73 protein-coding genes (1 of these 73 cut by a window edge) are annotated in these 55,789 nt (G+C 38.0%); 53 read left to right on the forward strand and 20 right to left on the reverse strand.

Annotated elements, in window-relative coordinates; all coding sequences use genetic code 11:
* The 11 genes from HCCG_RS12920 to HCCG_RS01080 form a co-directional block, all read right to left on the reverse strand.
* Nucleotides 1-1,929 (reverse strand): methyl-accepting chemotaxis protein (locus HCCG_RS12920; RefSeq protein WP_411979921.1); only part of this gene is annotated, 1,929 nt, incomplete at its 3' end.
* Between the two features lie 318 nt (nt 1,930-2,247).
* Nucleotides 2,248-3,300, reverse strand: coding sequence for a Holliday junction branch migration DNA helicase RuvB (gene ruvB, locus HCCG_RS01035; protein ID WP_014667179.1), 1,053 nt, complete (start codon nt 3,298-3,300; stop codon nt 2,248-2,250).
* 8 nt (nt 3,301-3,308) lie between these two features.
* Nucleotides 3,309-4,103, reverse strand: coding sequence for a 3-methyl-2-oxobutanoate hydroxymethyltransferase (gene panB, locus HCCG_RS01040; protein ID WP_002955497.1), 795 nt, complete (start codon nt 4,101-4,103; stop codon nt 3,309-3,311).
* Nucleotides 4,104-4,125: 22 nt separating this feature from the next.
* Nucleotides 4,126-4,467 (reverse strand): DMT family transporter, encoded by a 342-nt coding sequence (locus HCCG_RS01045; protein ID WP_015453763.1) that lies wholly within the window; start codon nt 4,465-4,467, stop codon nt 4,126-4,128.
* A complete protein-coding gene (locus HCCG_RS01050) occupies nt 4,451-4,888 on the reverse strand; it encodes a DMT family transporter (RefSeq protein ID WP_002955499.1) in 438 nt (145 codons plus the stop codon). The genes HCCG_RS01045 and HCCG_RS01050 overlap by 17 nt, the downstream gene beginning before the upstream one ends.
* Nucleotides 4,885-5,775 (reverse strand): prolipoprotein diacylglyceryl transferase, encoded by an 891-nt coding sequence (gene lgt, locus HCCG_RS01055; RefSeq protein ID WP_002955500.1) that lies wholly within the window; start codon nt 5,773-5,775, stop codon nt 4,885-4,887. The genes HCCG_RS01050 and lgt overlap by 4 nt, the downstream gene beginning before the upstream one ends.
* A complete protein-coding gene (locus HCCG_RS01060) occupies nt 5,775-6,095 on the reverse strand; it encodes a hypothetical protein (protein WP_002955501.1) in 321 nt (106 codons plus the stop codon). The genes lgt and HCCG_RS01060 overlap by 1 nt, the downstream gene beginning before the upstream one ends.
* Nucleotides 6,096-6,236: 141 nt before the next feature.
* On the reverse strand, nt 6,237-6,773 hold the full coding sequence (locus tag HCCG_RS01065; RefSeq protein WP_014667182.1) for a hypothetical protein: 537 nt from the start codon (nt 6,771-6,773) through the stop codon (nt 6,237-6,239).
* Between the two features lie 8 nt (nt 6,774-6,781).
* Nucleotides 6,782-8,380: a methyl-accepting chemotaxis protein gene (locus HCCG_RS01070; RefSeq protein ID WP_002955503.1), complete on the reverse strand. Its 1,599-nt coding sequence runs from the start codon at nt 8,378-8,380 to the stop codon at nt 6,782-6,784.
* A gap of 73 nt (nt 8,381-8,453) precedes the next feature.
* Complete coding sequence (gene ruvA, locus HCCG_RS01075; RefSeq protein ID WP_002955504.1) at nt 8,454-9,041, reverse strand: Holliday junction branch migration protein RuvA; 588 nt, start codon at nt 9,039-9,041, stop codon at nt 8,454-8,456.
* Between the two features lie 36 nt (nt 9,042-9,077).
* Nucleotides 9,078-10,925 carry a hypothetical protein gene (locus tag HCCG_RS01080; protein WP_002955505.1) on the reverse strand — a complete coding sequence of 616 codons (1,848 nt, stop codon included), beginning with the start codon at nt 10,923-10,925 and terminating at the stop codon, nt 9,078-9,080.
* A gap of 74 nt (nt 10,926-10,999) precedes the next feature.
* Between HCCG_RS01080 and murJ the strand changes: the two genes are divergently transcribed.
* Both murJ and cysS read left to right on the forward strand, forming a co-directional pair.
* A complete protein-coding gene (murJ, locus tag HCCG_RS01085; protein WP_015453766.1) occupies nt 11,000-12,484 on the forward strand; it encodes a murein biosynthesis integral membrane protein MurJ in 1,485 nt (494 codons plus the stop codon).
* A complete protein-coding gene (gene cysS / locus HCCG_RS01090; protein WP_172583202.1) occupies nt 12,484-13,995 on the forward strand; it encodes a cysteine--tRNA ligase in 1,512 nt (503 codons plus the stop codon). The genes murJ and cysS overlap by 1 nt, the downstream gene beginning before the upstream one ends.
* On the opposite strand, the gene HCCG_RS01095 is transcribed toward cysS, so the two are convergent.
* Genes HCCG_RS01095 through HCCG_RS01105 form a run of 3 tightly spaced genes read right to left on the reverse strand, consistent with a single transcriptional unit; the run spans nt 13,996 to nt 16,095 of the window.
* A complete protein-coding gene (locus HCCG_RS01095) occupies nt 13,996-14,862 on the reverse strand; it encodes a bifunctional riboflavin kinase/FAD synthetase (protein ID WP_002955508.1) in 867 nt (288 codons plus the stop codon).
* Nucleotides 14,831-15,553 (reverse strand): 23S rRNA (cytidine-2'-O)-methyltransferase TlyA, encoded by a 723-nt coding sequence (tlyA, locus tag HCCG_RS01100; protein WP_014667186.1) that lies wholly within the window; start codon nt 15,551-15,553, stop codon nt 14,831-14,833. The genes HCCG_RS01095 and tlyA overlap by 32 nt, the downstream gene beginning before the upstream one ends.
* Complete coding sequence (locus tag HCCG_RS01105) at nt 15,553-16,095, reverse strand: hypothetical protein (RefSeq protein ID WP_015453768.1); 543 nt, start codon at nt 16,093-16,095, stop codon at nt 15,553-15,555. The genes tlyA and HCCG_RS01105 overlap by 1 nt, the downstream gene beginning before the upstream one ends.
* Nucleotides 16,096-16,176: 81 nt before the next feature.
* On the opposite strand from HCCG_RS01105, the gene HCCG_RS01110 reads away from it, so the two are divergent.
* From HCCG_RS01110 to HCCG_RS01155, 12 genes are all read left to right on the forward strand, one after another.
* The gene (locus tag HCCG_RS01110) at nt 16,177-17,079 is read left to right on the forward strand and encodes an aspartate carbamoyltransferase catalytic subunit (RefSeq protein WP_002955511.1); all 903 of its coding nucleotides are present in this window, start codon (nt 16,177-16,179) and stop codon (nt 17,077-17,079) included.
* 447 nt (nt 17,080-17,526) lie between these two features.
* The gene (locus tag HCCG_RS01115; protein WP_002955513.1) at nt 17,527-18,864 is read left to right on the forward strand and encodes an outer membrane family protein; all 1,338 of its coding nucleotides are present in this window, start codon (nt 17,527-17,529) and stop codon (nt 18,862-18,864) included.
* 122 nt (nt 18,865-18,986) lie between these two features.
* Nucleotides 18,987-19,985 carry a phosphatidate cytidylyltransferase gene (locus HCCG_RS01120; RefSeq protein WP_015453769.1) on the forward strand — a complete coding sequence of 333 codons (999 nt, stop codon included), beginning with the start codon at nt 18,987-18,989 and terminating at the stop codon, nt 19,983-19,985.
* A gap of 12 nt (nt 19,986-19,997) precedes the next feature.
* Nucleotides 19,998-21,101 carry a 1-deoxy-D-xylulose-5-phosphate reductoisomerase gene (dxr, locus tag HCCG_RS01125; RefSeq protein ID WP_002955515.1) on the forward strand — a complete coding sequence of 368 codons (1,104 nt, stop codon included), beginning with the start codon at nt 19,998-20,000 and terminating at the stop codon, nt 21,099-21,101.
* Nucleotides 21,102-21,134: 33 nt separating this feature from the next.
* The gene (locus tag HCCG_RS01130) at nt 21,135-22,322 is read left to right on the forward strand and encodes a M20 metallopeptidase family protein (RefSeq protein WP_002955516.1); all 1,188 of its coding nucleotides are present in this window, start codon (nt 21,135-21,137) and stop codon (nt 22,320-22,322) included.
* 72 nt (nt 22,323-22,394) lie between these two features.
* The gene (locus HCCG_RS01135) at nt 22,395-23,219 is read left to right on the forward strand and encodes a hypothetical protein (RefSeq protein ID WP_002955517.1); all 825 of its coding nucleotides are present in this window, start codon (nt 22,395-22,397) and stop codon (nt 23,217-23,219) included.
* A 295-nt stretch (nt 23,220-23,514) separates the two neighbouring features.
* Nucleotides 23,515-24,258, forward strand: a complete 744-nt coding sequence (locus tag HCCG_RS12455; RefSeq protein WP_034547872.1) for a TonB-dependent receptor plug domain-containing protein — start codon at nt 23,515-23,517, stop codon at nt 24,256-24,258.
* Nucleotides 24,255-25,691 carry a TonB-dependent receptor gene (locus HCCG_RS01150; RefSeq protein ID WP_002955518.1) on the forward strand — a complete coding sequence of 479 codons (1,437 nt, stop codon included), beginning with the start codon at nt 24,255-24,257 and terminating at the stop codon, nt 25,689-25,691. Before HCCG_RS12455 ends, HCCG_RS01150 begins: the two co-directional genes overlap by 4 nt.
* Before the next feature lie 519 nt (nt 25,692-26,210).
* The gene (locus tag HCCG_RS12100; protein ID WP_002955519.1) at nt 26,211-26,372 is read left to right on the forward strand and encodes a hypothetical protein; all 162 of its coding nucleotides are present in this window, start codon (nt 26,211-26,213) and stop codon (nt 26,370-26,372) included.
* A 25-nt stretch (nt 26,373-26,397) separates the two neighbouring features.
* A complete protein-coding gene (locus HCCG_RS12755) occupies nt 26,398-26,529 on the forward strand; it encodes a hypothetical protein (RefSeq protein WP_267891738.1) in 132 nt (43 codons plus the stop codon).
* On the forward strand, nt 26,526-26,678 hold the full coding sequence (locus tag HCCG_RS12105; protein ID WP_002955521.1) for a hypothetical protein: 153 nt from the start codon (nt 26,526-26,528) through the stop codon (nt 26,676-26,678). The genes HCCG_RS12755 and HCCG_RS12105 overlap by 4 nt, the downstream gene beginning before the upstream one ends.
* A gap of 152 nt (nt 26,679-26,830) precedes the next feature.
* Nucleotides 26,831-27,172 (forward strand): hypothetical protein, encoded by a 342-nt coding sequence (locus HCCG_RS01155; protein ID WP_002955522.1) that lies wholly within the window; start codon nt 26,831-26,833, stop codon nt 27,170-27,172.
* Here the strand turns inward: HCCG_RS01155 and HCCG_RS12110 are convergent.
* Nucleotides 27,135-27,359 carry a hypothetical protein gene (locus HCCG_RS12110; protein WP_158409684.1) on the reverse strand — a complete coding sequence of 75 codons (225 nt, stop codon included), beginning with the start codon at nt 27,357-27,359 and terminating at the stop codon, nt 27,135-27,137. The genes HCCG_RS01155 and HCCG_RS12110 overlap by 38 nt on opposite strands.
* A gap of 33 nt (nt 27,360-27,392) precedes the next feature.
* On the opposite strand from HCCG_RS12110, the gene HCCG_RS01160 reads away from it, so the two are divergent.
* The 10 genes from HCCG_RS01160 (at nt 27,393) to HCCG_RS01205 (ending at nt 31,976) form a co-directional block, all read left to right on the forward strand.
* Nucleotides 27,393-27,668 (forward strand): hypothetical protein, encoded by a 276-nt coding sequence (locus tag HCCG_RS01160; protein WP_230197812.1) that lies wholly within the window; start codon nt 27,393-27,395, stop codon nt 27,666-27,668.
* 260 nt (nt 27,669-27,928) lie between these two features.
* Nucleotides 27,929-28,369, forward strand: a complete 441-nt coding sequence (locus tag HCCG_RS01165) for a helix-turn-helix domain-containing protein (RefSeq protein WP_002955523.1) — start codon at nt 27,929-27,931, stop codon at nt 28,367-28,369.
* A 243-nt stretch (nt 28,370-28,612) separates the two neighbouring features.
* Nucleotides 28,613-28,804 (forward strand): hypothetical protein, encoded by a 192-nt coding sequence (locus tag HCCG_RS01170; RefSeq protein ID WP_002955524.1) that lies wholly within the window; start codon nt 28,613-28,615, stop codon nt 28,802-28,804.
* A 16-nt stretch (nt 28,805-28,820) separates the two neighbouring features.
* Nucleotides 28,821-29,189: a hypothetical protein gene (locus tag HCCG_RS01175; protein ID WP_002955525.1), complete on the forward strand. Its 369-nt coding sequence runs from the start codon at nt 28,821-28,823 to the stop codon at nt 29,187-29,189.
* Entirely contained in the window at nt 29,186-29,380 is a 195-nt protein-coding gene (locus HCCG_RS01180; RefSeq protein WP_002955526.1) for a hypothetical protein, read from the forward strand. Before HCCG_RS01175 ends, HCCG_RS01180 begins: the two co-directional genes overlap by 4 nt.
* Nucleotides 29,381-29,525: 145 nt before the next feature.
* Nucleotides 29,526-29,870, forward strand: a complete 345-nt coding sequence (locus HCCG_RS01185; RefSeq protein ID WP_002955527.1) for a hypothetical protein — start codon at nt 29,526-29,528, stop codon at nt 29,868-29,870.
* Nucleotides 29,871-29,909: 39 nt separating this feature from the next.
* Nucleotides 29,910-30,344, forward strand: coding sequence for a hypothetical protein (locus tag HCCG_RS01190; RefSeq protein WP_002955528.1), 435 nt, complete (start codon nt 29,910-29,912; stop codon nt 30,342-30,344).
* Between the two features lie 406 nt (nt 30,345-30,750).
* On the forward strand, nt 30,751-30,954 hold the full coding sequence (locus HCCG_RS01195) for a helix-turn-helix domain-containing protein (protein ID WP_002955530.1): 204 nt from the start codon (nt 30,751-30,753) through the stop codon (nt 30,952-30,954).
* A gap of 297 nt (nt 30,955-31,251) precedes the next feature.
* The gene (locus HCCG_RS01200) at nt 31,252-31,458 is read left to right on the forward strand and encodes a hypothetical protein (protein ID WP_015453776.1); all 207 of its coding nucleotides are present in this window, start codon (nt 31,252-31,254) and stop codon (nt 31,456-31,458) included.
* Between the two features lie 56 nt (nt 31,459-31,514).
* Nucleotides 31,515-31,976, forward strand: coding sequence for a hypothetical protein (locus tag HCCG_RS01205; protein WP_230197813.1), 462 nt, complete (start codon nt 31,515-31,517; stop codon nt 31,974-31,976).
* A 2-nt stretch (nt 31,977-31,978) separates the two neighbouring features.
* Here HCCG_RS01205 and HCCG_RS01210 read toward each other — a convergent pair whose 3' ends face one another.
* On the reverse strand, nt 31,979-32,245 hold the full coding sequence (locus HCCG_RS01210; RefSeq protein ID WP_230197814.1) for a hypothetical protein: 267 nt from the start codon (nt 32,243-32,245) through the stop codon (nt 31,979-31,981).
* A gap of 401 nt (nt 32,246-32,646) precedes the next feature.
* Here HCCG_RS01210 and HCCG_RS01215 point away from each other — a divergent pair, with 401 nt between their 5' ends.
* Genes HCCG_RS01215 through HCCG_RS01220 form a run of 3 tightly spaced genes read left to right on the forward strand, consistent with a single transcriptional unit; the run spans nt 32,647 to nt 34,520 of the window.
* Entirely contained in the window at nt 32,647-33,864 is a 1,218-nt protein-coding gene (locus HCCG_RS01215; protein ID WP_002955536.1) for a hypothetical protein, read from the forward strand.
* Nucleotides 33,851-34,009 carry a hypothetical protein gene (locus HCCG_RS12115; RefSeq protein WP_002955537.1) on the forward strand — a complete coding sequence of 53 codons (159 nt, stop codon included), beginning with the start codon at nt 33,851-33,853 and terminating at the stop codon, nt 34,007-34,009. Before HCCG_RS01215 ends, HCCG_RS12115 begins: the two co-directional genes overlap by 14 nt.
* Nucleotides 34,010-34,016: 7 nt before the next feature.
* On the forward strand, nt 34,017-34,520 hold the full coding sequence (locus HCCG_RS01220; RefSeq protein ID WP_002955538.1) for a hypothetical protein: 504 nt from the start codon (nt 34,017-34,019) through the stop codon (nt 34,518-34,520).
* Between the two features lie 166 nt (nt 34,521-34,686).
* Here the strand turns inward: HCCG_RS01220 and HCCG_RS11625 are convergent, their stop codons facing one another.
* Nucleotides 34,687-34,869: a hypothetical protein gene (locus HCCG_RS11625; RefSeq protein WP_081445310.1), complete on the reverse strand. Its 183-nt coding sequence runs from the start codon at nt 34,867-34,869 to the stop codon at nt 34,687-34,689.
* Between the two features lie 643 nt (nt 34,870-35,512).
* On the opposite strand from HCCG_RS11625, the gene HCCG_RS01225 reads away from it, so the two are divergent.
* The 22 genes from HCCG_RS01225 (at nt 35,513) to HCCG_RS01325 (ending at nt 50,426) form a co-directional block, all read left to right on the forward strand.
* Nucleotides 35,513-35,866, forward strand: a complete 354-nt coding sequence (locus HCCG_RS01225) for a portal protein (protein ID WP_015453777.1) — start codon at nt 35,513-35,515, stop codon at nt 35,864-35,866.
* Nucleotides 35,863-37,257 carry a portal protein gene (locus tag HCCG_RS01230; protein ID WP_133247142.1) on the forward strand — a complete coding sequence of 465 codons (1,395 nt, stop codon included), beginning with the start codon at nt 35,863-35,865 and terminating at the stop codon, nt 37,255-37,257. Before HCCG_RS01225 ends, HCCG_RS01230 begins: the two co-directional genes overlap by 4 nt.
* 366 nt (nt 37,258-37,623) lie before the next feature.
* The gene (locus tag HCCG_RS01235; RefSeq protein WP_002955541.1) at nt 37,624-38,316 is read left to right on the forward strand and encodes a hypothetical protein; all 693 of its coding nucleotides are present in this window, start codon (nt 37,624-37,626) and stop codon (nt 38,314-38,316) included.
* Nucleotides 38,267-39,280: a hypothetical protein gene (locus HCCG_RS01240; protein WP_002955542.1), complete on the forward strand. Its 1,014-nt coding sequence runs from the start codon at nt 38,267-38,269 to the stop codon at nt 39,278-39,280. Before HCCG_RS01235 ends, HCCG_RS01240 begins: the two co-directional genes overlap by 50 nt.
* Nucleotides 39,281-39,353: 73 nt before the next feature.
* Nucleotides 39,354-39,995, forward strand: a complete 642-nt coding sequence (locus tag HCCG_RS01245; protein WP_002955543.1) for a hypothetical protein — start codon at nt 39,354-39,356, stop codon at nt 39,993-39,995.
* Nucleotides 39,996-40,004: 9 nt separating this feature from the next.
* Entirely contained in the window at nt 40,005-40,541 is a 537-nt protein-coding gene (locus tag HCCG_RS01250) for a hypothetical protein (RefSeq protein WP_002955544.1), read from the forward strand.
* A gap of 49 nt (nt 40,542-40,590) precedes the next feature.
* On the forward strand, nt 40,591-40,800 hold the full coding sequence (locus tag HCCG_RS01255; protein WP_230197815.1) for a hypothetical protein: 210 nt from the start codon (nt 40,591-40,593) through the stop codon (nt 40,798-40,800).
* A 30-nt stretch (nt 40,801-40,830) separates the two neighbouring features.
* On the forward strand, nt 40,831-41,526 hold the full coding sequence (locus HCCG_RS01260) for a PBECR3 domain-containing polyvalent protein (protein ID WP_230197816.1): 696 nt from the start codon (nt 40,831-40,833) through the stop codon (nt 41,524-41,526).
* Nucleotides 41,527-41,580: 54 nt separating this feature from the next.
* Complete coding sequence (locus HCCG_RS12760; protein WP_002955547.1) at nt 41,581-41,706, forward strand: hypothetical protein; 126 nt, start codon at nt 41,581-41,583, stop codon at nt 41,704-41,706.
* Complete coding sequence (locus tag HCCG_RS01265; RefSeq protein ID WP_002955548.1) at nt 41,684-42,211, forward strand: Panacea domain-containing protein; 528 nt, start codon at nt 41,684-41,686, stop codon at nt 42,209-42,211. The genes HCCG_RS12760 and HCCG_RS01265 overlap by 23 nt, the downstream gene beginning before the upstream one ends.
* Nucleotides 42,189-42,470 (forward strand): hypothetical protein, encoded by a 282-nt coding sequence (locus HCCG_RS01270; RefSeq protein WP_002955549.1) that lies wholly within the window; start codon nt 42,189-42,191, stop codon nt 42,468-42,470. The genes HCCG_RS01265 and HCCG_RS01270 overlap by 23 nt, the downstream gene beginning before the upstream one ends.
* A 168-nt stretch (nt 42,471-42,638) precedes the next feature.
* The gene (locus HCCG_RS01275; RefSeq protein WP_230197817.1) at nt 42,639-42,785 is read left to right on the forward strand and encodes a hypothetical protein; all 147 of its coding nucleotides are present in this window, start codon (nt 42,639-42,641) and stop codon (nt 42,783-42,785) included.
* A 414-nt stretch (nt 42,786-43,199) separates the two neighbouring features.
* Nucleotides 43,200-43,688 carry a hypothetical protein gene (locus tag HCCG_RS01280; protein ID WP_015453779.1) on the forward strand — a complete coding sequence of 163 codons (489 nt, stop codon included), beginning with the start codon at nt 43,200-43,202 and terminating at the stop codon, nt 43,686-43,688.
* 149 nt (nt 43,689-43,837) lie between these two features.
* Nucleotides 43,838-45,523: a PBECR2 nuclease fold domain-containing protein gene (locus tag HCCG_RS01285; RefSeq protein ID WP_015453780.1), complete on the forward strand. Its 1,686-nt coding sequence runs from the start codon at nt 43,838-43,840 to the stop codon at nt 45,521-45,523.
* 11 nt (nt 45,524-45,534) lie between these two features.
* A complete protein-coding gene (locus HCCG_RS01290) occupies nt 45,535-47,838 on the forward strand; it encodes a putative barnase/colicin E5 family endoribonuclease (protein ID WP_002955551.1) in 2,304 nt (767 codons plus the stop codon).
* A gap of 64 nt (nt 47,839-47,902) precedes the next feature.
* Nucleotides 47,903-48,115 carry a hypothetical protein gene (locus tag HCCG_RS01295; protein ID WP_230197818.1) on the forward strand — a complete coding sequence of 71 codons (213 nt, stop codon included), beginning with the start codon at nt 47,903-47,905 and terminating at the stop codon, nt 48,113-48,115.
* Nucleotides 48,116-48,191: 76 nt separating this feature from the next.
* Nucleotides 48,192-48,623: a hypothetical protein gene (locus tag HCCG_RS01300; RefSeq protein WP_230197819.1), complete on the forward strand. Its 432-nt coding sequence runs from the start codon at nt 48,192-48,194 to the stop codon at nt 48,621-48,623.
* Between the two features lie 12 nt (nt 48,624-48,635).
* Nucleotides 48,636-48,890, forward strand: coding sequence for an ADP-ribosyltransferase-containing protein (locus tag HCCG_RS01305; RefSeq protein WP_002955553.1), 255 nt, complete (start codon nt 48,636-48,638; stop codon nt 48,888-48,890).
* A 183-nt stretch (nt 48,891-49,073) separates the two neighbouring features.
* Complete coding sequence (locus HCCG_RS01310; RefSeq protein ID WP_034547876.1) at nt 49,074-49,376, forward strand: hypothetical protein; 303 nt, start codon at nt 49,074-49,076, stop codon at nt 49,374-49,376.
* Nucleotides 49,373-49,723: a hypothetical protein gene (locus HCCG_RS01315; RefSeq protein WP_002955556.1), complete on the forward strand. Its 351-nt coding sequence runs from the start codon at nt 49,373-49,375 to the stop codon at nt 49,721-49,723. The genes HCCG_RS01310 and HCCG_RS01315 overlap by 4 nt, the downstream gene beginning before the upstream one ends.
* A 164-nt stretch (nt 49,724-49,887) precedes the next feature.
* Nucleotides 49,888-50,250 carry a hypothetical protein gene (locus tag HCCG_RS01320; RefSeq protein ID WP_002955558.1) on the forward strand — a complete coding sequence of 121 codons (363 nt, stop codon included), beginning with the start codon at nt 49,888-49,890 and terminating at the stop codon, nt 50,248-50,250.
* On the forward strand, nt 50,247-50,426 hold the full coding sequence (locus HCCG_RS01325) for a DUF1653 domain-containing protein (protein WP_002955559.1): 180 nt from the start codon (nt 50,247-50,249) through the stop codon (nt 50,424-50,426). Before HCCG_RS01320 ends, HCCG_RS01325 begins: the two co-directional genes overlap by 4 nt.
* A gap of 252 nt (nt 50,427-50,678) precedes the next feature.
* Here the strand turns inward: HCCG_RS01325 and HCCG_RS12765 are convergent, their stop codons facing one another.
* Nucleotides 50,679-50,804: a hypothetical protein gene (locus HCCG_RS12765; RefSeq protein WP_002955561.1), complete on the reverse strand. Its 126-nt coding sequence runs from the start codon at nt 50,802-50,804 to the stop codon at nt 50,679-50,681.
* Nucleotides 50,805-50,969: 165 nt separating this feature from the next.
* A complete protein-coding gene (locus tag HCCG_RS12770; RefSeq protein ID WP_268257947.1) occupies nt 50,970-51,092 on the reverse strand; it encodes a hypothetical protein in 123 nt (40 codons plus the stop codon).
* 249 nt (nt 51,093-51,341) lie between these two features.
* Between HCCG_RS12770 and HCCG_RS11870 the strand changes: the two genes are divergently transcribed.
* Nucleotides 51,342-51,524, forward strand: a complete 183-nt coding sequence (locus tag HCCG_RS11870; protein WP_002955566.1) for a hypothetical protein — start codon at nt 51,342-51,344, stop codon at nt 51,522-51,524.
* Between the two features lie 172 nt (nt 51,525-51,696).
* Here HCCG_RS11870 and msrA read toward each other — a convergent pair whose 3' ends face one another.
* Nucleotides 51,697-52,203 carry a peptide-methionine (S)-S-oxide reductase MsrA gene (gene msrA, locus HCCG_RS01330; RefSeq protein WP_002955567.1) on the reverse strand — a complete coding sequence of 169 codons (507 nt, stop codon included), beginning with the start codon at nt 52,201-52,203 and terminating at the stop codon, nt 51,697-51,699.
* A 104-nt stretch (nt 52,204-52,307) separates the two neighbouring features.
* Between msrA and selA the strand changes: the two genes are divergently transcribed.
* The 3 genes in view from selA to HCCG_RS01345 are tightly spaced (at most 2 nt apart) and all read left to right on the forward strand, a layout consistent with a single transcriptional unit that may run on beyond the window.
* On the forward strand, nt 52,308-53,723 hold the full coding sequence (selA, locus tag HCCG_RS01335; RefSeq protein WP_015453782.1) for an L-seryl-tRNA(Sec) selenium transferase: 1,416 nt from the start codon (nt 52,308-52,310) through the stop codon (nt 53,721-53,723).
* Complete coding sequence (selB, locus tag HCCG_RS01340) at nt 53,716-55,725, forward strand: selenocysteine-specific translation elongation factor (RefSeq protein ID WP_002955569.1); 2,010 nt, start codon at nt 53,716-53,718, stop codon at nt 55,723-55,725. Before selA ends, selB begins: the two co-directional genes overlap by 8 nt.
* Before the next feature lie 2 nt (nt 55,726-55,727).
* Nucleotides 55,728-55,789 carry the start of a hypothetical protein gene (locus tag HCCG_RS01345; RefSeq protein WP_002955570.1) on the forward strand. 1,027 nt of this gene lie beyond the right edge of the window, so the window shows 62 of its 1,089 coding nt (coding positions 1-62); its start codon is at nt 55,728-55,730; the stop codon falls past the right edge of the window.

Raw genomic sequence — 55,789 nt, forward strand, 5'->3', positions numbered from 1 at the left:
AACAGCCTTAGAAATATCTTCAGCGTGTCGAGTAACCTCAACATTCTTATGCGTTACACCCTCAAGGCTAATCACCGCTTCATTAATCTGTGTAATACCAAGCGTTTGCTCATTAATAGAATCTGCCATTTCATTAATGCTTTGCACCAAGAGGTTTGTATTTGCCTCAATCTCGCCTAAGGATTTTTGTGTCCTTTCAGCGAGTTTCCTTACTTCATCGGCAACGACTGCAAAGCCTCTGCCGTGTTCTCCAGCACGAGCCGCTTCAATCGCAGCATTAAGTGCGAGGAGATTAATTTGATCGGCAATATCACGGATAATACCAATGACATTTTTAATATCATCACCTTGCGAAACCACTTCAGCTGTTCGCTCACGCATACTTTGCATTGATGAAGTAATCTCTTCAATTGCACTTGCTGTTTGCTCCAAGCTACTAGCCTGTGAAGTAGAACCTTGTGCAAGGTGTGAAACCGCCTCTTCTAGCTCACTTGCCCTTTGTGCAAGTGTTTGAGCAAAACCACTTGAAACGCGTAGCATTTGTGCGATCTCTTGCCCCAACACATTTGCTGTAATCTCAACATTACCCTTGGCATCTGGAATAGAATTTGTAAAATCAAGTGTCTTATACTGCTCAAAAATGTCGTGGATAAGATTCATATCTGTCCCCACTCGTCTTTGTAAAACATCAAGAAGTTTATTAAGAATCTCTTGGAGTTTAATCAACTGCGGATTATTTGGTTTAACATTCAGCCTTACACTCAAATCACCCATCTCAACCTTATGCACAGATTCTATGGCTTGTTCAATAGCAATGTTATCAATACGCGTATGCTCCTTAATATCCTCAACGGCGTCATTAATGCGTTTTGCCATTTGCCCTAGCTCATCAGTCTTATTCATATCAATACATTCAACATCATTGGCTTCGTGTTTTAAGAATCTAAAGAAACCTTTCAAGCCTTCATAGATTTTTTTAATATCTCTTTGGATATAGAACTTCACATAGCCAATAACCACAAGATTTACAAGCACCATAACAACAAGTAAGACGATAATAACGCTTTTCTCAACAAAACGCAATTCTGCAAGCAACTCATCATAAGGAGCAAAGTTAAACATCGTCCAATACACACCATTCCAAATTTCAAAATTATAGATGGCAGCTACTCCCTTGTATCCAGCTCTTGAAGTCGTCTCAACAATATCACTTCCAAGCTTATGCGTTGCTTGCAATTCAACAGCCTTTTTCACACCCTCTGTATTATTAATATCTAACAGCTTTGTACCAATCTTATCTTCCTCATAATACATTGTCAAAAGCCCATCATTTCCAAGAAGCAGTCGCACAGAGTGTTCAAACGGATTAGTATTCTTTGCTAGGATCTCATCGCTTAGCTCACTCATATTGATAATAGCCCCTACGACGCCTACGCGTTGCCCTTCGTTATATATAGGAAAAGCCATACTGATTGCTTTAATTTCCTGCTTATCATACACAATTGTCGTGGGGTTAGAGAGCATAATCTCCTCTGTCCCAGTCTTTGTTACAGGCACATTCGCAAAGCCATCTACAAGATTCTTGCCATCTTTTGTCTTTATGTCATTCAGTGAAGCTATCCTTACGCCAGAATCGTGCTCATCAGGGTCATCATCAACAAGCGTAAATCCAGCCCTTGTGCGTTCATCATACGCAGGGTGATCAATCTTAATATATGTTGCCACTATAGCTGGATCATAATCCACTACATACTCAAGTAGCCTACTAAGAGCCACTGAAGACATCGCACTTGCATTGCGTCTTAGATTTGTACCTGCGACTTTTGCCGCCGCCTCAAGTCCAGCTCCTGTAACATTGAATCGTGCCTCTACAGCACGAGCATCATTAAATGCACTTGCATACAAAAATTTCTTTGCTTCTTTCACCATACTATCTTCAATATTACTTGAGACGAGCACCACTGCGCCGACATTACCAACTAATAAAATCAGCGTCAAAAGCCCACTGATTTTATTACCAATACTCAAATTGCGAATGTAAGATAACAAAATGCACTCCTTGAAAATTATGAATTAAATCCGTTTCCGTTTTTGTGAAACATTGAAGCAATATTTTCAACTTTACAATAAACTTCTGCATATTATAATGTTTTTTGGCAAAATCAAGCTAAAGCCCATTACAAAAAAAAAAAAACGCCTTTTTTTACACACAAAACGACTTTTAGTTGTAGGAATGATTATTCCACCCTAAAACAGCCCTTTTTGCTCAATAAATGGAATCTTTAATAGCTCATAAGTCTTAGGTGTGGCGATTCTGCCTTTTGCGGTGCGTTCAAAATACCCATTTGCCAATAAATATGGCTCTATGACATCTTCAATAGTCGCTTCATCTTCGCTCATCGCCGCAGCTATGGTATTTAGCCCAATTGCCCTACCCCTAGATTCAGCTAAAATGGCTAAATAATGCAAATCTAGCTCATCAAAGCCTAGCTCATTAACGCCTAGCTCATTTAACGCATAATGCACACACTCTATATCTATCTCGCTTTGTGAATCTCTCACATCAGCAAAGTCCCTCACTCGCCTTAAAAGCCGCAGAGCAATACGCGGAGTGCCTCTAGAGCGTCTAGCAATCTCATTAGCTCCTTCTTGTGAAAGGCTTTTTGAAAGTTTTTTTGCCGCAGTCTGCACGATAAGAGCGAGTTCCTTTGGCTCATAAAATTGCAGTCTAAAGCTCATACCAAACCTATCACGCAAAGGGTTTGAAAGCATACCCGCACGCGTTGTCGCGCCAATGAGCGTAAAAGGGGCTAAATCAATCTTAAGCGTTTGAGCAGCAGGACCAGAGCCAATGATAATATCAAGCCTAAAATCCTCCATTGCCGGATAGAGAATCTCTTCAATGGCTGGGCTAAGGCGGTGAATCTCATCAATAAATAAAATATCCCCCTCATTGAGATTTGTTAAAATTGCTGCTAAATCGCCGGATTTTTCAATCATCGGTGCGGCACTCACCTTGATATTACAGTCCATTTCATAGGCGATAATGTGGCTTAGTGTCGTTTTGCCAAGCCCGGGCGGACCAAAAAAAAGAATATGATCTAAGCATTCATTGCGTCTTTTACTTGCTTCTATAAACACTTTGAGATTCTTTTTTATCTTTTCCTGCCCGACATATTCTTCCCAAACACTTGGGCGTAAAGACAGCTCTTGGCTAGATTCAAAGCTGAATTTTTCAACTTCCACAATACGATTTATTTCAGTGGTTTCTTTTGACTTTTCTAGCGTGATTTTCTCCATTTTCACCCTTAATAGCTTTCATTTTCACTAGGGAATTGCAGGGATTTCACATCTTTAGCGTATGCTCTTATGGCGTCTTTTAGCATTGCTCTGCCATCACAATATGTCCGCACAAATTTTGGCTTAAAGGCTGAAAAAAAGCCAAAAGCATCACTCCATACTAGAATCTGCCCATCACACGCATTCCCCGCCCCTATGCCAATGGTAGGCACGGATAAAGCTTTGGTGATTTTTTCTGCCACTTGTGATTTTACCCCTTCAATCAGCACGGAGCAAACCCCCGCTTCCTGCATTGCTAAAGCACACTCTAGTAGCTCTTGAGCTTCTTTTTCACTCTTGCCTTTGACTTTGAATCCCCCATCAAAACGAGCAAACTGCGGCTTTAACCCAATATGTGCTACAACGGCAATGCCCTCTTCACATAACGCCCTAACAATAGGCAATTTTTGTATATCCACTTCAAGTTTAATCGCGTTAGCAGCGGTGTTTTTATAAAACTTAAGCGCATTTTTAAGAGCGAGTTTTTGCGTAGCATAGCTCCCAAAGGGCATATCCGCTAGGATAAAGGAATGCTTCACGCCCCTGCAAACCGCCTTTGTATGATAGAGCATTTCTTCCATACTCGCCCCCAATGTCTCATTCTCCCCACCAAAGCTAAACTTCAAACTATCGCCCACCAAAATAACATCAACTTCAGCATCAAAAATCCCTGCCATTAACGCGTCATAAGCCGTAATTGCCGTAATTTTCTCCACACCTTTTTTTGCTTGTAAATCTGTAATACTCATCTTTTTTTCTAGCATTTTTTATCCTTTTTGGTAGATTCTAATCACCCCAATTTAATAGCACCACCGCACATACAACCATAGCAATGCCTATGTAGCCAAGTGTGCCGAGATTCTCTTTAAAAAATATATAGCCTCCAAGGGCTGTGCCAATAATGCCAATAGCCCCCCAAGTCGCATACGCTGTGCTTAAAGACAGAATCTGTATCGCCACAGCCAACGCACTAAAAGCCACCCACACCATCACTACACACGCAATCGCATAGCCTTTATGTGTGAAGCTATTTGACTTTTTCAAAAATAAATTTGCCACAATATCAAGCAGTGCTGCTACAAGCACAAACACCAACGCACCCTCTTTTGTGCTAAAAAGCCAAGTCATTTTTCACCCCATTATCTTTTAAATCTCTAGCCGTTGTAGAATCTTTAGCAGCCACAGAATCTTTAGAATCTTCGTGGGCTTTAGCATTTCTTAGCTCCGCAATATTAATAAGAGCAATGCCACAGAGTGAAAGACAAATACCTAAATACTCCTGCCATTTGAGACTTTCCCCAAAGTAGAAAATCCCTATACATACCACACACAACACACCCAAAACTTCCCATAACGCATACGCCACACTAATAGATAATCTTTTAAGCGAAAGAGCCATAAAGTAATATGACAACACAAGCAGTGCATACATCGCTATAAAGCCAAAGATTCTATTGCCAGATTCATCTCCGGCTTTCATAAAGCTTGTGGCTAGCACTTCGGTCAAAATCGCAAAAGTCAGCAAAATATAGGCTTTTTTGAAACTCATTTTTTTCTCCTTTTATGCTTATTGAGTGTAGCGGTAGTGAGTTTAGAATCTGTATTTCGAGCAAACACTACAAAGGCTAAAATCACACTGACAAGGAGCATTACACCGCTTAGAATCTGCCCCATTGACAAGCCAAAAGCATAATAGCCAAGCTGTGAATCTGCCTCTCTGTAATACTCACATACAAATCGTGCTATGGCATAGAAAAATCCATACGCTACAATCAAACTGCCCGGCTTTTTAGCATATCGCCAAACTATAAGCAAAAGCATAAAGACAACAATGCCCTCCATAAATGCTTCAAAAAGCTGACTAGGGTAACGCAACTCGCCATTTACAAGTATGCCTATGCTTCTGCCAAACTCACTTTCATCTACCAAACGCCCAAATAACTCGTGATTAAAGAAATTTCCCAAGCGTCCAAACACATAGCCTAGCGGAATGGAAATAGCCGATAAATCCATAAATATCCAAAATGAAAGCTTTTTAACATAACAAAACAGCAAAGCAGCAAGTAAAAATCCAAACATCGCTCCGTGATAGCTAAAGCCACTAATACCGACAAAAACGCCATTGTAGTAGGGGTTAAAAATCTCCCAAGGTTGTGTAAGGTATTCCCACCTGTGCGGAGAGTAAATCAGCACATAGCCTAATCTCCCACCTAAAATCACGCCAATCTCTACCCAAATAAAAAATGAATCTAAGCTCTCTTGCGTAATAGGAAAGCGTGTATTGTTATACTTCACAAATGCCTTAGCAATAAGCAAGGCTATAAGCATTGCCCCAACATACATAATGCCATACCAATGCACATTTATGCCAAAAAGCTCAAAGGCTATGGGATCAATATACTCATAGATTCTATTCCAAGTGCTATACTCTTGCATTACACCTCCATAATCTTAATCTTAAACTCATCTACCATATCAATTTCTTCAAAAAACATAAACAATCGCAAGTCATCAACAACAATTTCTATGGGTATCCTATCCACACTCCTTAGTTTAAACAAAAAACCAAGCACATAAGAATTAATCGGGTAAGCTTGAACAAAATAGATTCTTAAAATACTTTCAGCGCTAAGCAGAATCTCTGGCAAAAGATTTTCTAGCTCAATTTTAAAAGTCAAAAACGCATCATAAGTCTTAAGTTTTCCTGTGCTACGCACCATTTGTAAGTCATTGATTGTTTCAAGATGCAACGCCATATCACTCCTTTTTTACAAGGCGTGATTATAGCAGAGTTTATTTTTAAGAGATTAAATAAGGCTAGGAATGAATGTCTCAAACTCTTTGTAATCGTGTGTTGATGGTATTTGTAAAGGATTATTTCCTTACACAAAAACCTTTTATATTTCCACACACAAAGATGAACGCACAAAAGGTGTCTTTGCTCTTTTTATCACAACGCGACTTTTAGCTCCCATAAGATTTAGAATCTTCTTGCCCTTTTTGCCTATTTTTAGTTCATCTCTTTTGTAGCAAGACTTTGGCGTAAATGGATAGCAAGATTCTAGGATAAAATGCGTTGCTCTAACTTTTAGCACACATTCTATATATTTTTTTCTGGCTTTCATATTGTTTTTATATCCATTATAAAGCTGTGTTTTAGATAAGCACAAAATACTATGCTCTATAATATTCCCCACATACTCACATAGCACAAGGGCGATTTTATCCTTGCCTTTTCTTAGAATCTTAATACTATTTACTTTTAAATCTGCTTTAGAATCCGCTACTAAATCTCGCTTCAACCCCCGCTCAACGCCTTGTGGCTGATGATATAGCTTAGATTCTCTCATAATAATATGAGATTCTACCCACGCGATAATTGTATCAATGCTATTAAAATCCGCTTCAAATCTCGCTCTATACACATTAGTCATATGAGGCACTATGTCCTAAACTTCGCCATCGCTCCATCTAGCTCCTCTGCTTTTTGCGACATATCATTGACAACCTTTTGGATATTATGCCCCACACTTTGCGTAGATTCAGAAGATTTAGCAATATCTTGCATCATACTTACCAACTGTTTTGTGCTTTGAGAGATTGAGCTGCTTATCTCTGTCAAACGAATGGAATTTTGCTTTGTAAGCCTTAGCTTTTCGTGCGTATGATGTGCCTCATCAATAAGCGGTGAAGTCTTTTCGGTAATATGTATCATATCTGCCGCACTCTCTTTAATGGTTTGCCCCATATCATCAATGCTTTGGGTTACAAGATTCACATTTGCTACTATTTCATCTAAAGACTTTTGTGTCCTTTCAGCGAGTTTCCTTACTTCATCAGCTACCACCGCAAAGCCTCGTCCGTGCTCCCCTGCACGAGCTGCTTCAATCGCGGCATTGAGAGCTAAAAGATTAGTTTGATCGGCTATGTCATTAATGATTGATAGCACAGATTTAATCTGCTCTGCGTGATTTGTAAGCTCCTCTACACTCTCTAAAATATTTTGCTGACTTTGGGCAGAAGTGGTGATAAGCTCAATAGAATCGCTAAGATTCTTAACAAACTCTTCTAAAATACTCTCCGTTTGATTAATATCATCAGTCGTAGCAGTAGCTGAATCTTTAGCCACTTCAAGATTCTCACTCACATTTTGTGCAAGTGAATTAACCCTATCTACAAGCTCAAATTGCTCATCAGAATTGCGTGAAAGCACATTTGACATATCTAGTAATCCCTTGCAAGTATGCGTATTTTCTAGGCTCACGCGTTTGCTTAGAGAAATAGTCTCTTGTATAGTTTGGATAAATTTATTGACATAGTTTGAGGTAAGTCCCACTTCATCTTTGCTTTTAATGGCTAGTCGCTTTGTCAAATCCCCACTACCGCCATCTGTCAAGTCTTTTGCCATATCTCGCAAACGATTAAGCGGTTTAACCAGCTCTTTTTCAAAAAAGACATAAAGCCCAAAGAGTGCTAAAACCCCTGCCACAAGCATTGTGAGTAAAAGATAATTTTCACTCTCATCAATTTGGTCATAAAAGCTTTGCGTTGAGATTTTAAGCTCAAGCACACCTAGCACATCACCTTCTTTAACCTTGCCATCTTGATGACATGCCATACAACCTTCATCTGCAATCAATGGCTTTTGAAACAAAACGCTATGCTGATTGTTTTCATTGAGTTCATCAAGTTTGGGAAGTTTATTTGTAAAAACTTCTTGAATCTTAGGATCATCACTCACAGAATCAGGTAGATTAAATAAATCAATCACGCTTTGGGATTTATAGATTGTTACAGATTCTACACCCGGTATCTTACCCGCATCAGCTAATCCCGTATCAATCATCTCTCTAATCCCCATATTCATACTCATACGCACGGTTTGAAAAATAGAATCTCCAAGCATTTGCGCACTTCTTTTCCCCTCTTTCACCGCCATACTCTCATACCCAGATGAGATGATTTGATACAACACACCAAAACCTATGATAATGAAAACAAAAAGAGTGAAAAGCACTTTAGAGCGAAATGATTGTAGCATTACGACCCCCTTTTATTTTGTGAGATTCTAGGTATCTGTCTTAATTTTGCTCGGCATATTGTAGCATATTTATTTAAGCTAATTTTTTTAATGCCAACTTCACAAGCTCTGATACACTCTGTGCCTCTATGCCTTGAAGTGCCTTTTGAGCATCTGTGTTTTTAAAGCCAAGTGATTGCAAAGCTAGAAGTGCTTCATTCTTTAAGCTATTTTCTTGAGAAAGTTTTCCATCAGCAAGACTTGTATCACTGATAAGACCAGCAAAGAATCCCGCCACATCAACCATAATCTTCCCCGCTCCCTTTGCCCCAATACCCGGGACTTTTTTCAACGCATCGACATCTTTATTGCTAATGATTTTGGCAAACTCCATTGGCGTATAGGTAGATAAAATGGCAAGGGCGACCTTTGGACCCACACCATTAATCTTAATAAGCCGCTCAAAAGTCTGCTTTTCTATCTCCTCTACAAAACCAAAAAGCAAATGTGAATCTTCGCGGATAATTTGTGTGCAGATAATCTTTACTTCCTTGCCACCCTCTCCCCTAAGCTTTGAAGTAGCATTAAGCGACATTTGCACTCCATAAATCACACCACCTACATCAATATCTATCATCATAGGCTCACTTCTTATAATCACTCCCCGCAATCCAACAATCATACTTTTTTCTCTCCTAATAAGAATCTTTGCCTAAATCTATGAACGAACTTCCCGCACAAGCTTCAAACTCTCTTTGTCAATCCCAATATCCACTTCCTCGCCGTGGCTTAAAAGCATAATGTCCTTTACTTCTGGGAAAAAGCTCTCATAGACAATCTCATTGTCATTTTGCCAAGGGGCATCACTTGTGATTTTAGCATTTTGCGTTTGCAAGTCAAGATTCTCTAAAGCCGAGCTAAAATCCTTGCTTTGAGCTTGTAATGTCAGCAAACGCTCTTTTAAATATTTTGTCCTGCGTAAAAGCACCACATATTGTGCCACACTTTCAGTGATACTGCGTTCATTGGGCTTGTTATTTTTCTTATTTTCCTCCATAATATGCTTGATTTTCTCCACAATGGGCTTTGTCTTACGCACCCTTGCCAAGTCCTTGTTTAGCACTGCTAAAAGCATATTCATTTCTTTGATATTACGCTCAATCTGTGCGTTAAAATGCTGCACCTCTTGCTTTGCTTTGAGTGAAGAGCGGGAATTAATGCTGATATGATTTTCTCCTCCGCTCATTACTTTAATATACAAATGCTCCGAAACGCCAATTCTCGTATGGGAATGCAATGAATTAATCGTAATTTTCCTTGCCTCAATGCTCCCGCCATTGGCTTGTTCAATCACAATCTCTTCACCCTCCACATTGCCAAGCTCCAAGCGATTAATGCGAATCTTCTCTCCAACCGCACTGCCCTTATGTATATCAATACTCATCTCATCTGCTTGAATCACAGCACTTTGGTGTGTTTGCCCATTAATCTCAAGCTTTTTTGCCACCACTTTGGCATTTTCTGCCACAGAGCCATAAATTTTTATATCTTGTGCTTCAAGCACAATACTCGCTCCAATCGCATCTTGATTAGGATCAGCACAGGTTACTTCAACAACAAAGCCCTTTTTGTCCCCACCTAGCAATGAGCCACTTTTACGCAAACTCACTTCGGGGAAATTAAAATCAAGTAAAATCCGTAGCTCCCCCTCACCCACAGACACATAGCCATCTTGTGTTGCATAATATAGCACCTCATCTTCTTTCTCTTCTATGTTAAACTCGCTATCCTTGAATCTTAGCTTTTGTATCTTATCATCGCTTTCACTCTCTTGCTTTTTGACATTGATAAAATCTCCCTTAAGATTCCGCCCACTCATTCCAGCTTGATGTTTTAAGCTTATACCTACGAGTTCGCCACTTTTTGCCGCATAGGAAGCAAATTCAATACTTTCAGTATGCGTTTTATTCCACTCTTCTTGTAAAATGAATCTAAAACTTGCCTCCATTTCCGGGATAAAACTCGCCTTTGCAATCACAAGGCTTTGTGCAGATTCTAGCACACCACTTATTTGCAGCTGTGAGAAAAGCTCTTTAAGATTTATAATCTCTTGTTTCACTCCGCTATCAAACAACCTAATAACGACATTGTGCATAATCTTTTTTCGTGTAATCTCCTCATAAAGTGCCTGAAAAAAACTCTCATCATTTTTTACTTCTAGCCCCGCCTTAAGATCTAAGCTCAACTCATAGCAATGTGAATCTAGCCTAAGATCAACAAAAGGAGCTAAGTCGTTTTTCCTTAATCCACGCAATGTAATATCATACACCTGCCGTATTTCAAAGTCATTTTTATTATATTCCGCATCATTGCTTAGAATCTTATCTCTCTCTTCAGGGCTTAATGAAGTAAAATCTTTCTTTTTTTCGCCACGATGAAGGGTGTTAATCTGCAAAATATCAAAGCTAATCATTTTTTCTTCAAGTGCATACAACTCACTGATTTTTTTAATCTCCGCACTTACATCAGCACAGCCCTTGACTGATACAGGCTCAAATAATTGCATAACAACCCCCGTAGCTTAAAGTTTGTTTATTGTAGCTATAATTTTACACTTTCAATCTTTAAAAAGGCAAAAATTTGATTAAAAAAGCATTTTTGACAAATAGCAGTGGTATTCTGCTTTCACGCGTAGCTGGTTTGGTGCGTGATTTATGCACGGCAAAGATTCTAGGGGCTGGAGTATATAGTGATATATTTTTTGCCGCCTTTAAATTGCCAAATCTTTTTAGACGCGTCTTTGGAGAGGGGGCTTTCACGCAAAGCTTTTTGCCAAATTTCATTCGTAGTCGCAAAAAAGGTATGTTTGCCCTCATCACTTTTCTTATCTTTGCTTTTGTTATTCTACTCTTATCGCTTTTTGTGGTGTTTTGCAGTGGGCTTGCTACAAAGCTTTTAGCGTGGGGCTTTGATGAAGAGACAATAGAGCTTGCAAAGCCCATTGTGGTGATTAACTTTTGGTATTTGGAGCTTGTGTTTATCGTTACTTTTCTCTCATCTCTTTTGCAATACAAAAACTGCTTTTGGGTCAATGCCTATAATACTGCACTTTTAAATATTGCTATGATAGCAGCCCTGCTTTTAGCCCACGATAGGCAGTCTATACAAGTGGTATATATGCTAAGCTATGGCGTGGTGTGCGGTGGAATCTTGCAGATTCTACTGCATTTCTATCCGCTGTATCGTTTGAGATTTTTTAAGCTTTTGTGGGTGGGCGTGATTGAGCTTTGGCAGTGGTGTAAAACAAAAGAGCCAGATTCTAAACTCAAAGCTAAAATCACTCAAATAAAAAGTGAGTTAAAAACCTTTTTTAAGCAGTTTTTCCCCGCTATGTTTGGTAGCTCAACTGCTCAACTTGCCACCTTTACTGATACGCTTTTAGCCTCATTCCTAGCTGCTGGAAGCATTAGCTCACTCTATTATGCAAATAGAATCTTTCAATTCCCCCTAGCCATTTTTGCCATTGCTATATCCACAGCCCTTTTCCCCCTTGTAGCAAAGGCGATTAAAAACAACGAACAAACAAAGGCTTTACAAGCTTTAAAAAAATCATTTTGGTTTTTATGCGTCATTTTATGTGCTTGTGTGGTGGGTGGAGTAATGCTAAGTGAAGAGATTATTAGCCTTTTATATGAATGGGGGAATTTCACAAAAGAAAATACCATAATCGTAGCAGGGGTGTTTAGTGCCTATATGATAGGACTTGTGCCTTTTGGATTAAGTAGAATCTTTTCCCTTTGGCTTTACTCTCATCAAATGCAGGGCAAAGCAGCTAAAATCTCGGCTATCTCCTTACTATGTGGCATCGGCTTTTCACTCATTCTTATGCACCCATTTGGAGCTATGGGCTTGGCATTTTCAGGCAGTTTAAGCGGATTTGTGCTTTTTGTGCTCACCATTAGAATCTTTGGCTTCAAGCAATTCTTAGCTATAATAGCTCACACAAAAGCGTGGCTACTGCTTGTGATAATTTTAAGCGTTGAAGTGCTGATTCTATGGTTTCTTAAGCCCTATATCAGCGACCTCGTCAATGCCATTCATCTTTTTGTAAGGAATAATGTATGATTACCCTTTTTGATAGTATCAAGAAGCAAAAGCTCAAGTTTGAGCCTATATCGCCAAAACAAGTGCGAATCTATGTCTGCGGACCAACGGTGTATGATGACGCACATTTAGGACACGCGCGAAGTTCTATTGCGTTTGATTTATGGCGGAGATTATTTTTATTCCTTGATTTTAAAGTCATATTTGCTAAAAACTTCACTGATATTGATGATAAAATCATTAAAAAATCCTTGCAAAATGGCATAAGTGTGGAAGAAGTAAGTGAGCGATATATTGAGCTGTATTTAAACGATATGCACGCTTTAGGTATCTTGCGTCCCGATCTTGAGCCAAAAGCTACAAGTAATCTACCTCAAATGCACGAAATGATAGAGCAACTTTTGCAAAAAGGCTATGCCTACAAGGGAGAAAATAACGATGTGTATCTAAGCATTGCTAAAGATAAAGCCTACGGCTCACTCTCTCAACGCACCACACACGAGCAGAATCAAAGTCGTATCACAAATGCCAACGACAAACAAGAAGAAAGTGATTTTGCGTTGTGGAAAGGCTACAAGGGGGAAGATGACATTGCTTATGATAGCCCATTTGGCAAAGGGCGTCCGGGTTGGCATATTGAATGCTCAGCAATGATTGAAAAGCACCTTGCCTATGATATGCGTGAAAAACAAGAATATGAGAAGCAGGAATTTGCCATTGATATACACGCAGGTGGGGCGGATTTGCTTTTCCCCCATCACGAAAATGAAGCCTCCCAAACCCGCTGTGCCACAGGGCGAGAACTCGCAAAATATTGGCTACACAATGGCTTTGTGAATATCAATGGCGAAAAAATGAGCAAAAGCCTTGGCAATAGCTTTTTTATCAAAGACGCACTGAAAGTCTATGATGGCGAGATTCTAAGAAATTACCTGCTTGGGGTGCATTACCGCTTGGCGTTAAATTTTAATGAAGAGGACTTATTGCAAAGCAAAAAGAGGCTTGATAAAATCTATCGGCTCAAAAAAAGAATTATGGCAGAACGCATTGCAGATTCTATCCCACAAACAAAAGCCCTAGATTCAACTGAATTAGCCGATCAGCTAGAATCTTTAAACACTCTTAAAACGCATACCAAAAACGCACAAGATTCTTTTATAAAGCCCTTGCTTGAAGCCTTGAGTGATGACTATAATATCTCAAAAGCCCTTAGTATTATTGAAGAAATGCTTTCCATAAGCAATGACTATCTTGATAAAAATCCAAAAGATAAAGCCTATAAACTTGCCATTAGTGGCAACCTTGCGTGTATAGAATATCTGCTTGGGCTCGGGGACAAAGACCCTACTTTATACTTTCAGCTTGGGCTAACAGAGCAAGAAAGGCAAGATATTGAATCTAAGCTACAAGCACGCACAGAAGCTAAAAAACAGAAAAATTATGTCCTTGCTGATAGCATACGCGATGAGCTAAAATCTCAAGGTATCGAGATTATGGATACTCCACAAGGTAGCACTTGGGAGAAAATCTAGCTACATCTCCACAAATGCCAAAGAAGCAGAATCTAAAATATAATGAGCTTGTGAAATGTCTTTGGCAATGCGAGATTTTAACTCGCCTAAATCACTAAAAGTGCGGTTATCGCGGATTTTTTCAATAAAACATACATTTACAGAATCTACACTTATCCTATCTTCTGCCACAAAGTCCTTATCAATGATATGCGTCTCTATGCTAAATGCCCCATCTGTGCTAAGACGATGTCCCACAAAACACACGCTTTTATAGATTCTATTTTGCAACTTTGTGAAACTCGCATATACGCCATTTTGGGGCAAAACATACCTACTAGTTTCTATATTTATAGTCGCATACAGCTGTGTTGAGCCAAGATTCTGCCCTTTTACAACCCTGCCTTGTATATGATAATACCGCCCAAGTAACGCTTTTGCATTTTTCATATCGCCTTGCTTAATGGCTTGTTTTATCACGCTTGAATGCACCACTTGATCTTTGATACAAAATTCCGGCACGATTATCACTTCTCCACCAAACAAATCCGCCAAGTCCTCCGCATTCCACGCCCTATTTTTCCCAAAGCAAAAGTCATAACCCACCACGAGCTTTTCTAACGCCCTAAACTTTTCTTTTAATTTTTTTACAAAATATGCCCCATTCCATTCTTTAATATCGCTAAATTCCACAAAAATCATCTCTTTATCGCAATATAGCTCTTTATCTAGCGTGAGTAGCTCCCCGCCACTTTCAATGCAAAGCACCGCTCCGCTCTCCCCTAAATGCTTAAAAAGCTCCTTGTGAGCCAAGTGCATACCATCAAACTTCCCCAACACAAGATGAGTAATACGCCTATCTTCTGGCATAGACAAAAAACTCTTCATTCCCTTCCTTTCCACTTACTACACTTTTTTCACTCGCTATAACACTAAAATGTCGCTTTTTTAGATTCTCACAAAACTCATTTGCTGCCTTTTGCCCTAAACTTTTATCCTTTAGCACCCCTTTTTTATTGCGTTTTGCATTTAATCCCACTTCAAATTGTGGCTTAAAAAGCCAAATATACTCTTTTACATTCAATCGTTCAAAACTCTCCATTAGCTTATACAGCGAGATAAAGCTCACATCACACACCATTAAATCAAACTCTCTTTCATCGCTAAAATCTCGTATATCACACTCTTCAAACACACTCACCCGCTCATCTTGTAAAATGCTAGTATGGAGCTGATTTTTCCCTACATCTACGCATACCACAGAATCTATGCCAGATTCCAAAAGCACTTGAGTAAAGCCCCCTGTGCTTGCTCCAATGTCAATAGCTTTTTTATGAAAGAGATATGCCCTATCCCACAGCCCCTTTTGCACTAAAGATTCTATAAATCCCCGCAGTTTATACCCCGCACGAGAAAGCAGCAAATCTTTGGAATCCACACCCACTTCATCATCTTTTTCAAGCAAAAATGAGCCTTTTTTCACCACAGCACCATTGACTTTCACACAGCCAGATTCTATAGCTTCTTTTGCCTTTGTGCGGGAGCTACACAAAGATTTCACATATATATCAAGTCGCATTATTGTGTAAGCTTACTTTCACGCTTTGCATAGCCAAAGTCAAAGCTCATACGCCCCACACCCTTTATCTCCGCAAAAAGCTTCAAAGTATCCCTACCACGCTCTCCTATACGCTTAAAACTCACAAGATACACATCATTATAAGCAATATCAGGGGTAAAAGTGCCAAGATTCTTAGAATCTAGCTTTTCTATTTTGCTAGATTCTACGCTATTGTAGGCAGTTTTTAAGCTAAATTTCATATTTTTTTCACTTATCTCATCAAGCTTATCATACACTTCTATCAAAAACATCTCGCCACTTGTATTTTCTAGCCACTCTTTATTAATCTCATTGACATATCGGGCTATCATCAAAACCCGCGTGTGATTATCCTGCAAAATTTGAGATTTTCTCATCGCTTGAATCTCACGCTCTTTTATGGATTTTTCATCTTTTGGCTTATAGTGAGCTGAAGCAATATGCACAAAATCTTTTTTATAAAAATCACTACACGAAGTAAGCATAAACGCCACGCACACGCACACCGCAAAAAACTTCACATCTTTCCTTTATTCTTGTTGTTTAAATATTGTATCACAAACTTTGCTACAATGCCTAAACCCAAAAGCAAAAGGATTTGTATGCAAACGCCCACCCTAGCCCCAAAGCACCTACTCCGCACAAGCGACCTTAGCCTATCACAAATTGAATCTATCTTAAATAAAGCCCAAGTGTATAAAGATATGCAACACAGGGAGATTCTCAAAAACAAAACCATTATTACCATTTTTTTTGAAAACTCCACACGCACACTTTCTAGCTTTGAGATTGCCGCTAAACGCTTGGGGGCTGATGTTATCCGCCTTGATGTAAGCAAAAGCTCCACGGCTAAGGGGGAGAGTATGTCAGATACCGCAGCAAACTTAAATGCAATGAAGCCAAATGCCATTATTATCCGCCATAAAAACGCTGGAGCAGGATACTATCTCAAATCCCAAGTGAGCTGCCCTATCATCAATGGTGGCGATGGCGCACACGCTCACCCTACTCAAGCTCTGCTTGATTTGCTGACTTTAAAAGAGCATTTTGACAATGATTTGCATAATCTTAAGGGCAAAAAAATCGCCATTATCGGTGATATAAAAAACTCGCGTGTGGCAAATAGCAATATTGAATTGCTTTCACGCTTTGGTATGGAAGTGATTTTAGTAGCCCCACCGCATTTTCTCCCACCTACCACCTTACGCACCACACATAATCTCCGTGAGATAGCCAAAGAGGTTAATGTCTTTATGAGCTTACGCACACAAACAGAACGCCACGATAAGCAAATCTATGGCTCACTCAAAGACTACGCCTCACAATATTGCTTGACTTTGGAGATTCTAGGTGATACAAATGCCATAGTTTTGCACCCCGGACCTGTGCATAGGAATATTGATATTGATGATGAATTGCTGAAAGATTCTCGTTGCAAGGTGCTAGAGCAGGTAACAAATGGGGTATGTGTAAGAATGGCGGTGCTAGAATTTTGCTGTGCTTGAGAGCATTAGAAAAAACTGATATAAATCAAGTAGAGAGTAGGATAAGACTAACGCGACCCCTTGAACAAGTCGCGTTATGGCTAAATCTTAGCTACACTTGACTACTATTACGCATAGTAGTATAATGGTAGCCAAGATTTTCTGGTAAATCTTATCCATTGCAACCTCCTTTGTAAAAGTAGGTTACGCTAAGAGAGGTTGCGACTCTCTTAGGCAACCTCTAAGCCACATTATATCACATTCCTAGATTTTACTTTAAGCATTTTATCAGTCTTAATTTTTGTGTTATTTTCGGCTACATCTTATCTCCGCACTTATGATTAAAAGAGAATTAATTAATTTTTGATTAAGTTTTTATTTTTTACAATGTCGCCCTTGTATTGTAAAAAATACATTTACTTTGTGTTAAATCTAGCACAACACCCACAAACAAAATAAGGAAAAAAAATGAAAAAGATTCTATACTCAAGCGTGGTTTTAGGGCTTGTAGCGACAAGTGCAAGTGCCTTTGACTACAAGGTAAGCGGCTCGGCGGAAAGCTTCACAAAATGGGGTTTTAACAATCAAAAGCTTAACCAACAAAGTGGTGCAGCTCCTACTGAAAGCTTTACGACAATCTTTTCACAGCTTAATCTCAATCTTGACTTAGGTGCAGGATTCAAGGCTGGATTTGGCGGGGCTATCGGTGGCTTGGCTTTTGACTCCACAGATGGAAAAGATCCAAATCAGCCTTTTAGTGCGGTGCGTAACGCGTATTATGGCGTTTCTTGGGATAGAAATAATAACAATGGCAAGATTCAAAACTACATGTTTCAAAATGCCTTTGTAGAATATGATAATAACACATTCTATGTCAAAGCTGGTCGTTATGAATCTGGTAAGGTTGGCGAGTGGTTTAGCGGTTACAATCAAGGTGCAGAAGCTGCCCTTAATATCAGTGCATTAAAAGTATGGGGCTTTCTCTCAAACCGCCGTGCATTTGCGTATGATCAATGGTTTAATGATTTCTACCGCGTTCACGGAAAATATAATGACAGCATTGCTACGCGAAACACCTATGCAGCCGGGCTTGATTTGAACTTTGGCGGACTGACTATCGGTGCGTTCTCTTACTTTACACCGGGCATTTATACTGCACCGGGTGCAAATGTAACCTTTCAGTCAAATCCAAGCTTTGAAGGACAAGGATTCAACGCTACGACAAAAATCCGCTTCCTTGCACCGATTGCTGATGATAGGATAGCTTTCACTCAAGGCTCGCCAAATAGAGATTGGGGCGAAATCGGCAAATACTCCTACACACTTTATATTGATCAACGCTTTGATGTAGATAAGCTCTTCTTTGGTGTGGGCTATTATCAAAACTTTGGCAATGCTAATGAGCTTATCGGGCGTTGGGGGAATCCTATCGGTATAGATATTTGGACAGCTGGAGCGTATGATATAGGCAATGCGTTAAATGATATTATAGGTAGAAATGCCATAACAGGCTTTGGATACCTTGGGGCGAACTATGGTAGCTTTGATTGGAAGTTTATCGGGCGTGGGACAAACAGCCCAAGAAGTGCGGAGCAAAGCGTAGCCTTGCTTCTTAACTATCGAATTAGAGAAGACATTGCCATTGGTGGTAAGCTAGAGTGGTTTAGCGATACCACAAAAGCGGGATACAAATCAATCGTATGGGGTGATGCGAAACAGAGCGAAGATGGTGGAGGCAAATCAGATACAAAAAAACGCACAGATGATAGAAGCCACGCATTCTTCTATATCCGCCATACTTTTTAAAATATTTTTGCAGTTAGTCTAAGGGCTAACTGCCCCTTGATGTCTTAATTTCTCCACAACTTCTTAAAAACTCACAAACTTTATGCTACAATGCACCCCCACAAACACAAAAAAGGACACAAATGAAAGAACATACCACACAAGAAAATAGCGTAGAATCTACACAAATAGAATCTACAAAGCAAGATTCTGCCCTTGAGATAAAGCAAGATTCAAAAAAAGTGAAGCAAAAATCAAAACAAAGACCAAAAAATGTGGAGCAGGATTTAGCCCATAATACAGATACAGAAACAGAGCATTCCCACACTCTGCAAGATAAGCTCAAAATGAGATTCCTAGCGGATAAGGCACGATTTATTACCGCCTTTATCCTTATTGGAATCTTAGCCCTTGTGCTGATTATAGATTCTCCACTGCTTACTTGTGTGGTGCTTGGAGTGTTGTGCCTTGTAGGTGTGCAAGAATCTTTGAGCTTATACAAGCTAGAATCTGCCCCGCATTATTATATTTTTACCTTTTTTATTTGGGTATTAGCCTATATCAATGAACGCGTTGTAGAATCGGCTTTTATCGTGCTTGTGATGTATGCGTCATTTTTAGCCTATTCTAAAAAAATCTCGCCTAAAACAATGCTACCTTTTATCTATCCTATCATTCCATTTTTGAGTATTTATGCCCTATATAAAGACGCTGGGGGAGCTGGAATCTGGGTGATTGTGTGGCTTATTGTCATCGTGGCATTTACTGATACAGGTGCGTATTTTGGCGGTAAAGCCTTTGGCAAAACGCCCTTTTGTGAAACTTCGCCTAAAAAAACCATAGAAGGCGTGATTTGTGGTGTGGTGTGTGGCGTGATATTTGGCTCAATTGTGGGGATTGGCACTTGTGGGAGCTTTTTATACTCTATGATGATTACTTTTGTTGTCTCAATCGCTTCCGTCTTTGGCGATTTGTTTGAAAGCTATCTCAAACGCGAAGCGGGGGTAAAGGATAGTGGCTCACTGCTCCCCGGACACGGCGGTGTGCTTGATAGACTTGATGCGGTGCTTTTTGGTGCGGTGGTAATGCACTTTTTGCTGTATTTTCTGCCCGGTTATAGAGAAATGGCGATAGTGTTGTAAAAAAAGAATCTTATGATACTCCTTGGCAGCACAGGTAGCATAGGCACAAACACACTTGAAGTCGCACAGACTTTTAACTATGAAGTAGAATCGCTCTGTGCTGGGAAAAACATCAATCTTTTAAATAAGCAAATTGACATTTTTAAACCAAAAAATGTTTGCATTGCTGATAAGGCGGATTCTCACAAGCTCATCGCTGGGGATTATAGGCTATTTTTTGGGGAGAGTGGAATCTTAGAGCTTATAGAGCATTCAAAATCCCCCCTTGTTGTGAATGCCTTAGTGGGCTTTGCAGGATTAAAACCAAGTCTAAAAGCGTTAGAATGTGGCAAGAAACTCGCCCTTGCAAACAAAGAAAGTCTTGTCAATGCAGGCTGGCTTTTTAGGAATGCCAATCTCACGCCCATTGATAGCGAACATTTTAGCCTGTGGTATCTCTCTCACACTCGCCCTATTGCAAAGCTTTATATCACTGCAAGTGGTGGGGCATTCCGCGATTATCCGCTTGAATCTATCCCCACAGCTTCCATAGCGGACGCACTCAAACACCCAAATTGGCAAATGGGGCATAAAATCACCATAGATTCCGCCACAATGGCAAATAAACTTTTTGAGATTTTAGAAGCAAGGTGGCTTTTTGACACAAACGATATTGATGCCTTTATAGAATCTAGCTCCACAGCCCACGCCCTTGTAGGCTTTAAAGATGGCAGCCTTACAATGCACTTAAGCCACCCTGATATGAAGCTCCCCATTGCCTATGCCCTAGATTCTACTCTCGCCCCGCTCACGCCCTTTGTCCCAGAGCTTGACCCACTATCATTGCATTTAGAGTTTAAACCCATTTGTGAGAAAAGGTATCCGCTTTGGGCGTTAAAGAGTGAGATTCTAAGCACACCACAAAAAGGCGTTGTTTTAAATGCAAGTAATGAAGTGGCGGTGAGTGCCTTTCTACAAAACAAAATCAATTTTGGCAAAATAAGTGAGCTAGTATTAAAGCTTATGAATGACTTTGCAGGTTTTGACTTCACAAGCCTAACGGATATAGAATCTATTAGTGCTTTAGATTCTAAAGTGAGAGTAAAATCACAGGAATGGATAAATAAAAATACATAGCAACGCCACAATACAGCAAAATAAAGGAGTATTATGCAAGATTTTATAATAGATTCTAAACTTTTAGCTATGAAAGAGCTTGGCGAATCCTTCCGCCATAGTCTGCATAAAATCCCAGAAAGCTCTGGGGCAGAGTATAAAACAAGTGCGTTTTGTCAAAATGTGCTAAAAAAGGCGGGATTTAAAATCACTACATTTGAAGGTTACACGGGTTTTTTAGCGGATTTGGATATAGATTCTAAACTCCCACGCATTGCTATCCGTGCGGATATGGACGCCCTAGAGATGAATGATCTAACCAACAACGAGCATACTTCCACACATAAAGGCTTGGCACATAACTGCGGACACGACTTACATATGGCAATCGCCCTTTTGAGTGCGTGTTTTATCATTCAATATAAAAAAAAGCTCTCCTGCAATGTCCGCTTTATCTTTCAAATGGCAGAGGAAAAAGCCCATATCCCCGGGGCTAATAAAATGGTGGAACTTGGCTGTATGGAGGGGGTTAATGAAGTGTATGCCCTGCATAATGACGCCTCGCTAGAATATGGCAGTGTGAAAATTAATAATGGCATTATGAGTTCTTTTGGCACGATTTGGAATCTTAGCATTCAAGGCAGAGCCGCTCATAGCTCCACACCACACAAGGGCTTAGATGCGATTTATGAAGGGGCTAGAATCCTAATGGATATGGAGCATATCATCGCTAAAAAGACAAGCCCATTTGCTCCAGCGGTGTTTTCTTGTGGCGTGTTTCAAGGTGGCTCTATCCCCAATGGCATTGCAGAATCTGCCTTGCTTAAAGGCACAATTCGTGCTATGGATAAGGAAACTGATGAGATTTTAAAAAATGCGTTTAGGGAGATAGAAAAGCAGAGTGCATTAAGAGGCTTTAAGACGCAGTTTAGCTATGATGGCTATCCAGCGATTTTTAATCACGCTGTGTGTGTGCAACGCCTTGTAGAATCCGCCCAAAAAGTGCTAAAAAACCATAATATGCTTTATCAATCCTGTGAGCCGATGAGTGCGAGTGAGGACTTTAGCTATATGATAGAAGCGTGCAGGGATAAAAAGGGGGCGATGTATTTCCTAGGCAGTGGGAATGCGAAAAAGGGTATTTGTAACTATCTGCATTCAAACCCCTACTATGTGGAGGATAAAGCCATTCTTGTTGGCGCACAAATATGGATAAATCTCATTTTGAGCTTTGGCAAATAGGCTTTGTGTGGGCTTTGGTGCTATGCTAGATTCTAGTAAGTTTAATAGGCTGTGTAGGGAGTAATTGCAGAGATGATATTGCTTGTTATCCTTGGGGGCGTTGCTTTACTCTATGTGATTTTGCCCTTACTTGTGCTTTTGATACTCTATTTTCTTATTTCTAAACTCAATAAGCATTGTTTCAAGGCTGGGCAAAAGTGTTTAGATTCTACTCATTTAGCACAAAGAAGCCAAATACCCCTGCATATTAGAATCTTTGGCACAAAGCTATGGGCTAAAAGCGAAACAATCGCCTATTGTTTGGTATTAGAATGTGCTTTAGCACTTGGGCTTTTTAGCCTAGATTCTATGCTAAGGGTGCAGTGGCATAGTGGCTATGAGCGGTATAAGGAGCTTTGCGACATTGCAAAAGGGCAAATGGATTTCCCCTTGCAAGATTCTCCGCAAAAATACAGCCAAATTTTTAAGCTAAAACATCTCTTTTACTCCACGCAGTTTGAGAGATTAGATAAAGATGAAAAAGAAGCCTTTTACTTAGGACGCTTGAAGTTTAGTCCAAAAACGATAACAGAGAAGGAGTTTTTAAGCTATCTTGACCCAAATAAGCCAACATACCCACCTAGAGGCAATCCAACGCTATATAGCTGGGAATTTACAGGCAGCGAAAGTGAGCTGAAAACAGAATCTAGCGTGTTGCAAAGGCTTTTATTTGGAAGCTTTAGCATTTCTTATACGCTTTATGTCTCATCACATTCGCCAAATATAAGCAGTATGCGGGATATTAAGACAATGCGTTTTGGTGTAAAGTGGGAGTATAGAACTTTACTTCACACTTATTTTGTAGGTATTTTAAGCAATGCCGATAAAGGTGTGCAAACTTGTGGCAAAAAGTGGTGAAAGAGCGTTGTAAATTGAATGACACAAAGCAATCTAGCACAACTAGGGCATTAAAAAGCTAGAATCTAAGGTGGTTTAGGCTTACTTTATCGCAATAAAACAATAAAAGCAAAGATTCTAAGGTGTTTTTTGTTTCATTTTTACCCACACTTCTCTTGCCTTACTCTTTTGTTTATTTTGTTTATAAAATAAAAATAATTCTTATATTTTTTATTTAACTTTAAATTTAGAATATTATACTTCCACTCCATAAATCTAAAAAAAGATTTATATACCACAATACAAAGGAAATATGATGAAAAAGTATCTCTTGTTTTTTGCCGCATTGTCTTCTTTGGCACAATATGCTTTTAGTGATGATTTTAATTCTCAAAATGAAGCCCAAAAAGAAGCTCATAAAAAAGTTAAGCTTGATACTTCCATAGTCAAAGCCACGATGATGAATTCCAAGCTTGATGAGCTAAACCGCAATGTGTATGAGATAGATAAAGAGAGTATCACAGACAAAGGCTATCGCTCAACTGAAGATATTTTCCGCTACACGCCTTTTGTGGGGCTAAGCAATGTTGGGCTAGGAAGTAACCTTGACTTACGCGGACAGGGCAATCGTGCTAACACCTCCGTGCAGGTGCTGATAAATGGAATCTACTCCAATATGCTAGATTCTAGCCACGGCGTTACTCCGCTTAATACCCTATCCCCTTCAAGTATAGAATCTATTGAGATTCTGCCCGGTGGCGGGGCGGTGATGTATGGGAATGGCACACGCGGCGGAGTAGTCAATATCATCACGCAAAGGCGGTATGAAGAGCCATTTTTCACAGCGGGGTTAAGCTATGGCAACACAATAGCTTCAACTGGACATAGCTACAATGCCGATGCGAAGTTTGGCACAAAACTTGGAGATAGGACTTATATTTCACTAGGAGCAGCTTATATCAATCGTGGCGGACCTAGAAGTGGAGATAAAACAAGTGGCGCCCAAGCAAATATGGGACTCATATATGATATTACAGGGGGGGGGGGGAGCATAGTGTGAGCTTTGATGTGGATTATTTTAATGGCATTATCCGCACAAGCCCGAATAATTCCTTTATGGATATTAAAAACCCAAGCAAAGATGATAGAAAAACGCCCGGCAATGGCAGTTTGCATAACACACAGCAACGCCTTGATGTGAGCCTTGGCTACAAGGGCGAGTTAAGCGAAAACTCAAAGCTTGATATAAAAGCTTTCTATCATCTTAATCACATAAACTATGTAGATTCTCTTACAAGGCTAAGTTCATTTAGGGCTATGGGTAATCAAGCGTCTTATGCTTCAGCAGATCAAAGTGGCTCTCTCTTTGATGATCAAAAAGCTGGAATCACCGCAAAATACGATCTCAAACACACAAATGGACTTTTTATCCTAGGAGTAGAATCTATTTGGAATCGCGGCAAACGCACAATGGATCAAATGATTAATGCAATGGGGGGAAGCTACAAACATAGAATCCTTGTGCCATTTGTTGGCACAAAATGGAGCAATGCCCTTTATGCCTTGGAAAAATACGACTTTAGCAAAAGCTTCTCGCTCACAGGCGGGGCGAGATATGAATACGCATATTATGATATAGATGTGAGCTATTTTAATGATATGACAAGAGACAACAACGGCAATGGTATGTCACCATCAACAAATCGTGGCTCACTTACAGACTCACTTCATAACTACGCCCTAGAGCTAACGCCAAGCTATCGCTATTCAGATTCTGGAAATATGTATGCTAAGTATGAGAAAGGCTACTTCTCCCCTAGCCCAAATTCTATGCTTAGACGCAATGGGAGCGGAAGCAAGGCTTCCTACACTGCCACAAACCTTAAGCAAGAGACTTATGATACTTTTGAGCTTGGGTTAAAAGACTTTTTAGGAGATTCTATAATGCTTAGTGCAAGTGCGTTCTACACATTAACGCATAATGAATTTTACACGCAGGGCAACGCCCACTCTATCGGCGGTGTAACTTATGGTAACTATGACAAAACCCAGCGTGCAGGCTTAGAGCTATTCGCTGAACAATATCTCTTTGGTGGGGGCTTAAGTTTGAGTGAAAGCTTCACCTATATAGATGCAAGAATCTTACAAAACAATGGGGCAAGTGCAAATCTCAAAATCCCCTATGTGAGCAACTATAAAGGCACAATCGGTGCAAATTTAGCCCTTGGCAGAATCTTTAGCCTTTGGAGCCAAAATACATTTTTTGGCACAAGCTATGACATTACGCAAGAAAAGATAAAGCCTTATAGCCTTACAGACATCGGGCTAAATGCAAAGTTTGGCGATCTCTCTTTGAGTGCTGGGGTAAGAAATGTCTTTGATACTTTCTATTATAGCTACTATAACCACGATTCTAAAGACCAAATCGCCGGATATGCTTTCCTTATCGGGCAGGGGCGGAGTGCGTTTATTGAGGGACGATATACATTTTAAGGCTTTAGTAGAAACTAGATTCTACTAAAATTCCGCAACGCCGACTGCGGAAGTATCTTGCGATGATTTTTCTGGTTGTCAAAGTGGAGGCGAAGGGAGTAGCTCAAACGCATGCAGTTGCGAAGCAACAAATCCATACTTGCAAAATGACCGAGCCGACACTGCAGACTCCCGCAAAAGCCCGCAAGAGACAACGCAGAATCTAGATTCTGCGAAAGAAAATATTCATCAATAATTAAAACCTTTCTATTTTAGGGCTTTTTAGGTTATTTTTTGACATTTTGGGGGTAAGAATCCCAATAGGTGTGTCAAATTTTGTGTCAAAATCTATAAAATTTTTGATTTTTTGACCTTACACCCTTATTCTACTCCCTGAAAATCCCCTTTCATATCACTACTCCGTATCACAAAATCCATTTCATTTACAAACCTTACACACTTCTTTAAAGAACGCATTTTGCAATGATAAATCACGCCACTTCAAGCCATTGATGTGGGGCTATCTTTAAAGGAGAACAAATGGAAGTCAAACACACAAACCTCTACAAAAGGAATGGTATCATCTATATAGATGCTACTCTAACAGAAATCGGCAGAGTGAGATTCAGCACCAAACTCAAAGATACAAAAGAAAATATGGCAAAAACACTGCTAAGTGCAAAAGATTTAGTTAGTAAATAGTGAATAGCCTTTGTGGGTTAGCTCAATGCTAGGACATAAATCACTGCAAACAACTTTTCAACATTATGTCAAATACATTCCACAAAACAAAAAAAGAGCGTCATTTTTAGATAACTTCACACTAAAAACACATTCTACACAAAAGGATAGCCTATGAGTTTTTGGTATGTTTGTAAGGAATGTGGCTATATCAATGAAGTGGATTGTATAGAGATTAATATACAAATAAAACTCAATAGCCAAAAGGCTGTGTCTTGTATATGTAGTGAATGTGATAATAGGCAAGATATTATCATAGAAGTTTAGCAATGATTGAATTAGAAAAAGAGATTATGGCTTCATTTCTAGCCTATCCACAACAAATTGATGAGTTTTTAGCCCAAATCCCTAAAGAGTGCTTTACACAAAAAGGATAAAGAACGCTTGAGATTCTAATAGAGCTTTTAGAATCTTAAAGCGTGAGTAAAAACGCTTTTGTAGGTAAGCTAAGTAAAAAAGAGCAGGAGCAAGATTATTTCTTAGATATTCTCTCTCATATCCCAAATGCCAATGTGGTGCGACTAACGCAAAGCTTTTATGAAAGCTTTTTAAAGCAAAAGCAAAAAGAAGCAGGACTAAAGCTCCTTGAAGCAAGTGAGAATAATGCTCTGCTTGATATGAACGCACTTATCCCTAATGTGAATTTTTGCTCTCATAAGAATATGCAGGAATGGCAAGATTATTATGATACATTGCCCAAAATGCCAAAGTATAAAACAGGCATTAACTTTTTAGATTCTGTCTTTGATGGGGGGGGATAGAATCTGCCCAGCTTGTTTTAACCAGTGGCGACCCAGAAGCAGGTAAAACAACTTTAGGTTTGCAGACGCTAGAATTTATGGCAAAAACCAATAAAGTATGTTTTTTTAGCTTTGAATTCCCCATATACTCAAAAGAGAAAATCTCATCATCATTGATGATGGCTATGAGATTTATCAAGTGGCTCAAAATATCAAAACGCTTTACAAGCAAGGTGTGAGAGTGTTTTTAATAGATTCCCAAATGCGATTAGTTAGCCCAAATGGTAGGAATATGGAAGAGGAAGAAAGCCTTAAATTTTCAACTCTTACTAGATTATACCATAGCTTAGGGATTTTAGTCTTTCTCATCGTGCAAACGAGTAAAGGCGATAGAGATAATCCTATGGGGAGCAAAAAGGGCGGACACGAATCAAGTATCACAATCCGCATAGAACACGATAAACCTAAAAATGAAAGCGTGAGAGAGTTTAGTGAGGATTCACGAATTGTCATTTAAAAAAACAAGCAAACAGGCAAACACTATAAAGAAAGAGTAAATTTCAATAGTGAGCTAGGTAAGTTTAGTATGTATGAAAGTGAGCAGAATTATAGAGATTTGGAGGTAGTAGAGGTATGAGAAATGCGTTGTCTTTAAGGTGCTTTTTGGGGAGTTTGCGTTTCCGTGCGAGAAGCTACCTAAGCGGTAGTGCCGAAGCACGAAACGCAAATTTGTAAAAGCTGAATCTTAAAAAATAAAACACAAAAAGGAGTAACAAAATGATTCAAAAAAACCAACAACTGAATAACTTCACAATACTTTCTAGCGATATTCTCCGTGATAAAAGTTTAAGTATGGGGGCTAGAATGTTTTATGCCCTAGCCCAAAGCTTCAGTGATGATTGGAACATCAACATTAAGCATTTTGCCAAGCTTTTAAATGTGAGTGAAGCGAGTGTGAGAAAGTTTAGAAATGAGCTTGTCAATGCTAGTCTTTTAGCCTACTCTCAAGTAAGAGATGAAAAAGGCAAACTCACCCAAGAGAGTGTTTATACTTTTAATACACTAGAAGTTGTAGATTTTCAATATGTGAGTGAGAAAGTTGAAAGACTAGATTTGGTAGAACAAGAAGCTACAAATACGGAAAATGTGGAGTCTTATCCGTTTAAACATTTATCCGCATACGGATATTCTAGCGACTTAAGTAATATAATAATTTAATCAAAAACAACTCTAATAAGACACAAAAGCCAACTGCTTTGTTTTTGAAAATCACTCAAAGCTTTAAGTCTTTCAAAGATACTAAAAGCATAACGCACAAACTTCAAAGAAAGCCTAAGTTTAGAATCCTACACAGAGCAAGAGCTACAAGCTTATAAAGACTTTATTGCTTATCGCAAGGAAAAAGGCTTTTTAGCAAAAAGCACGATAAATAGCATAATCAAAGACTTTGAGACGCTTAAAATGCAAAATGCAGATATTGTGCTTTGCGTTGAAACTTGCATTAATCGTGGTTGGAGTGGCTTACTAAAAGCACAAGAAGCATTAATGCGTTATGAAAGCTTTAACAAGCCACGCTCTAAAAATGTGTGGGGCAAAAACTACGCCCATAAACTACAATCCACGCACAATCCCCTTGAAAGATTGGGGCAGTAAGCAAAGGAGGTAAGCAATGGTAAAAGAGCAATTTATTGCAGAAATCAAGAGTGATGAGAGAATAAAACTCACAGATTACGCTGTTAATCAAGTGAATTTTTTTCTCAAACGACTAAGTGATGAGAATCCACAAGATACAGGGTTATTAGAATCTTTTGTGCTAAGTCTCAATCGCAATGCTAAGGCAAGAATTTATGTGGGCGAGTTTTTCTCCATATTGCTTGATTGTGTAAAAAAACAAGCTGAGTTTTTATACACAACTTCAAGGATAAAAAACTTTAAAGGCACAAGGTTTGAGGAAGAGGAATTGTTAAAAGACTGCTTCACAAAGCAACGATTAAAAGAATTAGGGCTTAGCTGGATTCTGCAAGGGGATACAAAATGAAAAACGCAAAAATCCACACTTCAAGCTTTTTTTTAGAAACAGCCTTGTTGCAAAGCATAGATGAGATTGCAGAGATTCTAGGTGTCAGTAGAAGTATAGTTGTTGAAAGGGCAGTGTTTGGAAAAGAGAAAGGATTTGATAATGCGGAGCGTAAAATTAAACCAAAAAAAACAAAAAAAAATTCCTACTAAGAGAGTCAAATATAAGGCGTATAAACAGAAATGCAAGAAAGCAGAAATTAAGCAAGAATGCTTATTTGATTAGTGTAATCAATGAGTATTTGGAGTTTGTGAGTAGAAACAATTTGCTTGTTTATGAATACAGAAAGGATTCTTAATGATTAAAAACATTACTGAGATTAAAGCCAAAAGCGACATTATAAACATTATTGGCAGCTTTTTAATCCTTAAAAAAAGCGGGGTAAAATGGTGTAGTAGAGATGTGTATGATTGGACTTATACAAATAGGGCTTTTCCACGAGGTGGAAGCGGAGATACTAAAAGCTTTGCCCTAAATCTAGGAGCTGGAGAGGTGCTAAAAATAGTCTTTGTCGGTGGAGCTAATATTATCAACACACTTTTTAATGGCAGTGTGAGTTTAAGCTTTATCCCACAAATTGCCCCTGTGATACCTGAACCGCCTGAAGTGGAAGCTCCACAAGAGCCACAAACCCAAGAGTAGAAACTCGCACGAATAGAGGAGATAAAGCAAAATGCGTTAGTGAGTGAGTTTTTGAGATTTAAAGAGTATTTTGAGACTTTATTAAGCGATGAAGTAATAGTAGGAATAGCAGAACAAGGACAAATTGTTTATGGGTGGTTTAGAGAGTGGATTTTAGATCCACTTAATCTCACGCGATTAGATGATATACCTGCAAGTCAAAATTTTGAAAGTGAAGCAGGATTGAATATCACTATGGCTAGGTGGGTATCTAAGATTGAAAATATCAACGAGATTTATACAGATTTGCAAGGCAAGGGAATGAGCTATACATTAGATGAGTTTAAAGTTATGCTCGTTTGTTTTTTTGATTCTGTAAATGGCTATAAAGACAGCTTTGAGAATGAGCGAAACCGCTATGTAGAAATCTATGCAATGCCTGAAATAAGAGCATTGATAGATGAGCTAGAGCGACTTGAAGCGGAAGTGGCTTAGAGTGCATACAAAGGCTTTAAGATTCTGCGATAGGCAAGTGGGTTAAAAAGTAACACTTAAAGCCAAAAGCCCCGCCCTTTTTGCAAGTATGGACTAGTGCTTCGCACGAGTGGTATAAATTTTTGTGTTTAAGGGCAAAACTAGCGGGGTTTTACTAAAATGCGTTTGTTTAGAAATAGTTTTGCTTGCTTAAAGTCTTTTAGGCTTTTTGTAAGTAGGATAAGAAGCAAGAGTAATATAATTACTTCCACCATACAACAACCCCCTTTCTTTATACCAAAAGGCAGTCGCTCCCTTAAATACGCCATATTTTACACTAATAATTTAAAAAAGTCAATAGTATTTTTAATCATTTATTATATTTTTTATACTAAAATACATAAAAAGTTAATTATAAGGGGTAAGAATGAGCTATGATGATTTTTCTTTACAACTTAAGGCGTTGAGCTTAAGTAGAGATGATTTTGCCAAAATGGTGGGTATGAACTATAACTCTGTGGCAAATTGGAAGCAAAAAGGTGTGCCTTTATGGGTGGAGTGCTTTTTGTTTCACTATGAGAAAAGCAAAAAGCTAGATTCCTTGTTAGAGATACTAGAGAAATATAAGTGAGATGAGCCTTATCCTGCTTCTTGTTTCAAAATTTTTAAAATTAACCCTTTTATAATCCTTGCTTTTTGTGTTTAATTCTCTAAGAACATCAAACAAAATCGGCAATATCACACAAACAAGATTTAGAGTTTGCGTATTCAATTTTGTAACGCACAAATAGCGGAAGTATTTTTGAGATAGAAACGGCGTTTTGGAGCGAACAAGCAAGAAGCTTACTAAGCGTAAGTGCCAAAGTTTGTGAGCGAACAATCGCCGTTTCTAGCCAAAAAGACAACGCTAGGTAAAAAAGGAGCAAAAATGGCAAATATACTAGAAGCCTACAACCACAGCATACAACAAGCTCTAGCAAACACAAATAACGCTGCTTCGCTTGTAATGGAGACACATAAAGCTGCAATGCAAAACAATACAAACACGCTTAATGCAATCAATGAAACTTTGCGTGAGAGTGAGAGAAATGCCATTGAAAGAGAGAAAAACGACATAGCTAGCAACAAGCCATAGATAACAGCTTTCAGCAAAATTCATTTACGCGTATGTTAGCCTACAAAGATAGCGGAATGAGTGATAAACAAGTCCAAGAGCAAATGGATAAAGACTTGGTAGCTCATCGTGCAGCAAGTGGCTATAAAAGCAACACAAAATACTATAGCTTGGCAGAAATGGCAGTGGGAGGCTTGGCTATGGGAGCAAAAGCTGGGTGGGATAAGCTTAAATCTCTCACTCAAAACAACAAGCCACAAGAAAACGCAGAATCTAACCCCACGCCCCAAACACAAAGTCCAAAAACGCCAAATACAGAATCTACTCCGCAAACTTATCAAGCCTATAATGACAAAAACGACCCTATGGCAAAGAGAATGGGACAAAGCAGAGATATATCTCAACAAATAAACGATGCTTATACCGCACAAAACCATAAAGATAATTTCTTGCACAATGTGCAAGGCCCATCACTTAATAATTCACAAGTTAAATGGCAACCTTATCAACATCTAAATATCAACACACAAAAGGGCTAAAACTAGAAGCTTTTGAGATTCTCTTGGGCTTGTATCATACAGACTAGAAGGGGCTTTATGTAGCGTGGAAAGGGGGTTACACTTCCCCACATATTTATAGTAGTGTGGCTTAAGTCTAAAAACTTTGCTAATTCATTTTTGTTTTTAAATCCTGCTTGTTTGTAGAGGGACTTAAACTCATCTAAATCTAGCTCAAAGCTTAAAGTGGTGTAAAAGGGCTTATTTTCTTGCATTTGACTTCCATTTTGTAAAAGGATATAATCACACAACCCCTTGCATTATGCAAGAGGAATGGTGATTATTGAAACTCAAGCTTGAAAGTAATGGACACACTCCAAGCTTTGAGCTTCACAACCACTTTTTTAAACTTAAAACCTTTCATTTTAAGCCTTTCAAAGTGATTCCCTACGCCTACCGACTGAATCCCATAAAGGATTCAATTAGCGTTATTATATTTTTATTTATATAAATATTTGCTCAATACACATTTAACCCTTTTAGAATCTTTATGCTTTTATTAAACTATACCACAATGATAACGAATAAAAACGAGTTGATGAGTGCATAGATTGCCACGATTTTGCTTTGCAAAATCTCGCAATGACAAAAGCACTCTTAAGTGAAGTTTTGGCAAAACTTCACGGCAATGAAAACAATATAAAGGCACAAGATGGCGGGATTTTTTGACTATTTCAACGGCTCAAAGTATTATAAAAAACGCAATCAATACCGAATAGAGCTATTTAACAACGCCAAAAAGGTAATTGAAAAATACAAACTGCAAGTGCCTTTATATGATGAGACTTTTGCCCGTCCTTTGACTGATAAGGAAAGGACACTTTTAAAACAAGATAGAGAATCTTTAAGAAACACCATAAAGCTTGTAGATGGCTATGGGAGTAGCTCAAGGGTGGTGTTTTATGATGATGTGGCTTTTGCCCTTTTGCCTGAAAACTATGTGCAGATCACAAAGCTGGGCTTAAAACACTATACGGATATTTTAGCTGAACTCAAAGCTAGGAGTGAAACGCACTATGCCATAGATTTAATAGACCCTGCTGTGATAGCGGGGATTGTTGCGGGGTATTTGCTAGGCATTGCTTTAAGCTGTATTCCTTTTATGCAGGCTATCGGTGTAAGCACTGCCGCAGCGGCATATATAGGGCTAGTAGCGGCGGTGATGAGTATGCTACTTTATATCAAAAAGCTAGGCGATGATGCAGCCTTGCAATCTTTGCAATATGAAGTCATATCTCACAAAGTAGCCAATTCCTATGCAAGTTATTCAAACTACTATATGGGCCATAAAAAGCTACAAGCAGGAAAAGATTCACTGCTTTATGGTGGATATGAGATTTTTGCAAATGGACAAAGCTATCAGGCAGAGACTGCTGGGAGTGAGAGCTTTAAACCCACACAAGCTTATAATCCTACACATAACTTCGCCCCTTTGCACAAAACACAGAATAAAACCTTAGATAACATTGATGAACGCACACAGGGGAGAGCTCATTATAACCTAGCTGGAAATGATGGCTACATGGATAAACTCGCCCTATTCCCACTAGAAAAAATAAAAGAGCTAGATAATGATATGGAATATAAGCTAAACTTCCTAAAACAGCATAATCAAAGGCTTATAGAGGTATACTCTCACTTGGCTCAATTTACAGGAAGCAATGAGGAGTATTATTCAGGGGAGTGGATACAAGCGGTGTATAATGCCAACTATCGCACCTACTGTGACTATGTAGAATCTAAGGACTTTATCAATCAAGTGAGAACATATAATCAAACCCTGCGATTTAAGGGGGAGTTTTACTCACGCAGTGTTGATGAACGCAAATGGATAAAGGTAAGCAAAAAAGGTAGATGTGCCAAATATTGATGTAAATGAGCCGAGTATTGAGCAAACTCCTAGCGACCCTATTGCTGTATATGAGGATTGTATAAGAAACTTTTTTTATGAGGAAAGGCAAGAATTAGGCGATATGGAAGAATGGATAGAGCAAGGCAGAATGGAAGCAAAGTGAAAGAAAAATGCTAGAGAGCCTTAGCTTAGATAAATATTGGGAGTATCTCTTAGCCTTAAAAGCCATAGATGATAACAAGATAGGCGATTGGGTAGGAAAGGCAATAGAAGCGGGGTTTTTAGAATCTGTCGTGCATCAGTATTTTATAGCTCAAGGGGAAATGCTAGAAGTGAGTGATTATACAGAGCAAGAGCAAGATAAATTTATATTAAGACCACGACTTATTTATAAGTATGTTGATTATTGGGGCAGACAACCACATATTTTATGGCCTTATGGGATTTTTTCAAAACAATATTATCCCATTTCACTTATAGGAAAAGAAATAACAGAACACGGAGATACAGATTCTTCAAACACTTATTGGTATCCACGAGAATGGGAGATTGACAATGCAATACAGGGCGTTTATAGAAAATACAACTACCAACCTATAAGCTACAAAGACATCACACAAAAGGTGCTTTATACCTATATGCTACAATTATGCTACAATGCAAAGACTTTTTAGCTAAAGAGTTTATGCAGAGAAGCTTTAAGATTCTATGTGATTAGGTGGGTGGAATTTTAATATTTAAGGGATCGCTTCTTTTTTCTCTCTATAAGCCACATTGCCAAAAAACACGCAAGGGCAAAAATGGCAATACTTACAATGACTTTTAGCATTTTTTATCCTTTTATGAGTTTTTTTTGCGTTGGTAGGCTTTACATCTACACGCATTTGAGCAAAACTTACTCTTTTTACTCCCTGTGAAGCTTTTGCTACACACGATACATTCTTTGGTCTCTTTATCCTGTGTTTTAAGTAGTGAAGCGGGATTTATGGGCTTTTGACAATGCGGACATAAAATGTTTGACATAGTTTGACTCCGATTCTTAAAAAAGATATAATACAATTTAACCACCGCCATTAAAGGCGGTGGTTAAATTGTTAAGAATGCTAAAGGCTTTTTGTCTTTAGGCGAAAAGATATTTTGAGCCTTAGCACCCTCACAACCTTTTTAAATCTAAAATTTAACATCTTAGACTCCTAAAAAGTTGTCCCTACCGCCTACCGATTGAATCTAAGATTCAATCGGCGTGATTATAACATAATATCGTTATAAAGTCAATGCTTTTTCACTTTTAACCCTTTAAAATCCCTTTGTTTTTGTGTTTAATACTTGTTTTAAGCCCCTCCTTTTTTGTCATTACTCAAGCCGTAGCGAAGTATCTACATAGATTTTTCACTTCGTTCAAAATGACAAAAAAACACACAATGGAAACACAAGCAGATTCTAAGCTTTTGCAAGTTTGGACTAGTGCTTCGCACGAGTGCGGTGGAGCTTTGAGTATCCCAAAGCTAGAAACACAAAGGGCGGCAGAATTTGCGAGATAAAATCGGTGTTTTACGAGCTTTGTGCGAGAAGCTACCTAAAGCGGTAGTGAGCAAACACAAAGCGAAGTAATCGCCTATTTTAGCCGCAAAGCCAACGCCAACACAACAAAAGGAGACACGCGAAAATGCTAACATTATATGAACTCAACACAATGCTTACTAACGATTCTCTAGCAAATGATAAAGCCCTAAAAGAGTATAAAGAAGCCAAGGCTTACTATCACGGACATCAACTCGCCGCCCAAGAGCTAGAAAAACTAGCAAGGCGAGGGCAAATACCCATTTATGAAAATATCTATAAAATGATATGCGATAAGATTTTGGGCTATAAGATTCAAAGTTTGCAAGAGATAAAAGTCAGCGGCAGACAAGAGCAAGATAAGCCTTTGGCTAATCTTTTAAATGATTTACTGCGTGTGTTTAACTCACAAAAAGACTATGAAAAAGAGATTTTGACTTGCTTATGGGGCAAAGCGTGATAGAACTTTGGGTCAATAAAGACAAACAAGGCGATTTTCACATCTCTTTAAAGGCTTTAAATAATGAAAGCTTTTTAGTGGATACTTATAGTGTGGATAAAAATGCCCTAGATTCTAATCGTTTCCATAAAAAGCAGAATCTCAGCTATTTAGAAGCAAGGCTACTTTTGGGAGAAAATGTAGATATTTTTCAAAATGGCAGCACTACCATAGATAATCGCGTAGATATAATAGAAACTTGGATAAGGGAATATGATGAAGAAGTGGAAGAAAAATTTAGCTGGAATCGCTATTTGTGGCATACCATCGGTGGAATCTACAAATATGAAAAACGCCCCTTTAAGAATAACACACGCCCTTTTATTATAGCGAGGTATAACATAGATGAAAAGCATAATTGGTATGGATTATTTAGAGATATTAAGCCTATACAGGATTATATTAATTTTGCTGAAATTAAAATGGGGAATATGCTAGGCACGATTAAGGCATTATATGAGCTTGATGCCGTAGAAGACATAGATGAATTTGTAGAGGGAGTGAGCCAAGATAATGCCGTAGTGGGTGTAAGAAGCGGGGCATTACAAGAGAATAAAATACAATTTGTGCAACACCACGCAGATATTACCGCCCTCTCTCAAAAGAGTGAGCAAAAGAAAAATATGGCTAAAATCCTAAGTGGCTTAAACGATGAAGCCTTAGCTATGGCGACAAATAGACAAAGTGGCATAGCTATCGCTCAAAGGCGAGAAACGGGACTTTTGGGACTGCAATATTATGTCAATTCTGCGGATAATGCCGATAGGCTTTTATATGAAAAGGTGCTAAGTTTCATTCAGCACTACTTCACTAAACCGCAGATGTTTAAGATGACGGATAAAAAGAAAGTAGATAGGTATTTTAGCATTAATACTGATGAGAGTAATAAAATAGAGATAGGGCATTTTGATTTAGACTTTAAATCTCAGCCCAAACAGCAAGGGAGAGAGGAGCGATTTGCTCATTGGAGTGAAATTTTCAAAACTATCTCAAGCATACGACCAGACATTGTTACTTCACTTTTGCCTTTAATGCTAAAAGATACAGATTCTCAAATCATAGAGGATATGGAGGAAGTCCTAGCAAATGCCGATAAAGCACAAGAAGAAGCAAACAAAGTAAATCAGCCCATAAGTCAAAAAATGCAAGAGCCAGAAATGGCAAAACTTCAAGCACAAATAGAAAAACTCCAAAAAGAAAGCCAAAAGCTAGAATCTCAAAGCGAAGTGATGGGGCAAATGCAAGAACAAATGAAGCAAGAAGCAAATAATCCACAAAATTCCACTACACAAAGTGATGCTCAAAAAATGGCAAAGAAAACTATGCAAATTAGTGTGAAGGATATGCGTTAGCCACTTTGAAAGGCGGGGGAAATCCCCCTTACGCTTAAGGCTTGTATTTAAACTTAATTTTAAACCTAAAAAGCCTAAAATTAATGTATAATACAAGTAAGCGTTTGCTATGTCGCTTCATAGGAACGCCTTTTAAGTGGTATTGCCCCAAATAAATTGGGGCAAATTATTATACCATTTTCTACATATACTTACATTTTGTGTTTGTTATATTTTATCGCATTCTTGGCAGACTAATATCCTTTCTCTTACCATTGACAAAGCAGATTCTAAATAAAGTTTAAATCCATTTTTAACCCTTTAAATTTCTCTCTTAAAAACATACTATAACACAAAGCAAAAGAATCCAAAAAGGACTGAAATAAAATGGCAATTTTTAACTTTGACAAACTAGAGCAAAGTAACCAAAATCAACGCAAAAACTTAGGAGAGAGTGAGTTTAAATCTCAAAGCATTGATTTTTTGCGTAAGAATCCTACAAATATACAATGGGAGCAGATAGATTCGCTTAATCTCCCAAAAGAGCAACAATACGACTATATTAAACAAAATCTAAAAGTAGAGTTTGATTTAGACAATGCCACAAATAAAGGCTTATACGGACATAGAGCAGAATGGGATTTAAACAAAAAGGAAAGTGAGTTTAAGGATAAATACACAAACAAGGGCTTTTTAAACGATGTAAGCAAAAATATTCAAGGTGTAATAAGCACCTTTGGCTATGAGAGTGATGAGATAAAAGAGCTGATTAAAGACACAAAGGAATTAGCACTCTATGCAAAAAGGACAGGAAAAGATGTAGAGAATATCCCGCATTTTAAAGAGATACAAGAATATCTTAACTTAGGGCAAAGCGCACAAAAAAACTTTTTTGAAGCCGCTGATGATTTGGTGAGTGATTTGACACGACCTAGCAAAGAAGCCGCCAAAGAGCTAGGATTAAAAAACAATCTCCACTTAAGCCAAGCCGAAAAAGGTTTGCAAGATGAAATAGAAGCCTTTAAACTCTATGAAACAATCAAACAAGCCCAAAATAAAAAAAGAAGTGATTTTAAATAAAGAACAAATGGCGATAATTGATAATGATTTAGGCTTTTTTAGCTCTCTTTTTAAAGATAGCAAAGAAAAACAAAAAATGTTTATGGATATACAAAGGGCAAGGGAGCAGACAAATGACTATGTCAAACTCTCAAAAAGCTTAGAAAATGTGCTAAAAGATGAGCAGTTTTTTGGACTGCTTTCAAATGCGGAATCTTTAAGCGAAAAGCAACAAGAAAAGATAAAGAATTTTGAGAGTGTAGCGGAGTTTTTGGGCTTTGAAGCGGTGGCTTATAATAAAAATGGGCTATATTTTATAAAAGATGAAAGGGCGTATAAGGTAGAGCAGAACTTTAACCAAGAGCTTTTAGGTGTGCTGAATGATAATAAAGGCTCTTTTGGGCTAGGTATAGCAGGAGCGATGTATGGAGCAAACAAGGGAGCAAGTGCTAAAGCTAGATTTGGCAATATGGTGCTATATGGAGCGGGAGGGGCATTTTTTGGTGGTGCATTAGATTCACTGCTTGTAGATGCAAAGCTAAGTAAAGACTTTGATATAGCTCAAGCCCTTATACACGGCTCACAAGAAGCAGGACTAAATATCGCGGGGGATTTAGTCTTTAAAGGTATCTCCACCACTTATAAGGCAATCAAAGGTGGAATGGTAAAAACAGATAAAGGCTTGGGATTATTAAAAGAAGCCACAAATCAAGCTAAACTCGCTCTAAGCGGACAAAATATGGGTGCGATTGATAGGGCTTTAAGCAAACAAGCTAAAAAAGATGAAATCCCGCGTATTTTGAAAAGCTTCCAAGAATCACAAAGTGATGAGCTAATAAAAAAAGACTTTCAAAATGAAAGTTTGACGGAAAAAATCTTAAATAAAGTCTCTGCTTATGCTCCAAAAGCCTTTAAAAAAAGCAATGAGCCTAGCTTACTAGCACAAAAAACACCAAGAGCTACTAAGCACGGCGTTAAGAAATAAAGACTTAGCTGATAGCCTTGCAAACCAGCTTGATGATGTAGAGGCTAGAATCTTAAGCGAAGCAAGTGAGAAAATGGCAAAAGACTTTAAAGCCCTATCTCAAAGCTATGAAAACTTAATCGCTAAAGAAATACTCAAAGATGAAGCAAATCCAAGTCTGCCTAAAGTCTTTCAAAGGGCTGTGGAATTGAGCGAACACAATGTCAAAACACAATACGCACAAAGTGTGAGCAAACTAGAATCTACCCTTAAAGACAAGCCTATTGACTTGCTTACACCTTTTAAAAATGTAGCAGATTATGCCATTAGAGAGTTTGGGGCAAATGCTGAAATAAGTAGAGCCTTAATCCAAGAAGTGCAAAACTTGCAAGGGCGAAATATTACCATTAAAGAAGCCCTAGAAAAAAGAAAAGATATAAATGCCATTATTAGAAACTATAACGATAACCCAAATGCCTTAAAAAAATTTAGATTCCAAGATAATGCTAGTGAGCTTAAAAACGCCATTGATACGCAGATTCATAACACTATTGAAAGTGGTATAGCTAAAGGGGAGCTTGATGCATCTGCAAGAGCTGTGCTAGAAGAGTTTAGAAAAGCTAACATCGCTTATACTGATATAAAACAAAGGCTCAATGATAAACTCACAAAAGCTATCTTTATGAACCAGCCAAGCAAAAGCACGATTAATTCAATGCGGAGTGTAGATGAGTGAAAAAAAGCTGTGCTAGATAAACAATGGCAAGATTCAATAGTGGGGCTAGAAAATACAATCTTTGCCAAATTTGACCCTAGAATGCAAGAGCATACGCAAACCTTGCTTATTTTTAGGAGCCTAGAGCGACATATTAAAGAAAAGGACGGCTTTACCTTTATAGACTTAAGCAAAGCCCTAAAAGATATAGAGCAGTTAGAATCTCTGCCCCTGCACCCAAAAGCTCAAAATGCCCTAAATATCTTTAAAGAACTCGCTCAAACTTATGAGTTTATGCAAAAGCTAAGCGGAGCTAAAGGCTTTAAAAGTGGGGCAGGTAATGGAGCTTTAAGCACTACGCTGGAAGGCAGAATGCAGGTGTTTATGACAAACAGGCTTTTTAAGGCATTATTTTTTAGAGTGCCTTACATTGGCGATAAAGATGCCTTGCTTCATCATCTTAAAAAAGCAGTCCAAGAGCTGAAATATCCAAGAGCTATTACACTTGATATGCTCAATAATCCCAAAGGCTACAAGCCCAAATCCAAAAAACCCAAGCAATCCTAATGGAGAGGCTTATATCAATGAGAATGTCGCAAAAGATATACAAAACTATGTGTCAAATCCGCAAATTCTAACTGATGAACTAAAACATAGGGCAAAAAGCTATGCGTTAAATAATACCTTAACTCCGCCAAGTGATGAATTTATCCTTAAAGCTATAAATGATGATACACTCATTTATACCACCATAGGTAATGGCAAGGTCAATAAAGAGCAGGTGGAGAAGTTAAGGGAGATGATAGAAAAGAATAAAAGTGAATAATCTGGTAACTTGTTAGATAAAAGCAAACCATTGAGACAAGCAAAGAGCGAAGAATTAAGTGATGAGATATTAACTCAAGCCATAGAACGAGATGTAAAATTATGGATTGATAATGCTTCCACAGAAATTGCCAAAGCTTTAAATATGTCAAATGTTAAAATTACAATGCGTGGAAGTGCAATACAACACATACTTAATAGACACGTGGAGCAAAGTCTTTTGGCAAAAAATGGGCAACCGCCTATCATTTTTACCGACCTAAAACAACACGGACTTTATGTTAATAATGCTGATATGCACGGAGTAAAAACCTTGCTAAGTGGCGAAAAGCTCTTAATCAGCGGAAAACAAGTAAATGGGTATTATGTGATAGTAGAATCCATTAACACAAAACACAACGAACTAAAGCTAAAAACACTATACAAAGAGAATGGTAAGCTAAAAAATGCAGGGGCTTTTAAAGATATTGAGATTATACACACCGCCCCGACCTCACAAACGCCTTCCTCTAAGGGATACGACTTAGCCCGAAACCAAGCAGAAGTTAAAAGCGGTAGTGCAGATTCTACCACAAACAAAATCTTTAATCAAGGTGATATAAAGTTTGATAGCTTAGAGGATTTTACTCATTTTGCTAAACTAAGCGGATTTGAGAATATCCCACAAGAAAAGCTACAATCCGCCCATAAATATATTTTAGAGAATCTGCATAAGCTGGAGTGTTAGGACTTTTTTAGATAAAATGTGCTAAAATAGTGCAAAAAACATAAAGGATTGATAATGTTTGGAAGTGTAGCGGTGGCGACTTCTTTGTTTTTATCTCAAGCAAAGGTTGCAGCAGAAAATCGCACAAAAACATATCATATCAACAAAGGAGCAGAAAATGAAAGCAATAGAGGTAGCTAAGGCATTTGTTTTTTTGTTTCAACAACAACTTTTAAACGACGAAGCACAAGAGGAGGGTGATACAATAACAAATTTAAAAGTGCAAAAGTTACTCTACTACGCACAAGCTTATAGCTTATTGTATTATAACAAGCCTTTATTTAATGAGAAAATAGAAGCGTGGCCTCACGGACCCGTTGTTAAAGAAGTGTTCAACGAAATTAAAAAAGAAATTGGCGAAAATGGTTGTAGAAATTTAGGTGATATTTGGCATTTAACAAAAGAAAATTTTAATCTAAATGATGATGATATGGATATATTACTTAATGTATGGAACAAATACGGGAAATATACAGCAAGTAAGCTTAGAAATATGACGCACGATGAGCAACCTTATTTAAATGTTTATGTAGAAAGCAAAAATAATGAAATCACACAAACGAGCATAAAGGCTTACTTTGACAAGAAATTAAAGCAAGAAGCACAAGAAAAAAGGGAGTTTTATGGCATTGACAGGCATTGTTGAGCTTTTAAAAATTTTGCAAGAAATCTTTAGGCTTAGCGATGATAAATACAATTTATTACTCAAAGATAAAGCGGTTTTTGATAGGCTTAGTCCTCTAACTAAACAAAAAGAGTTAGATATAAAGCAATTAGAAAAGACTATACAAGAATGGGATTTGCAAATTTACGAATATGTTGATAGAGACAATTTTAATAAAGTTTTTATTAATGAGTTTGAGAAAAATTTTAATCGTATGAATTTAGAAAATCCTTTTAAATAATTTAATCCTTAATCCCTAGACTACATCAATCCCCTTTTAATCCTTTTAAAAAATCCCTAGATTTTAGCAATATCAAGCAAAAAAAGGCTTTTAGAATGTATTGCTTAGAGAAGTTTCAAAGGGAACTTGCCTATTTTTGATAGATTTAAGAGACTTGCCAAAGGTGCAATGGATTTACAATCTCAAGGCTACACGGCAATCAAAAAGAATGATGAGATTATAGAGCTAGGCAATGGCAAGGTAAGCAAAGAGCAGGTGGAGAAGTTAAAAGAAGTGGTGGAAAGTGGGGGAATAAAAGTAAATCTGCTAATTTAAAAGCTACTCAAACTTTTGAAGTTGAGCTACACGAAGCAGAGCAACTTCAAAAACACTTTAATTTTAAAAACAAAAAACCACTTTTAAGAGAATTGCGAGAAAATGAAATCGCCCACGCTTTAAAATCACACGGCGATGAGACAAAAGAATCACAAGGGGTAATATCGCTATTACAAGGGCAGATATAGAAGCAAATTACCCACGCATTACGCAAGAATATGACGAGCAATTTTTCACAGATAAAAGCGTGATTTATGTAAAACAAATTAATGGGTATCATATAGCCATTGAGGAAGCTTTATTAGGGCAGGATAAACTCATTTTTAAAGTCTATGGAAAACTAAGGGAAATTACAATAAGGAGGTTTTACTCAAAAATGCTAAGGCTAACCCATATCCGCACAATGCAGATGAAGTGGCAAAGAGTGAATCTATCTCTAATCCTAGTTTAGAGCAGGGCTACCCACAACAATATCACCTTAGCAATACAAATTCTACCACAAACAACCTAAAATGGCAACAAGATGGGAATGTTTTACGCAGTGTAGTAGAGCTAGATAATGGAGAAAAACTCCTACTTTCAAAAGATAGGCTAGAAAATGTCTATATCCAAAGCAATCACATAGAGCAAGTAAATAGCTATGATGAACTCATCTTACAAGAAAGCTTAGAGAAGTTTGCCAAAGATGAGCTAGAAAATAAACTTGCTAGACAAATAGAATCTATCTCGCAGTTAGAAAAAATCGGTGCTAACAAAACTATTTCTGCTGAAAGCCTTAATGCGTTACAGACTTTTAACGCAACCGATAAGAACATTATACCACAAAAGAGTAGCAAAGCTGGAATAGAAAAGCTAGATTCCACACAAATACAAAGCCAAATACAAAAAGAAGCCAAAGCATAACAAGAGATGGCAGAGTATTTTGCACAAACTCAAGCTAAAAGAGATGAGATTATCGCTCTAAAAGAAGCTAGACTTGGCAAAAATGCTGATGAAGTGCCATAGATAAGGGGCAGGATATACTCTACAAGCCCATAAGAGATACAAGTATAGTGCTAAATGATGAGACTGCTCCATTTGAAGCGGAGTTTGCAGTAGTTAAACTTAGTGATATAAAGCCAAACTTTGATAACTCAAACACGCAGGGGCGACTTATCAAACAAGAGAGTGCAATAGCAAATATTGTTAATGACTTTAAACCTGAACTTATATTCTACCAAGAGGGCGGAGTAAATGGAGTGCCTATCATCACAAGAGATGGCAAGGTCGTAAGTAGGAATCACAGAAGCGAAGCCTTAAGGCAGATTTTTAACGCACAAACACATAATGCAGAGACTGCACAGCAAAAGTATAAGCAAGGGGCAAAAGAGTTTCTCGGCGTGGCATTAGAAAATGATGAAATCATCGTGCGAAGATTAAAAGAAAATATGAGTGATAAGCAAATACTTCAACTTGCTTTTAGCTCAAATATCGGTAGAGAAAGCACAATGGGCGAAAAAGCTCTCTCCACCCTTAGCCTTTATAGACAAAATATCGCTACCTTGCCAAAAGCTTTGAGTAGTGAAAATGTCAATGGACTAAAAAGCCTTGTGAGCCAACATATAGATAAGCAAGGCAATGGGCTTAATACCTTTGAGCCAAATCTAGCCCTTTTAACAGGCCTAGCGAGAAATGGAAAAAATAGCAATATCTTACAAAGCCTAGATTCCATAAAAGGCAATAGTGAATATAAAAATAAAATCATCAATATGTATGTAGATAATGCAGGAAGCTTTTATAATCTCGCCAATAATCCTAGCTTTAAAAACTTAGAATTTAGAGATATATTAAGCGATGCGATGTATTACACCGCAAAGCAAAATCCTACAAGGGAAGTGGATTATACACATTTGATTAGTGATATTGAAAGCTTTTTAAATATCGCAAAAGACAAAGAAGCTTTAAAAAATGCCCTTGTGCTAGATTCTAACAAAATAGAAAATCTCACCGCTCAAGCCTTTGGGGTAGCACTAGCAAAATTTTCAAGGCAGGAGAATCCAAGCTCTGCTCTATATGAGTGCTTAAAAGAAGCTCCAAAAGCCTTAGAACTTGCCACACAGCCAACATTTTTTACACAGGGCAAGGCTTTAAGTGAAGTAGATATATATGACTTTTTAGAATATCTTATCAATCAAGGGCAGGTTACCCAAAGTCAAAGTGCTTTAAGCCAACTAATGCCACGCTTAAGGGAGCTAAGGGAAAGTATAGCTAATCCACAAAGCAGTGTATCCAAAGTAGAATCTAGCATAGAAGCTAAAGTCATAGAAACTGACACTTTAGAATCTACACCGCAAAAAGTGGATTCTAGCGACATTATTTTTACTGATACAAAAGGTAAAGAACACACGCTTACAAAAGAAGTGCAACAGCAATGGTGTGAAACCTTTAATCTTAAAAGCCTTGATGAAAGCTACATACCACAACTATCGCAAGAATTACAAGAAGCCATAGGTAAGGAAATTAAGCTAACAAAAGGGAGTTTGTATAAGATTATAGAAAAAGGTAGGGAGCAGTATATACCGCAAATAAAAGAGACTTTAGAGAAGCCACAGATTGTCCTACAAGATGAAAGTGAGTTTATTTTTGCTAAGCAAATAAAAGATGATTTATATCTTACAAGCATAGGGAAAGACTTTGATACGCATATAACTATCATTAGCAACTCACCAAAGACTGATAAAACAATACAAATAAGCTAAAAAATGGAAAAATGATATATAAAGCGGAAAATGCGGAAGCCTTACCGACATCTGGGGCATTCACAGAGACAAATCAAGTGCCGTTCTCTAACACCATTATACCACAAATGCCAAAGGATAATAGCGACCCAGCAAAAACTTTTCAATATTTTAAAGATGATTTTGTAAAGGCTTATCCTAAAGCATTAGAATATTTTGAAGGACACGAACCGAGTGCGATTTATCTCTCACACTTTGCAAAAGAGAAAATACAAGAAGCAAATGAAGCCTTGCACAACACCGCAAAAGATGAGTTTAGCAGAATATTAAAAGACATAGGATTTAAACAAAGCGAGATAAATCAAGTGCTAGATCTTACAAATATATATGATGTTGAATACTCTTTGTCAAAAGTAAGAGAATATTTAGATTATGCAAAAAAGCATTATGATACTCTCCCACAAGACCAACAAACTCTAGCAAAAGATTTGCTCAAACATAAACAAGATATACTCAATATATATGAAAGTAAAATGCCACAATATAAAGAGCTAGAAAATAAGCGTATTTTAATGGGTGGCTTTCATAACAACGCAAAGGTTTTAGGCAGTGATGAACATCAAATGCTAAAAGGCATTATTGATGAATTCTGTAAGCCACAAACCATAAAAGATTCTATACAAGACAATCCGCAATTAAGTGCATTGCAAACAAAAATACAGCAGTCAAGGCAACAAATCGCGGAGAGTAAGAATCCTGATAAAGAGTATTTACACCACGCTTTCAAGCCTGATGAAATAATCCAGCTAGAAAAGCAATATTTCAATCAAGCAATGCCACAAGAGTATAAAGAGCTTATACAAGATTTCCCACGACTATATGAGCAACACTTAGCAAATGAGCTAAAAGCCTATGTCAAAGATACAGATACAATACAAGAAGTTACAACACAGCTTTTAAACGACTTTAAAGACAAGCCTTTTAAAGATACAGCTAAAAATGCAGAAAATCTACTCATCAATACATTAAGAGATAAAGCTAAGGAACTAGGCTTTAAAGAACTGGATATAAACAAACCTAGCTTTAAAGTGGCATTTGGGAAGTTTCAAGCAAGGCTTAAAAAAGGGGACATACAAGACTTAAGCGAACATATTGCTATAAACTCACTGCGTAAAAATAGGCTAAGAATACAAGAAGAGTTAAACATTAAACCTTTAAAAGAATTTGGCACAAATTATGCAGAACATTATCATAGTGGAGAATCTGCAATACAAAAGCTACTAGCAGAAAGACAAGGGCAAGTGAGCGGGGCATTTTATCGCAAAGAATTAGGGGATATTGATTTAGTATGGGGAGATTCTAACTTTGGATTAAAGCATATTTTAGACAAGCACGGGAGTGAGTTTAAGGATATAGCAAAAGAGCTAGATGAGATTATACAAAATGGGGAAGTGGTAAAAAATAGCGATAGGGCAACTTTACAATACACAAAAGAAAATGGTGAGATTTTTAAAGTAGGATTAAAAGGAAATTGGAAAGGCGAACCTACACAAAATAAATGGATTATTACGGCTTATAAAGATGAAAGAGAAATGGCTAAGACCATCAACTCTAGCGATTTTACAAAAGGCGAGACTCTGCCTTTAAACTCTAACGCCATTATACCACAACAAACCCTAGAATCTACAATGCAAAAGTTTAATTACGATGAGAAAAAAGCTAAAGACTTATTAGAGTGGCATAAGGATTCTAGCCCTTTAACAAAAGATGAAAATGGAGTGCCTAAAGTGTTTTATCACGGAAGCGAAACTGATAAACCTTTTGAAGTATTTTTAAGTGAAAAAGACCAAACAAAATGGGGATTTTGGTTTAGCAGTAATGCAGATGATGCAGATTTATACGCTAGGACTAGAGGCAATCAAGCAGGGAAGCACGGATATGAAGTTTTTCTCAAAGCAAAAAATATATTTGATTTCAATGATGAGAAAAATTTAGAAGTGCTTAAAAAGATTTTTAGCAAAGAGGATTATGAGTTTAAGCTGGATACCTTGCAAAAATGGGGAAATGAAATTAATGTTTTCAATATACTAAAGGATACAAATTTTGATAGATATAGAAGCAAAGCAGAAGTATTTAAAAATGAACTGAAAAAATTAGGATACGATGGGATAAAAGAGCTAGGCGACACGATTGTAGTCTTTGATTCCAATCAAATAAAGCATATTGATAATCAAGGCGTAAATGGCAAGTATTTTAATGAATCTAGTCCTAATATCTATCAATCTAACGCCCATTTAGGCAGTGGATTGGTGGGTGGAAGTGTGAGCGGGAATTGAGAGTGATGAAAATGGTAATCTAACCTTTAGCCCTGAAAAGTTTGCGTTTGGATTGCTAGGTGGAGTGATAGGAAGCAAGGCAGTTACTCAAGGCTTTACATACTTAAAAAATAATCCAAAGCTAAAAGAAGCGGTGGCAAGGGAACTAGCCGATACTCTAGCACAAGGCTTTGATAAAGCAAAGGCAAAATATCCACTTTTAAGTGCGTTAGAACCACGCTATATAATCCAAAATGAAAGGGGTAGAATAGTCCAAGCAAAAGTGATGATAAAGTGAGCTAGAGAAAAAAGAGCAAAAGGGAATCTATAATGTAGCGTTCAATGGGAAAAATGCTGTTTTGATACAAAAGGATTTGAGAGCGGTAGATGAAGCCCTAAAATTGACGCAAGGCTATCATTTAGAGCATTCACAAAAGAGAAAGGGTGCAAAGCATATCAAAATAGAACATTTACAAGATTCTACAAAAGAGGGCTATGTTACAGATTTAGAGTTGGTGAATCTAGGGAAAGATTTAAGAACTTTTTTAAAAGATTATGAGCCTTTTGTAGAAAAGCAAAAAAGCGGACAAGAAGCTAGAATCTACGAGTGGGAAAACAAAGAGGGTGTTAGATTTAGACTAGTAAGCAAGATACAAGGTGGTGGCACAACCTCCGACTCACACCTTGAATCCGCGGAAGAAATTATAACATTTTATAGTGATAGAAACCTTAAAGACAAAATGGAATTTAAAAATCCTATACTAAAGGTGCAAGAAAAATTTAAATTTAATCCGCAAAAAAGCTAAAGACTTACTAGAATGGCTAAGGACTCAAGCCCTTTGACAAAAGATGAAAATGGAGTGCCTAAAGTGTTTTATCACGGAAGCAAAGAAAAAGGCTTTGAAATATTTGAAAGACAAGAAAAAGGCAAATTTGATATAGGATTTTGGTTTAGTGATAATAAAGCCTTTGCTGATAAATACACTATAGACACATTATCTGCCAATAAAGGCAGTCTCTATAAAGTCTTTTTGAATATGAAAAATCCTTTTTTCAATGAATGCACCGCTTAATGAATCTAAAAAAAGCAGAAATCCATAATATTTTCACACCCACCCCCCAATAAAACCATTTAACCCTTTTGTTTTCAAAATCCATTTTTTTATAATGCCCCTGTGTGTGAGCAAGATGTTTAAAGAAAAAAAGGAGAGCAACAATGAAACTTAGAATCCACAATCAAAGACTTTGCAGAAGCTTTGGGTGAAACAGATGAGCTTGGTGAGTATAGGATAGAGCATTACCACAGAGCTATCCCAAAAGTGAGTGTGAGAAATAATCTAAGACATATTTTTTCACCATTGCTAGAAGTCAAGGATTGCATACTAAAATTATTTTCTTGCGTGAGCTTTTTGGTGTGTTTGCCTATCACCTTAATCCTATCAGCTTTGGAGTATGATAGTAGGCGGAGAATAAAAGTATTGTATCTCTACCTTGTAAAACATAAGAAAGAGATAAAGGCTTACAACAAATATTTAGAACAGACAAAGGAGAAAAAATGATTAAATTAGAGCAAATGGTGATTCCGAGACAATTTTTAATGGAATTTCACAACGCAATATCCCATATCTATTCTCGCTACTACAAATCAGGTAAGCAAGAAAATCTTGCAAGAGCTTGTAATCATTTTAAAAGAGGGGCACTTGATTTATACAAGATAATTGTTAAAGATTTTTTTATACTACAAGAACAAAATAAAAGTTTAGACCAAGACAACAGCATTCAAAAGGAACTACACAAAATTCGTGCAAAAGAATATGGCAGTATAGGAAATGATATGGCTAGGCTTGATTCCTTTAATAGATACCGCCTACTTGCAGAAAAAATTATAAAAACAATAAGAAATTAATCAAAAACAACCACATACACATCGCTCACATTTTAACCCTCCTTTTTTATCAAAAATACTTATACAATAAACACGCTTCCTTGTGGTGTTTATCATAACCCATAAGCCCCGCTTTTAGCATAGGCGGAGCGGATTCTAACAAATAAGTAAGAAGGTAATAGAGTATGATAATAGGCATAATTGTAATTTTAGCAATAGCCTTGTTTATAGCTGTGATTATCTTGCGTTCTATCTATAGCAATGAAGCCTTTGTCACAATAGAAAAAAGCAATAAAGAATGTTTTGTTGCAGAAGTGCAAAAATACGCAGAAGTTGGGTATTATCCCATAAGTGATTGCGTTATAGATGGTTATGGCAATTATAAAATACACTTAAAAAAAAGACTTGAAAACCTACACAGATTCACAGGTGCAAAAGGCGGAAAGGGCGATTTTTTATACTGCTATGATTGTAAGCTTTATCTTTGGCTTGGGATTTGGATATTTTGCTCTAGGGTGGCTTTTGAAATAGATAAGAGTAAAGAATGATAGGTGATTTTTATACGCACAACAAAAAAGGTGGTCGGTATAAGGTGGTGAATCTAGCAGAGTTTAAAAGCGATACGCAGGACTTGCTTTGTGTGATATATACTGATAGATATGGTGTTTTGTATGTGCGTTTGCTAAGGGAGTTTATATGCAAATTTAGTAAGATTAAGGAGTAGAAAAAATGTGTGATATAGCTTGAAATATCATTATTGTGTGCTTGACATTATCTATTGCATCTATTGTCGTGGCATTAAATGAAAAAATAAAAAGGATAAAAGAAAGTAACAAAACACTAGATGAGATTATTTATTTACATAAAGTGATACACGATATTGAGATTACTTTGGGAGAAATTTTAGAAGCAGGAGCAGAAAATGAAGCAAGGTAAAGCGTGATTCTAAAATCTCTGTTAGCATCTAGACAATTCCTTATTGCTCTTGTTTTGAGTTGCCGAGTTTTTCTTGGTAACTAAATCTTTGCGGACTCCTTAAAACTTCCCTATTTCCATCATTTTGAACCATTTGGTTGATTTGCCCCACTTTTCTAACACTCACTGACCTGCTCCCACCCACATTTTAATTAGCTCTGTTTGCATTGCTTTGCGTTGGCGTTTTTGCATTGCGTGATTGCCCAGCCCCACACATTTTTTCTACCTTTGTTTTGTGTTTTTGCACCTGCCCCACATTTGCTTTACCCCGCTTTGGTGTTTTTGTATTGCCTCACATTTGCTTTGTGTTTTCACCATCGCTTTTTCTATCTCGCCCACATTTTGCCTTGCCTCGCCTTGATTTGTCTTGCTGCCCTTTTTGTCCGCCACCCACATTTGCTTTGTCCGTTCTCACTCCGCCCACATCACCCACATTTGAAGTGGTGGGGATTTTTGGCGTGTATGTTTTGCTTTTAAAATAATTTGTTTTGCGTGGATTGTGGAATAATTTGCAAAGATTTTTGATTTTTGTGAAAAAAATTGCAAATGCAAAAATGCGATTTGGCGTTGTGTGCTTTGTGGTAGCTTGGATTCAGGCTTTGTGTATAGGCGTGGAGTGGCGTTTGTAGCGGTGTTTGGGGTGTTTGTGTGATAGGTTTGCGTGATGTGTAAAAGACTGATGAAGCGGTGGAATGGACTAGGGATTTGTGTAATGGTGGCAGAAATGTTAGCCTTTGGAATAGCGAGTGTAAGGGTATTGTGCGGTTTGTTTGTGAGATTTTTGCAAAAAGTGGCAAATTTGTGGTATGACTGCGGCGATTTTGATTTAAGGAATCGTGTTTTTTGAAAAGTGTGTCAAGTTTTGTGCCAAATGCCTTGTGTGCGAAGCGTAAAGCGTGAAAAATGATAAATAGCCTATAATTTTATAGCCTGATGAAAGAAGCCTTATTTTAGGAATTTTAGGGGTTTTGCTGGAAGTGGGTTTGCGATTAAGAATTGGTGTTTGTAGAATCTAGATTCTACTTATCAAAGCCTTGAAAGGAATGCAGGGCGGATTCTATATCAATATGACAATAGCCACTAGGATTTTTCTCTAAATATTTTTGATGATAGCTTTCTGCTTCATAGAAGTTAGCTAAAGGCAGAATCTCCGTAACCGCCTTGCGATTCTGCCCTTGCTCCCATTTTTTGAGACACTCTCTTATCACGCTTTCACTTTGTGAATCTTCATAATACACGCCATTGCGATATTGTGTGCCTCTGTCATTACCTTGATAATTTAACGCGCAAGGATCAATAATGGATAAAAACCGCTCTATAATCTCACGCAGGGACAGAGCAGATTCATCATATTCTAGCTTCAAAGTCTCTACCGCCCCACTTGCCCCACTGCATACAAGATCATAGCTTGGATTAGCGATCTTGGAATTTGCATAGCCCACGCTAGAATCTAGCACACCTTTAAGCCTATCAAAATAGCCCTGCATTCCCCAAAAGCACCCACCAGCAAGATAAATCACCGCCATTTTTGCCCTTTCATACAATGAAATTATTTGAAATGTTAAGTATTTGAGATAGAATCCTACTTACATTGTTTGCACAAAGCACAAACAGGTTCAAAGGATTTTCATTGCAACACATATCAAAAGACACACGACAAGACACATTACAACCCACGCAAAAAGCCCTGTTGCGTTCTATCCCTAAAGTTGATACGCTTCTAGCCCACGCTGATTTACAAGACTTTGATAAAGCCTTTATTCTGCCCCTAATCTATGAGTATTTACAAACTTTGCGAGATTCTATCTCGCAAGGAAAAAGCCCAAATACAGATTTAAACACACACGCTAAAACGATAAAAACTAAGGCAATGCAAGCTCAAGCCCCCACAATGCAAAGTGTGATAAACGCCACAGGAGTGGTGATTCACACAAACCTTGGACGCAGTGTCTTTTCACAAGAGATTATGGAACAAATCACCCCACTACTCACCGCCTACAACACGCTAGAATACGATTTGCACAAGGGCAAAAGGGGGGAGCGATATATCCACGCTACGCAGATTCTAGCTCAAATGTTTGGCGTAGAATCCGCCCTGCTAGTGAACAACAACGCCGCAAGCGTGCTTTTAATCCTAAATACCTTTGCTAAGGATAAAGAAGTCATCATCTCGCGTGGGGAGCTTGTAGAGATAGGCGGGAGCTTTAGAATCCCAGAAGTGATGAAAAGTGCTTCAAGCATTTTATGCGAAGTGGGCGCGACAAACAAGACGCATTTACGCGATTATGAAAACGCCATAAACGAACAAACAGCGATGATTATGAAAGTCCACCAAAGCAATTTTAAGCAAATTGGCTTTACCAAAGACTGCCATATAAAAGAGCTTATCACTCTCGCAAAAAAGCATAATCTCATTGATTATTTTGACTTAGGCAGCGGACATTGTGGAATCTTAAGCCTTAAAGATGAGCCAAGTGTGAGTGAAATTTGTAAATACAAGCCTTCACTGCTTAGCTTCAGTGGCGATAAGCTTTTTGGCGGACCGCAGCTTGGCATTATCCTTGGCAAAAAAAAGCTTATAGACAAGCTCAAATCTAATCAGCTTTTGCGCGCCTTAAGAGTGGATAAGTTTAGCATTCTTGCCCTTATTGCGACACTTCAAGCCTACAAAGACAAAGCCTATCACAAAATCCCAACCCTTAATATGCTTTCACTCCCGCTAGAAAAGCTAGAATCTAGGGCAAAAGTTTTACAAAGCAAGATTGCTCAATCTCGCATTAGCCAACAAATGCAAGTGGAAGTCTTAAGGCTATCTTCACTTGCTGGGGGCGGGAGTGTGCCGCATATTGAGTTTGAATCTTGGGGAGTGAGTTTGCAAAACAAGATTCTAAATGCCAAAGCGTTTGAAGAAAAATTGCGTTTGCAAGGGCTTATCACCTGCATACAAAAAGATAAAATCCTGCTAGATGTGCGGACTTTGCTCCCGCACGATGAAGAAAAGATTGTGATGATTTTAGAATCTGTTTTGGGGCAAGGCAATGACTAAGCAGCCCATAGAGCAAAATCACAATGACATTCACAATGATGTTATAGTAGGACTTGCTGGGCATATAGACCACGGCAAAACCACGCTTATAAAGGCTTTAAATGACTTTGATGGCGATAGCTTAGAGCAGGAAAAGCAAAGGGGCATTACGCTGGATTTGAGCTTTTCAAACCTTGAGTTTAGAGTCCGCAATGTCGCTTTCATTGATGTCCCCGGGCATAGCAAGTTAGTAAAAAATATGATTGCTGGGGTGTTTGGCATTGATGTGCTTTTGCTTGTAGTTGCGGCAAATGAAGGCATTATGCCTCAAAGCAGGGAGCATATACATATCGCTAATTTACTTGGCGTAAAAAGCTGTATTTGCGTCATCACTAAAATTGATAAGCTTGAAAACAAGCAAAAAGACTTAGCAGACTTAGAATCTACAATCAAAGATTTTTTTAAGCCCCTTGATATGAGCTTAGATTCTATCTTTGCTTTGAGCTTATGCCCCACGCCTAGCACACAGGAGATTGAAAATTTAAAACAAAGGTTAGAATCTATCCCCAAACCGCCAAAAGATGACTATGGAGTTTTTTTGTATTACATAGATAGGAGCTTTGCTATTCAAGGGGCGGGTTGCGTGGTAACAGGCAGTGTGCTAAGTGGGGAATGCCATATTGATGAAAAGCTCTATATTTATAATAAATCTAAGGAAGTGAGCTTAAAAAGTATTCAAGTGCATAAGCAAAAGGCGTTAAAAGCCTATCCCTCACAACGCGTTGCACTCAATCTATCCGCGATAAGTCATAATGAGCTAAAGCGGGGCTATCTCATCTCAAAAAAAGGCTTTTTGCGTGGATTTGATAGCATTGATGTGGGGATTTTTGGGGAAGTTAGGCACAACGCCACTTATACGCTTCATATCGGTAGCTTTAAACTCAAGGCTAAAGTTTGTGTGCTTACCACGCATAAAGATTCAAAGTTTGCGGATTCAAACGCCACAAATTTAACAAATATGGATTCAAAAGTTATAGTTTCACACGCCTTTGGTAAAGCCCCGCTTACCCTTGCTACACTCAAAACCGATACCCCCATTTTTGGTATCTACTCCCAACGCTTTGTCTTACGCAATGATAATGACACGCTTTGTGGTGGCGTGATTTTAAACCCCATTGCCGATCCTATCAAAAAACACACTCGTTTAATCCTTTTAGAATCCCTAGCAAAAAAAGACTTCAAACAAAGCTTTTATCTCTTAACGCAGATTCACAAAAAGGGCTTTGGACTTGTTAGCTCCACGCAAAGATTCTGCCTAAGCCACGCTCAAAGCCTAGAGATTGCTAAAACTTTAAATCTTTTCCTTGATGAAAAAGTCCTAACGCTCTATCCGCTCTCCCAAGTAGAGACACTCAAAACGCATATTGTAGAGATTTTCTCACGGAATAAAAACGCCCTTATATCCGCTCAAAGCTTAAATACAAAGCTCAAATGGGCGTCCCCTGCCCTGTGTCAAAGGGCATTAGATGAGCTTTTAAAAGAAGGGCAGATAAAAAATCAAAATGGCTTATATCTCTCTCAATGGTGTCAAATACAAAATATCCACACTTACGCAGAGCAAAGCATTTTAGAATCTTTGGCAAATCAAGGCTACGCACCCCTAGCACCCTATAATCTCTATGAAGAGCTAGAGATTGATAGGAGTCTAGGCGATAACGCCCTAAAAGCCCTAACTCACGCTCAAAAAGTCGTGCGTATCACGCATAATCTTTTTATCACCACAACCGCCCTACAAAAAATTGTGAGCTTAATGCGTGAGATTTTACAGACAAATGGCTATATTGATGTGAATCTGTTACGAAACCACACACAATTAAGCCGAAAATACCTTATTGCCTACTTAGAATACCTTGATAAATTTGATGACATCGTGTGTAAGGATAATAAACGCAGTTTAAAATACGCCCCGCAAAACCGAGCCTACAAAGATTCTAGTAAAGATTCCAACCAACCAAAAGGATAACAATGAAACAAGAAAAAGAAGTCCGCCTTGATTTTTTAGCCAACTTCCCACAAAATCACAAAGC

Origin of the sequence: Helicobacter cinaedi CCUG 18818 = ATCC BAA-847, assembly GCF_000155475.1 — a bacterium.
Taxonomy (GTDB): domain Bacteria; phylum Campylobacterota; class Campylobacteria; order Campylobacterales; family Helicobacteraceae; genus Helicobacter_C; species Helicobacter_C cinaedi.

Bases quoted from the DNA above. Each gene is read 5' to 3' on its own strand.
- HCCG_RS01320 (WP_002955558.1), top strand. From the start codon at position 49,888: ATGATAATAGGCATAATTGTAATTTTAGCAATAGCCTTGTTTATAGCT.
- HCCG_RS01110 (WP_002955511.1), top strand. From the start codon at position 16,177: ATGCAAACGCCCACCCTAGCCCCAAAGCACCTACTCCGCACAAGCGAC.
- lgt (WP_002955500.1), bottom strand. From the start codon at position 5,775: ATGCAAGAGTATAGCACTTGGAATAGAATCTATGAGTATATTGATCCC.
- HCCG_RS12755 (WP_267891738.1), top strand. From the start codon at position 26,398: ATGCTAGGACATAAATCACTGCAAACAACTTTTCAACATTATGTCAAA.
- HCCG_RS01200 (WP_015453776.1), top strand. From the start codon at position 31,252: ATGGCAAATATACTAGAAGCCTACAACCACAGCATACAACAAGCTCTA.
- HCCG_RS01265 (WP_002955548.1), top strand. From the start codon at position 41,684: ATGAAAGCAATAGAGGTAGCTAAGGCATTTGTTTTTTTGTTTCAACAA.
- HCCG_RS01080 (WP_002955505.1), bottom strand. From the start codon at position 10,925: ATGCAATTATTTGAGCCTGTATCAGTCAAGGGCTGTGCTGATGTAAGT.
- HCCG_RS11870 (WP_002955566.1), top strand. From the start codon at position 51,342: ATGTGTAAAAGACTGATGAAGCGGTGGAATGGACTAGGGATTTGTGTA.
- panB (WP_002955497.1), bottom strand. From the start codon at position 4,103: ATGCTAGAAAAAAAGATGAGTATTACAGATTTACAAGCAAAAAAAGGT.
- HCCG_RS12100 (WP_002955519.1), top strand. From the start codon at position 26,211: ATGGAAGTCAAACACACAAACCTCTACAAAAGGAATGGTATCATCTAT.
- HCCG_RS01135 (WP_002955517.1), top strand. From the start codon at position 22,395: ATGATATTGCTTGTTATCCTTGGGGGCGTTGCTTTACTCTATGTGATT.
- HCCG_RS01215 (WP_002955536.1), top strand. From the start codon at position 32,647: ATGGCGGGATTTTTTGACTATTTCAACGGCTCAAAGTATTATAAAAAA.
- HCCG_RS12455 (WP_034547872.1), top strand. From the start codon at position 23,515: ATGAAAAAGTATCTCTTGTTTTTTGCCGCATTGTCTTCTTTGGCACAA.
- ruvB (WP_014667179.1), bottom strand. From the start codon at position 3,300: ATGGAGAAAATCACGCTAGAAAAGTCAAAAGAAACCACTGAAATAAAT.
- HCCG_RS01205 (WP_230197813.1), top strand. From the start codon at position 31,515: ATGAGTGATAAACAAGTCCAAGAGCAAATGGATAAAGACTTGGTAGCT.
- HCCG_RS01070 (WP_002955503.1), bottom strand. From the start codon at position 8,380: ATGCTACAATCATTTCGCTCTAAAGTGCTTTTCACTCTTTTTGTTTTC.
- tlyA (WP_014667186.1), bottom strand. From the start codon at position 15,553: ATGCGACTTGATATATATGTGAAATCTTTGTGTAGCTCCCGCACAAAG.
- HCCG_RS01095 (WP_002955508.1), bottom strand. From the start codon at position 14,862: ATGAAGAGTTTTTTGTCTATGCCAGAAGATAGGCGTATTACTCATCTT.
- HCCG_RS01235 (WP_002955541.1), top strand. From the start codon at position 37,624: ATGGCAATTTTTAACTTTGACAAACTAGAGCAAAGTAACCAAAATCAA.
- HCCG_RS01270 (WP_002955549.1), top strand. From the start codon at position 42,189: ATGGCATTGACAGGCATTGTTGAGCTTTTAAAAATTTTGCAAGAAATC.
- HCCG_RS01275 (WP_230197817.1), top strand. From the start codon at position 42,639: ATGGATTTACAATCTCAAGGCTACACGGCAATCAAAAAGAATGATGAG.
- HCCG_RS01240 (WP_002955542.1), top strand. From the start codon at position 38,267: ATGAAACAATCAAACAAGCCCAAAATAAAAAAAGAAGTGATTTTAAAT.
- HCCG_RS01120 (WP_015453769.1), top strand. From the start codon at position 18,987: ATGAAAGAACATACCACACAAGAAAATAGCGTAGAATCTACACAAATA.
- dxr (WP_002955515.1), top strand. From the start codon at position 19,998: ATGATACTCCTTGGCAGCACAGGTAGCATAGGCACAAACACACTTGAA.
- HCCG_RS01325 (WP_002955559.1), top strand. From the start codon at position 50,247: ATGATAGGTGATTTTTATACGCACAACAAAAAAGGTGGTCGGTATAAG.
- HCCG_RS01175 (WP_002955525.1), top strand. From the start codon at position 28,821: ATGGTAAAAGAGCAATTTATTGCAGAAATCAAGAGTGATGAGAGAATA.
- HCCG_RS01165 (WP_002955523.1), top strand. From the start codon at position 27,929: ATGATTCAAAAAAACCAACAACTGAATAACTTCACAATACTTTCTAGC.
- HCCG_RS01220 (WP_002955538.1), top strand. From the start codon at position 34,017: ATGCTAGAGAGCCTTAGCTTAGATAAATATTGGGAGTATCTCTTAGCC.
- HCCG_RS01045 (WP_015453763.1), bottom strand. From the start codon at position 4,467: ATGACTTGGCTTTTTAGCACAAAAGAGGGTGCGTTGGTGTTTGTGCTT.
- HCCG_RS01130 (WP_002955516.1), top strand. From the start codon at position 21,135: ATGCAAGATTTTATAATAGATTCTAAACTTTTAGCTATGAAAGAGCTT.
- selB (WP_002955569.1), top strand. From the start codon at position 53,716: ATGACTAAGCAGCCCATAGAGCAAAATCACAATGACATTCACAATGAT.
- HCCG_RS01180 (WP_002955526.1), top strand. From the start codon at position 29,186: ATGAAAAACGCAAAAATCCACACTTCAAGCTTTTTTTTAGAAACAGCC.
- HCCG_RS11625 (WP_081445310.1), bottom strand. From the start codon at position 34,869: ATGTCAAACATTTTATGTCCGCATTGTCAAAAGCCCATAAATCCCGCT.
- HCCG_RS01170 (WP_002955524.1), top strand. From the start codon at position 28,613: ATGCAAAATGCAGATATTGTGCTTTGCGTTGAAACTTGCATTAATCGT.
- HCCG_RS01115 (WP_002955513.1), top strand. From the start codon at position 17,527: ATGAAAAAGATTCTATACTCAAGCGTGGTTTTAGGGCTTGTAGCGACA.
- HCCG_RS01185 (WP_002955527.1), top strand. From the start codon at position 29,526: ATGATTAAAAACATTACTGAGATTAAAGCCAAAAGCGACATTATAAAC.
- HCCG_RS12760 (WP_002955547.1), top strand. From the start codon at position 41,581: ATGTTTGGAAGTGTAGCGGTGGCGACTTCTTTGTTTTTATCTCAAGCA.
- HCCG_RS01225 (WP_015453777.1), top strand. From the start codon at position 35,513: ATGCTAACATTATATGAACTCAACACAATGCTTACTAACGATTCTCTA.
- HCCG_RS12105 (WP_002955521.1), top strand. From the start codon at position 26,526: ATGAGTTTTTGGTATGTTTGTAAGGAATGTGGCTATATCAATGAAGTG.
- HCCG_RS01305 (WP_002955553.1), top strand. From the start codon at position 48,636: ATGGCTAAGGACTCAAGCCCTTTGACAAAAGATGAAAATGGAGTGCCT.
- HCCG_RS01060 (WP_002955501.1), bottom strand. From the start codon at position 6,095: ATGGCGTTGCATCTTGAAACAATCAATGACTTACAAATGGTGCGTAGC.
- msrA (WP_002955567.1), bottom strand. From the start codon at position 52,203: ATGGCGGTGATTTATCTTGCTGGTGGGTGCTTTTGGGGAATGCAGGGC.
- HCCG_RS01245 (WP_002955543.1), top strand. From the start codon at position 39,354: ATGGCAAAAGACTTTAAAGCCCTATCTCAAAGCTATGAAAACTTAATC.
- HCCG_RS01195 (WP_002955530.1), top strand. From the start codon at position 30,751: ATGAGCTATGATGATTTTTCTTTACAACTTAAGGCGTTGAGCTTAAGT.
- HCCG_RS01065 (WP_014667182.1), bottom strand. From the start codon at position 6,773: ATGACTAATGTGTATAGAGCGAGATTTGAAGCGGATTTTAATAGCATT.
- HCCG_RS01315 (WP_002955556.1), top strand. From the start codon at position 49,373: ATGATTAAATTAGAGCAAATGGTGATTCCGAGACAATTTTTAATGGAA.
- ruvA (WP_002955504.1), bottom strand. From the start codon at position 9,041: ATGATTGTTGGATTGCGGGGAGTGATTATAAGAAGTGAGCCTATGATG.
- HCCG_RS01050 (WP_002955499.1), bottom strand. From the start codon at position 4,888: ATGAGTTTCAAAAAAGCCTATATTTTGCTGACTTTTGCGATTTTGACC.
- HCCG_RS01290 (WP_002955551.1), top strand. From the start codon at position 45,535: ATGATATATAAAGCGGAAAATGCGGAAGCCTTACCGACATCTGGGGCA.